The sequence below is a fragment of the Streptomyces sp. NPDC101225 genome (genome assembly GCF_044767585.1).
Classification (GTDB): domain Bacteria; phylum Actinomycetota; class Actinomycetes; order Streptomycetales; family Streptomycetaceae; genus Streptomyces.
Genome location: NZ_JBIWOE010000011.1, coordinates 112,166 through 169,836, shown reverse-complemented (window position 1 = coordinate 169,836; position 57,671 = coordinate 112,166). Strand labels below are relative to the sequence as shown.

General features: G+C 71.7%; 49 protein-coding genes and 1 pseudogene (2 of these 50 running past the window's edge). 27 read left to right on the top strand and 23 right to left on the bottom strand.

Features of this window, described 5'->3' with window-relative positions; genetic code table 11:
- From ACIRPX_RS18500 to ACIRPX_RS18485, 4 genes are all read right to left on the bottom strand, one after another.
- Positions 1 to 62, bottom strand: partial view of a serine/threonine-protein kinase gene (locus ACIRPX_RS18500; RefSeq protein ID WP_404195254.1) — the 5' end (the start) only. Its footprint begins 1,627 nt before the window's first position; 62 of the gene's 1,689 nt are visible here — the first part of the coding sequence; its start codon is at positions 60 to 62; its stop codon lies beyond the left edge, outside the window.
- A gap of 275 nt (positions 63 to 337) precedes the next feature.
- Positions 338 to 2,704, bottom strand: a complete 2,367-nt coding sequence (locus tag ACIRPX_RS18495) for an ABC transporter permease (RefSeq protein WP_404195251.1) — start codon at positions 2,702 to 2,704, stop codon at positions 338 to 340.
- Positions 2,705 to 2,708: 4 nt separating this feature from the next.
- Complete coding sequence (locus ACIRPX_RS18490) at positions 2,709 to 3,452, bottom strand: ABC transporter ATP-binding protein (RefSeq protein ID WP_404195249.1); 744 nt, start codon at positions 3,450 to 3,452, stop codon at positions 2,709 to 2,711.
- Positions 3,449 to 4,210 carry a TetR/AcrR family transcriptional regulator gene (locus tag ACIRPX_RS18485; protein WP_404195246.1) on the bottom strand — a complete coding sequence of 254 codons (762 nt, stop codon included), beginning with the start codon at positions 4,208 to 4,210 and terminating at the stop codon, positions 3,449 to 3,451. Before ACIRPX_RS18485 ends, ACIRPX_RS18490 begins: the two co-directional genes overlap by 4 nt.
- A 403-nt stretch (positions 4,211 to 4,613) precedes the next feature.
- On the opposite strand from ACIRPX_RS18485, the gene ACIRPX_RS18480 reads away from it, so the two are divergent.
- On the top strand, positions 4,614 to 7,178 hold the full coding sequence (locus ACIRPX_RS18480) for a plasma-membrane proton-efflux P-type ATPase (protein ID WP_404195244.1): 2,565 nt from the start codon (positions 4,614 to 4,616) through the stop codon (positions 7,176 to 7,178).
- A gap of 200 nt (positions 7,179 to 7,378) precedes the next feature.
- Here the strand turns inward: ACIRPX_RS18480 and ACIRPX_RS18475 are convergent, their stop codons facing one another.
- From ACIRPX_RS18475 to ACIRPX_RS18465, 3 genes are all read right to left on the bottom strand, one after another.
- Positions 7,379 to 8,464: an ABC transporter substrate-binding protein gene (locus ACIRPX_RS18475; protein ID WP_404195241.1), complete on the bottom strand. Its 1,086-nt coding sequence runs from the start codon at positions 8,462 to 8,464 to the stop codon at positions 7,379 to 7,381.
- A 147-nt stretch (positions 8,465 to 8,611) separates the two neighbouring features.
- Positions 8,612 to 9,490 carry an ABC transporter permease gene (locus ACIRPX_RS18470; protein ID WP_404195239.1) on the bottom strand — a complete coding sequence of 293 codons (879 nt, stop codon included), beginning with the start codon at positions 9,488 to 9,490 and terminating at the stop codon, positions 8,612 to 8,614.
- Positions 9,487 to 10,347, bottom strand: coding sequence for an ABC transporter ATP-binding protein (locus tag ACIRPX_RS18465; RefSeq protein WP_404195236.1), 861 nt, complete (start codon positions 10,345 to 10,347; stop codon positions 9,487 to 9,489). Before ACIRPX_RS18465 ends, ACIRPX_RS18470 begins: the two co-directional genes overlap by 4 nt.
- 247 nt (positions 10,348 to 10,594) lie before the next feature.
- Between ACIRPX_RS18465 and ACIRPX_RS18460 the strand changes: the two genes are divergently transcribed.
- Positions 10,595 to 12,262 (top strand): ATP-binding protein, encoded by a 1,668-nt coding sequence (locus tag ACIRPX_RS18460; protein WP_404195233.1) that lies wholly within the window; start codon positions 10,595 to 10,597, stop codon positions 12,260 to 12,262.
- Complete coding sequence (locus tag ACIRPX_RS18455; protein WP_404195230.1) at positions 12,262 to 12,951, top strand: response regulator; 690 nt, start codon at positions 12,262 to 12,264, stop codon at positions 12,949 to 12,951. The genes ACIRPX_RS18460 and ACIRPX_RS18455 overlap by 1 nt, the downstream gene beginning before the upstream one ends.
- A 69-nt stretch (positions 12,952 to 13,020) precedes the next feature.
- Here ACIRPX_RS18455 and ACIRPX_RS18450 read toward each other — a convergent pair whose 3' ends face one another.
- The 3 genes from ACIRPX_RS18450 to ACIRPX_RS18440 all read right to left on the bottom strand — a co-directional run bounded on the left by ACIRPX_RS18450 (position 13,021) and on the right by ACIRPX_RS18440 (position 18,198).
- Positions 13,021 to 14,256 (bottom strand): SWIM zinc finger family protein, encoded by a 1,236-nt coding sequence (locus ACIRPX_RS18450; RefSeq protein ID WP_404195227.1) that lies wholly within the window; start codon positions 14,254 to 14,256, stop codon positions 13,021 to 13,023.
- Positions 14,253 to 17,054: a DEAD/DEAH box helicase gene (locus ACIRPX_RS18445; RefSeq protein WP_404195412.1), complete on the bottom strand. Its 2,802-nt coding sequence runs from the start codon at positions 17,052 to 17,054 to the stop codon at positions 14,253 to 14,255. The genes ACIRPX_RS18450 and ACIRPX_RS18445 overlap by 4 nt, the downstream gene beginning before the upstream one ends.
- A gap of 472 nt (positions 17,055 to 17,526) precedes the next feature.
- Positions 17,527 to 18,198: a transglycosylase SLT domain-containing protein gene (locus ACIRPX_RS18440; protein WP_404195224.1), complete on the bottom strand. Its 672-nt coding sequence runs from the start codon at positions 18,196 to 18,198 to the stop codon at positions 17,527 to 17,529.
- 681 nt (positions 18,199 to 18,879) lie between these two features.
- Between ACIRPX_RS18440 and ACIRPX_RS18435 the strand changes: the two genes are divergently transcribed.
- On the top strand, positions 18,880 to 20,142 hold the full coding sequence (locus ACIRPX_RS18435) for a hypothetical protein (RefSeq protein ID WP_404195222.1): 1,263 nt from the start codon (positions 18,880 to 18,882) through the stop codon (positions 20,140 to 20,142).
- Positions 20,143 to 21,851: 1,709 nt separating this feature from the next.
- Here the strand turns inward: ACIRPX_RS18435 and ACIRPX_RS18430 are convergent.
- Entirely contained in the window at positions 21,852 to 22,046 is a 195-nt protein-coding gene (locus tag ACIRPX_RS18430; RefSeq protein WP_404195409.1) for an ArsR family transcriptional regulator, read from the bottom strand.
- A 1,369-nt stretch (positions 22,047 to 23,415) separates the two neighbouring features.
- On the opposite strand from ACIRPX_RS18430, the gene ACIRPX_RS18425 reads away from it, so the two are divergent.
- The 17 genes from ACIRPX_RS18425 (at position 23,416) to ACIRPX_RS18345 (ending at position 42,851) form a co-directional block, all read left to right on the top strand.
- A complete protein-coding gene (locus ACIRPX_RS18425; RefSeq protein WP_404195220.1) occupies positions 23,416 to 26,184 on the top strand; it encodes a phosphoenolpyruvate synthase in 2,769 nt (922 codons plus the stop codon).
- Positions 26,181 to 27,833, top strand: a complete 1,653-nt coding sequence (locus tag ACIRPX_RS18420) for a hypothetical protein (protein ID WP_404195217.1) — start codon at positions 26,181 to 26,183, stop codon at positions 27,831 to 27,833. The genes ACIRPX_RS18425 and ACIRPX_RS18420 overlap by 4 nt, the downstream gene beginning before the upstream one ends.
- Positions 27,834 to 27,848: 15 nt before the next feature.
- Entirely contained in the window at positions 27,849 to 28,952 is a 1,104-nt protein-coding gene (locus ACIRPX_RS18415) for an SDR family oxidoreductase (protein WP_404195215.1), read from the top strand.
- Complete coding sequence (locus ACIRPX_RS18410; protein WP_404195212.1) at positions 28,949 to 29,896, top strand: nucleoside-diphosphate kinase; 948 nt, start codon at positions 28,949 to 28,951, stop codon at positions 29,894 to 29,896. The genes ACIRPX_RS18415 and ACIRPX_RS18410 overlap by 4 nt, the downstream gene beginning before the upstream one ends.
- Before the next feature lie 10 nt (positions 29,897 to 29,906).
- Positions 29,907 to 30,887 (top strand): ScbA/BarX family gamma-butyrolactone biosynthesis protein, encoded by a 981-nt coding sequence (locus ACIRPX_RS18405; protein ID WP_404195208.1) that lies wholly within the window; start codon positions 29,907 to 29,909, stop codon positions 30,885 to 30,887.
- 52 nt (positions 30,888 to 30,939) lie between these two features.
- Positions 30,940 to 31,839, top strand: a complete 900-nt coding sequence (locus ACIRPX_RS18400) for a hypothetical protein (protein ID WP_404195205.1) — start codon at positions 30,940 to 30,942, stop codon at positions 31,837 to 31,839.
- Entirely contained in the window at positions 31,836 to 32,489 is a 654-nt protein-coding gene (locus ACIRPX_RS18395; protein WP_404195203.1) for a nitroreductase family protein, read from the top strand. The genes ACIRPX_RS18400 and ACIRPX_RS18395 overlap by 4 nt, the downstream gene beginning before the upstream one ends.
- A 164-nt stretch (positions 32,490 to 32,653) precedes the next feature.
- Positions 32,654 to 33,334 carry a DUF1707 domain-containing protein gene (locus ACIRPX_RS18390; protein WP_404195201.1) on the top strand — a complete coding sequence of 227 codons (681 nt, stop codon included), beginning with the start codon at positions 32,654 to 32,656 and terminating at the stop codon, positions 33,332 to 33,334.
- Positions 33,335 to 33,914: 580 nt separating this feature from the next.
- Positions 33,915 to 34,328, top strand: coding sequence for an ATP-binding protein (locus ACIRPX_RS18385; RefSeq protein WP_404195198.1), 414 nt, complete (start codon positions 33,915 to 33,917; stop codon positions 34,326 to 34,328).
- The gene (locus tag ACIRPX_RS18380) at positions 34,325 to 34,789 is read left to right on the top strand and encodes an anti-sigma factor antagonist (RefSeq protein WP_404195196.1); all 465 of its coding nucleotides are present in this window, start codon (positions 34,325 to 34,327) and stop codon (positions 34,787 to 34,789) included. Before ACIRPX_RS18385 ends, ACIRPX_RS18380 begins: the two co-directional genes overlap by 4 nt.
- Positions 34,790 to 35,083: 294 nt before the next feature.
- Complete coding sequence (locus ACIRPX_RS18375; protein ID WP_404195193.1) at positions 35,084 to 35,434, top strand: ArsR/SmtB family transcription factor; 351 nt, start codon at positions 35,084 to 35,086, stop codon at positions 35,432 to 35,434.
- 194 nt (positions 35,435 to 35,628) lie between these two features.
- On the top strand, positions 35,629 to 36,111 hold the full coding sequence (locus ACIRPX_RS18370; RefSeq protein ID WP_404195190.1) for an NADH-quinone oxidoreductase subunit B family protein: 483 nt from the start codon (positions 35,629 to 35,631) through the stop codon (positions 36,109 to 36,111).
- Entirely contained in the window at positions 36,108 to 38,138 is a 2,031-nt protein-coding gene (locus tag ACIRPX_RS18365) for a proton-conducting transporter membrane subunit (RefSeq protein WP_404195187.1), read from the top strand. Before ACIRPX_RS18370 ends, ACIRPX_RS18365 begins: the two co-directional genes overlap by 4 nt.
- Positions 38,139 to 38,148: 10 nt before the next feature.
- Complete coding sequence (locus ACIRPX_RS18360; protein ID WP_404195185.1) at positions 38,149 to 39,105, top strand: respiratory chain complex I subunit 1 family protein; 957 nt, start codon at positions 38,149 to 38,151, stop codon at positions 39,103 to 39,105.
- A complete protein-coding gene (locus ACIRPX_RS18355) occupies positions 39,102 to 39,785 on the top strand; it encodes a hypothetical protein (RefSeq protein WP_404195182.1) in 684 nt (227 codons plus the stop codon). Before ACIRPX_RS18360 ends, ACIRPX_RS18355 begins: the two co-directional genes overlap by 4 nt.
- Positions 39,782 to 41,368, top strand: a complete 1,587-nt coding sequence (locus ACIRPX_RS18350) for a proton-conducting transporter membrane subunit (protein WP_404195179.1) — start codon at positions 39,782 to 39,784, stop codon at positions 41,366 to 41,368. The genes ACIRPX_RS18355 and ACIRPX_RS18350 overlap by 4 nt, the downstream gene beginning before the upstream one ends.
- A 4-nt stretch (positions 41,369 to 41,372) precedes the next feature.
- On the top strand, positions 41,373 to 42,851 hold the full coding sequence (locus ACIRPX_RS18345) for an NADH-quinone oxidoreductase subunit C (protein ID WP_404195177.1): 1,479 nt from the start codon (positions 41,373 to 41,375) through the stop codon (positions 42,849 to 42,851).
- Positions 42,852 to 43,114: 263 nt separating this feature from the next.
- Here the strand turns inward: ACIRPX_RS18345 and ACIRPX_RS18340 are convergent, their stop codons facing one another.
- The 6 genes from ACIRPX_RS18340 to ACIRPX_RS18315 all read right to left on the bottom strand — a co-directional run bounded on the left by ACIRPX_RS18340 (position 43,115) and on the right by ACIRPX_RS18315 (position 46,988).
- Positions 43,115 to 43,489, bottom strand: a complete 375-nt coding sequence (locus ACIRPX_RS18340; protein ID WP_404195174.1) for a hypothetical protein — start codon at positions 43,487 to 43,489, stop codon at positions 43,115 to 43,117.
- 758 nt (positions 43,490 to 44,247) lie between these two features.
- Positions 44,248 to 44,427: a DUF6126 family protein gene (locus ACIRPX_RS18335; RefSeq protein ID WP_404195171.1), complete on the bottom strand. Its 180-nt coding sequence runs from the start codon at positions 44,425 to 44,427 to the stop codon at positions 44,248 to 44,250.
- On the bottom strand, positions 44,424 to 44,882 hold the full coding sequence (locus ACIRPX_RS18330) for an ATP-binding protein (protein WP_404195168.1): 459 nt from the start codon (positions 44,880 to 44,882) through the stop codon (positions 44,424 to 44,426). Before ACIRPX_RS18330 ends, ACIRPX_RS18335 begins: the two co-directional genes overlap by 4 nt.
- Before the next feature lie 62 nt (positions 44,883 to 44,944).
- Positions 44,945 to 45,283, bottom strand: a complete 339-nt coding sequence (locus ACIRPX_RS18325) for an ArsR/SmtB family transcription factor (RefSeq protein WP_404195165.1) — start codon at positions 45,281 to 45,283, stop codon at positions 44,945 to 44,947.
- 5 nt (positions 45,284 to 45,288) lie between these two features.
- Positions 45,289 to 45,471: a hypothetical protein gene (locus ACIRPX_RS18320; protein ID WP_404195163.1), complete on the bottom strand. Its 183-nt coding sequence runs from the start codon at positions 45,469 to 45,471 to the stop codon at positions 45,289 to 45,291.
- 299 nt (positions 45,472 to 45,770) lie between these two features.
- Entirely contained in the window at positions 45,771 to 46,988 is a 1,218-nt protein-coding gene (locus ACIRPX_RS18315) for an alpha/beta hydrolase (protein WP_404195161.1), read from the bottom strand.
- Between the two features lie 316 nt (positions 46,989 to 47,304).
- On the opposite strand from ACIRPX_RS18315, the gene ACIRPX_RS18310 reads away from it, so the two are divergent.
- Positions 47,305 to 48,552 (top strand): serine hydrolase domain-containing protein, encoded by a 1,248-nt coding sequence (locus ACIRPX_RS18310; protein ID WP_404195159.1) that lies wholly within the window; start codon positions 47,305 to 47,307, stop codon positions 48,550 to 48,552.
- Positions 48,553 to 48,561: 9 nt separating this feature from the next.
- Here the strand turns inward: ACIRPX_RS18310 and ACIRPX_RS18305 are convergent, their stop codons facing one another.
- Positions 48,562 to 49,137 (bottom strand): hypothetical protein, encoded by a 576-nt coding sequence (locus ACIRPX_RS18305; RefSeq protein ID WP_404195156.1) that lies wholly within the window; start codon positions 49,135 to 49,137, stop codon positions 48,562 to 48,564.
- Between the two features lie 89 nt (positions 49,138 to 49,226).
- Positions 49,227 to 49,805 carry a TetR/AcrR family transcriptional regulator gene (locus ACIRPX_RS18300; protein ID WP_404195154.1) on the bottom strand — a complete coding sequence of 193 codons (579 nt, stop codon included), beginning with the start codon at positions 49,803 to 49,805 and terminating at the stop codon, positions 49,227 to 49,229.
- A gap of 91 nt (positions 49,806 to 49,896) precedes the next feature.
- Here ACIRPX_RS18300 and ACIRPX_RS18295 point away from each other — a divergent pair, with 91 nt between their 5' ends.
- A complete protein-coding gene (locus ACIRPX_RS18295; protein ID WP_404195151.1) occupies positions 49,897 to 50,343 on the top strand; it encodes an anthrone oxygenase family protein in 447 nt (148 codons plus the stop codon).
- A 339-nt stretch (positions 50,344 to 50,682) separates the two neighbouring features.
- Here the strand turns inward: ACIRPX_RS18295 and ACIRPX_RS18290 are convergent, their stop codons facing one another.
- Positions 50,683 to 51,135 (bottom strand): MarR family winged helix-turn-helix transcriptional regulator, encoded by a 453-nt coding sequence (locus tag ACIRPX_RS18290; protein WP_404195149.1) that lies wholly within the window; start codon positions 51,133 to 51,135, stop codon positions 50,683 to 50,685.
- A gap of 86 nt (positions 51,136 to 51,221) precedes the next feature.
- On the opposite strand from ACIRPX_RS18290, the gene ACIRPX_RS18285 reads away from it, so the two are divergent.
- Positions 51,222 to 52,148, top strand: coding sequence for a zinc-binding alcohol dehydrogenase family protein (locus ACIRPX_RS18285; RefSeq protein WP_404195146.1), 927 nt, complete (start codon positions 51,222 to 51,224; stop codon positions 52,146 to 52,148).
- A 54-nt stretch (positions 52,149 to 52,202) separates the two neighbouring features.
- Here ACIRPX_RS18285 and ACIRPX_RS18280 read toward each other — a convergent pair whose 3' ends face one another.
- Together ACIRPX_RS18280 and ACIRPX_RS18275 are read right to left on the bottom strand one after the other, a co-directional pair.
- The gene (locus ACIRPX_RS18280) at positions 52,203 to 52,694 is read right to left on the bottom strand and encodes a YfbM family protein (RefSeq protein WP_404195144.1); all 492 of its coding nucleotides are present in this window, start codon (positions 52,692 to 52,694) and stop codon (positions 52,203 to 52,205) included.
- Between the two features lie 89 nt (positions 52,695 to 52,783).
- Positions 52,784 to 53,044, bottom strand: a pseudogene (locus ACIRPX_RS18275) (ATP-binding protein); the annotation flags it as partial.
- Between the two features lie 428 nt (positions 53,045 to 53,472).
- Here ACIRPX_RS18275 and ACIRPX_RS18270 point away from each other — a divergent pair.
- The 3 genes from ACIRPX_RS18270 to ACIRPX_RS18260 all read left to right on the top strand — a co-directional run bounded on the left by ACIRPX_RS18270 (position 53,473) and on the right by ACIRPX_RS18260 (position 57,191).
- Complete coding sequence (locus ACIRPX_RS18270; RefSeq protein ID WP_404195142.1) at positions 53,473 to 53,700, top strand: hypothetical protein; 228 nt, start codon at positions 53,473 to 53,475, stop codon at positions 53,698 to 53,700.
- A gap of 266 nt (positions 53,701 to 53,966) precedes the next feature.
- A complete protein-coding gene (locus ACIRPX_RS18265) occupies positions 53,967 to 56,309 on the top strand; it encodes a helix-turn-helix domain-containing protein (protein WP_404195140.1) in 2,343 nt (780 codons plus the stop codon).
- 471 nt (positions 56,310 to 56,780) lie between these two features.
- Positions 56,781 to 57,191, top strand: a complete 411-nt coding sequence (locus ACIRPX_RS18260) for a DUF3761 domain-containing protein (protein ID WP_404195137.1) — start codon at positions 56,781 to 56,783, stop codon at positions 57,189 to 57,191.
- 201 nt (positions 57,192 to 57,392) lie between these two features.
- Here the strand turns inward: ACIRPX_RS18260 and ACIRPX_RS18255 are convergent, their stop codons facing one another.
- Positions 57,393 to 57,671, bottom strand: partial view of an SDR family NAD(P)-dependent oxidoreductase gene (locus ACIRPX_RS18255; protein WP_404195134.1) — the end only. Its footprint extends 693 nt past the window's final position; 279 of the gene's 972 nt are visible here — the last part of the coding sequence; its start codon lies beyond the right edge, outside the window — the gene reads right to left on this strand; the stop codon is at positions 57,393 to 57,395.

Here is a 57,671-nt window from a genome sequence, read left to right as displayed (position 1 = left end):
TACCGGCCGGCGACCAGCCGTTCACCGCCGGCCTCCGATGAGGCCGCGTCCTGGTTGTGCATGAGGGTCAACTCCCTTACTCCGCCGACTGCCGGTGACAGTATGATGAATACGGCGACGATCACTAAATGTGCAGGGTGAGGGCCGGACAGATGCGTTTCGGACAGCACTGTGACACTCGTGAACCGGCGACGATCGAGCCCCGCTCAGCCGTCCTGTCCCGCACGGGGGGAACCCGCCTGTGGCGCGGACGTGCCGCCGAGGCGAGCACGGTTCCCGGGATACGCCAGGGCGGCGGCGCGCGCCCAGCGCGCGTCGGTCTTCGCGGGGTGCGGCACTACTGGGCGCGTTCGCGTACGACGCGGGCGATGTCCAGGCCGCGGACCACGCGGATCGCCGGAATCTGCGACAGCAGCGACGCCGCGAGCACGGCGACGGCGGCGGACAGCAGCGCCCCCCAGCCCAGGGTGAGTTCCATGCGGAACATGTCGCTGCTGAAGGACCGCAGCGCCGCCCACGCGGCGGCGGCTCCCGCCACCAGCCCCAGAGGTACGGCGACGAGGGTGGCGGTGAGGTTCTCCATGGCGAGCAGGCCGGCGACCCGGCGCAACGGGACGCCCGCGGCGCGCAGCGTCGCCAGCTCGCCGGTGCGTTCGGCGACGTTGACGGTCATCGTCACGTAGATGACGGTGAGGGCGAGAATGGCGCCGAGGACGAGCATGATGCCGACGAAGAGCCAGAACAGCCCCAGGTACTTGTCGAACTGCTGGCGCAGGGCCTTGGCGTCGGTGTAGGCGACCACGCCGTCCAGGTTGCTGATCGTGGCACGGGCGGCGTCCCGGGCGTGTGCGGTCGAGCCCTGGGCGAAGCGCAGCTGGTAGGAGTGGGCGTCGGCACCGGTGAGTGCGCGCGCCGTGCTGTCCGTTGCGTAGACGAACGTGCCGAGCGGTTCGTCGAGCACGCCCGCGAGACGGGCCTGGCGCCCTCCCGCTCCGGGGGAGTCGACGGTGATCATGTCGCCGACCCTGACGTGCAGCCTGCCGGTGATCGCCTTGCCGGCGAGCACACCGCGGGCCGGCAGCCGCAGGGTGGTCCCGTCGGACCCGCGGAAGCCGTGCATGGCCGTGTTCCGCTCGTATCCCATGAGCGAGGTGGCGTAGGAGTGGCCGTGGGCCGAGAGCGTCACCGGTACGGTGGCCACCGCTTCGACGCGCGCGACCCCGGGGACGGCACGCAGGCTGTTCTCCAGGCCGGTGGCGTGGGTGTCGGCCGTCACCGTGGCGTCCTCCTTCTGCACCGTCCCGTACTGCACGTTCATCATCGAACGCATGCTGGTGATCATCCCGACGGAGGCGAGCACCAGGACGAGGGAGAGGACGGTGCCGGTCATGGTGGCCAGGGTGCGGCGCCGGCTGCGGGTCAGTTCGCGCAGCGCCAGCCGGGCGGTGACCGGGATCCAGCGAGCCCGGGCGATGGCACGGCTCCACGGACCCGGTGGCGTCAGGGCGCGGCCGTCTCCGCGCATGGCCTCGGCGGGTGCCTCGCGGGATGCGGCCAGGGCCGGGGCGATGCCGCCGACGAGGCCGACGAGCAGGCCGAAGGCGAGACCGACCGCGGCGACGGGCCAGCGGTGCTCGATGACGGTGTCCGGGACCTTCAGGGCACCGGTGTAGGCGCGGGTGACCGCGTCGGTGGCGAGGGTGCCGAGCACGACCCCGGCGACGGCGCCCGCGGAGCCGGCCAGGGTGCCGTGGCTGAGGTAGTGGCGCACGACGAGCCTGCGCGGGGCGCCCGCGGCGAGGAAGGTGGCGATCACCTTGCGCTCGGAGAGCACCAGGCGGGTGATGAGCACGTACGCGGCGACGGCGGCCGCGGCCAGGAACAGCAGCGGGAACGTCAGGCCGAGCTGCTGGAAGCCGTCCAGGTCCTCCTGCAGGGTCGCCACCGAAGCCTGCTCGGAGCGCGGGACGACGTCGACCGCACCGGCTGCCCGCAGGTCTGCCGTCACGCGCCGCGTCGTGGCGGTATTGCTGGTGTCGCGGGCGTCGTCGGTGAAGCGTACGAGCGTCTGGCTGTCGGCGTACGGCCCGGCCAGCCCGCGGGCGGTGGCCTCAGGAGCGAAGATCACGGCGAAGGAGTGCGGATCGCTCAGGGGTGTCTGGCGGTTGCGGGCGGGCCAGAGGTACTCGGCCGAGTCCACGATCCCGCGGACGGTGAAGGTGCGCCAGGCCGATCCGTCGAAGGCGCGCAGCCGGTCGCCCGGTGACAGCGTGAAGGTCTGGGCCGCGTGCCGCTCGACCAGGACTCCGGTGGGATCGCCGGGAGCGAGATAGCGGCCGGAGGTGACATCGACGCGGTCGACGTCGGGCTGGGCGCCGGCGGGCAGGCCGACAATCCGGCCCAGCAGCTTGTCGCCGCCGACGCGTAGCGGCAGATCGCCCTGCGTGCGGCCGGCCACGGCCGCGACACCGGGGGTACGACGGGCGGCCGCGGCGACCTGCTGGGGGCTGCCGCCGCTCGCGGTCACGTCGGCGAAGCGCAGTCGGGCGTAGGTGCGGTCGTAGGAGGCACTCAGGTTCTGGTAGGCCTCGTAGCTGGAGATGAACAGCACGACGCCGACCAGGACGGTCACCGCGATCGCGGCGAACTGGGGGAGGCGGCGGCGCAGATCCCGGCGGGTCTTGGCGAACAGGATGCGGTTCACGACGTCACCAGCTCACGGCCATCGCGTCGGAGGGTGAGGGGTTGCGCTCCACGGACTGGATGCGGCCGTCCCGCATGGTGATCACGCGGTGTGCCATCGAGGCGATGGACGCGTTGTGGGTGACCATCAGTACGCCACGGCCCTGGCGGTTGGTCTCCTGCAGGACGTTGAGCACGGTCTTGCCGGTGGCCACGTCGAGGGCGCCCGTCGGTTCGTCGGCGAGCAGCAGGTCGGGGTCGGTGGCAAGGGCGCGGGCGATGGAGACGCGCTGCTGCTGGCCGCCGGAGAGCTGGGCGGGGAAGTGGTCCATGCGGTCCGCGAGGCCGACCTGTTCCAGCAGCCGGGGCACGTCGCGGCGTTGCCCGCGGCCGGTCAACTCGACGATCACCTCGACGTTCTCACGCGCCGTCAGGGTCGGTACGAGGTTGAAGAACTGGAAGACGAACCCCACCCGGTCACGGCGGAAGGCGACGAGCTCCTTGGGCGCACGGCCGGTCAACTCCACTCCCGCCACCGTCAGTTCGCCCTCGTCGGCGGACTCGATGCCGCCGATCACATTGAGCAGCGTGGTCTTGCCCGAGCCGCTGGGCCCCAGCACCACCACCAGTTCGCCCGGCGCGATGTCCAGGTCGACGCCGTCGAGCGCGCTGAGCCGCGCCTCACCCGTGCCGTAGGTCTTGACGACGCCCCGCAGGTGTACGCCGCCGCGTGGTACCGGGGCCTTCAGCGCCGCCCTCTCCTCCGTCATCGCACGTCCCTCCCGGTGTCGTCCGCTGTCGCCGTACCGGATCCGGCAGGCGGGAACGCGGCGTTGCTCTCCTGCACGTGGTCGGGCGGGGCGCCTGCGGCGCTCTCCGGCGACCCGTCGCCCTGCCGTGCCCTGGCACGCTCCGGTGCCCCGTCACTCTTCGATGAGCTGTCACTCTCCGATGAGCTGTCACTGAACCCGACCAGACGCAGCAGCGGGCCGGCCACCGGCAGGTCGGCGACGGTGGGGTCGACGATGCAGTACATCACCAGCCCGTCGATCGCGGCTCCGAGGAGGACGGCCGCCGTGTCCGTGTCCCCGTCTGCTCCGTTCCGCCGCAGCCAGTCGCCCGCCGCGGCGCGCCAGGTGCGCATCAGCCGGGACAACCCGACACGCAGCCGCTCGTGCCGTGCCGAGGCGAGCAGCATCTCGGAGTACAGCACGGTCGCCGGATCGCCGGCCGAGTACGTCGCCATCATGGTCAGCATCTGCTCCATCCCCAGAGCCGGGTCGGTCGCGTCCATGAGCGCGGTCATGGCCCCTTCCACCTCGCGGCGGGCGGAGTCCAGCGCGGCGTCGATGAGCAGATCGGTGACGGTGGGGAAGTGGTAGTGCACCAGTCCCTGCCGCACCCCGGCCCGGTCGGCCACCTTCCGGGTGGTCACCGCACCCCACCCGACCTCGACGATCAGCTGCGCCGCTGCCTCCAGCAACCGGGCCCGCGTCTCGTTGCCTCGCTCCACCGATGTCGGAGTCATGGGAATCTCCGGAGTATTGGGCGAGCACCCAGGGCGGTCGCCTTGGGCGTCCGCCCTGATCGTACCGCCGGGCGGGCCCGCTGACACCGGCTGAGGATGTTCGGAAGACGGGCCGCCGTGCTCCCGGTGCACCCGCACGCGCACGGGTCGGCCGTCTGCGCGGTCGCCTTCCTGACCGCCCGCCGCGGACCGCGCGGCAGAACGACCGAGGACACAGCGGGCGGCAGAACGGCCGAACACAGATGTCCGGCCCGGACCGCGATCCGGACGAGAATGGAAGGCGAACCGGTGACGATCGGCGCGCTCGGTGACGCCTGCCGCAGGCGGGGTTCCCCGCCTGCGGGCCGGGGGCCGGGCGCAGCCACGACCGTTCCAGGCACACGCCTGGTGCAGGAGGCCACGCATGGTCGGCGGAGAGGAACGGCACAGCCCGACGGGCCAGGCAGCCCTGGCGGAGGATCCGCTGCCGGCTGTGTTGGCGGCCCTGGACAGCTCCGAGCGGGGGCTGAGCGGAGAGCAGGCGCGCGGGCGGCTGCAGCGGACGGGACCCAACGAGATCGCCGAAGTACGGCGCAGCCCGCTGCTGGAGTTCCTGGGCTATTTCTGGGGGCCGATCGCCTGGATGATCGAGGTCGCGCTGGTGCTGTCTCTGCTGGTGCGGCACTGGACCGACGCGGCGATCATCGGGGTGCTGCTGGCGATGAACGGCGGGGTGGCGTTCGCCGAGGAGCACCAGGCGGCCGGTGCCATCGCCGCGCTCAAGCAGCGTCTGGCGACCACGGCCCGGGTCCTGCGGGACGGCACCTGGCAGACGGTGGCGGTACGGGAGCTGGTGCCCGGGGACGTGATCCGCCTGCGGCTGGGGGACGTGATCCCGGCGGACGCCCGTCTGCTGGACTCGGGTGGGCTGGACGTGGACCAGTCGGCGCTGACGGGCGAGTCGCTGCCGGTCGGCCGCGGGACGGGGGACGTGCTGTATTCGGGGGCGGTGGTGGTGCGCGGTGCGGCCGATGCGCTGGTGTACGCCACCGGGGCGGCCAGCTTCTTCGGCCGTACGACCGCGTTGGTGCAGCAGGCCGGCACGGTCAGCCACTTCCAGCGTGCCGTGGTCAAGATCGGCCAGTACCTGATCGTGGCGGCGATCGCCCTGGTCGCCGTGACGGTGGCGGTGTCGGTGGCGCGCGGCAGCAGGGTGCTGGGAGTGCTGGAGTTCGCCCTGGTGGTGCTGATCGCGTCGGTGCCGGTGGCGCTGCCGGCGGTGCTGTCGGTGACGATGGCGGTCGGCGCCCGCCAGCTCGCCCGGCGCCAGGCGGTGGTCTCGCACCTGCCGGCGGTGGAGGAACTGGGCGGCATCGACGTGCTGTGCTCGGACAAGACCGGCACCCTGACCCAGAACCGGCTCGAGGTGGCCACCCCCTGGGCCGCCCCCGGCATCGAGACGCCCGACCTGCTCGGCGCGGCGGCTCTGGCCTCACGGGCGGAGGACGGCGACCCGATCGACCTGGCCGTCCTCGCCGCGGCGTCCACGGATGCGCCCGTCGACGGGCGGGTGATGGACTTCGTACCGTTCGACCCGGTCGCCAAGCGTGCCGAGGCCACCGTCGCCGTCGCGGACGGCGGGCGGTTCAGGGTGAGCAAGGGCGCTCCGCAGGTGATCGCCGCACTGTGCGCCGGTGATCCGGCCGCGCGGCGGGTCGCGACGGTGGCGGAGGACTTCGCCGCCCGCGGCTACCGCTCCCTGGGCGTGGCCCGCACCACCGGTGACGCGGCCGACGACTGGCGGCTGCTGGGCGTGCTGCCGCTGGCCGACCCGCCCCGCGAGGACTCCGCCGACACCGTCGCCGCGGCCCGGGCGCTGGGTCTGGACGTCAAGATGGTCACCGGCGACCAGGTGGCCATCGGCCGGGAGATCGCCCGTCGGATCGGGCTGGGCGAGCGCATCCTTCCCGCGGACACCCTCACGGCCGCCGAAGAGACGGCCGCCGAAGAGACGGACGGGACGGTCCGGCACGCTGCGGCGGCGGACGGGCGGGAGCAGCAGTCGCCGGTGGCGCGGGTGGAGGCCGCGGACGGCTTCGCCCAGGTGTTCCCCGAGCACAAGTACACGATCGTGAAACTGCTCCAGGACCGCGGCCACATCGTGGGCATGACCGGCGACGGGGTCAACGACGCCCCCGCCCTCAAACAGGCGGATGCCGGCATCGCCGTCTCCGGCGCCACCGACGCCGCCCGTGCCGCGGCCGACGTGGTCCTGCTCGCCCCCGGCCTGTCGGTCATCGTCGACGCCATCCGCCAGGCCCGGGAGATCTTCGCCCGCATGGTCTCGTACGCCACGTACCGCATCGCCGAGACGATCCGCGTCCTGCTGCTGATCACCCTGGCGATCGTCGCGTTCGCCTTCTTTCCCGTCACCCCCGTCATGATCGTGTTTCTGGCGCTGCTCAACGACGGGGCGATCCTGTCCATCGCCTACGACCACGTCCGCGGCGCGGACGAGCCGGCCTCCTGGGACATGCGCACCGTGATGGTCATCGCCGCCGCGATCGGCTTGATGGGCGTGGCCGAGACCTTCCTGCTGTTCGCCCTCGCCGACCAGGTCTTCGGTCTCGACCGGGATCTCGTACGCACCCTGATCTATCTGAAACTGTCCGTCTCCGGGCACCTCACGATCTTCGTCACCCGCACCCGCCATCCGTTCTGGACCCGCCCGGCCCCCGCCCCGATCCTGCTCGGCGCGGTCCTCGGCACCCAGATCATCGCGACCCTCATCGCCGTCTACGGCGCCCTGATGACTCCGCTCGGCTGGGGCTGGGCGGCCGCTGTGTGGGGATACGCGATTGCCTGGTTCCTGGTCGAGGACCGGGTCAAACTCGCCGCCCACCGCTGGCTCGACCACCATCCGCGCACGGGTGCGCGGACCGGCGGGGTGCCCGCGAGCCGGCGCGCCGTACGACCCGCCGACCGGTGACGGTGAGTCAGGCGTCGGACCGGTCGCGGTACCACGCGTGTGCCGCGGGACGGGCACGGTCCGGGCCCGCCGCGCCTCCTGTTCGGCCGGGCGACCGCCGGGCACCGCGTGCGCGTCCGCCCGCGTGGGGCTCACGCGGCCTCGGCGCAAAGGGCCGTCCGGGCGGTGCTCGCCCGGACGGCCCCGTGAGCGGCGCAGGATCAGCCGTCGGCCCCGGCCGGGGTCGTCGTGGTGGTGAAGCCCTCCTTCTTGTTGGCGTTGAGGGCGAACTCGTTGGTGAACGTCTTGCCCAGGTCCACCGACGAGGTCACGTTCCCGACCAGTTGCTCGGTGGCCAGCGAGGTCTTCGGTCCGCCGGCCGGCATGATCCCGTCGGGCAGGAACTGGCCCTTGTCCTCGTTCAGGGCCGTGACGTAGTCGGCCTTGGTGACCAGCTGGTTCTGCACGAACGACGAGGGCAGCTTGTCGGCGATGTCGGCCGCGCTGTGCGAGTTGATCCAGTGCATGGTGGCCACGAGCGCGTCGACGACCTTCTGCACCGTGTCCTTGTGCGCGTTCACCCAGTCGGTGCGGGCGAGGACGCTCGCGCCCGGGAACGCGCCGCCGAGGGCCGCCTTGGCCCCCGTGGTGGTGGCCAGGTCGACCGCGGAGGTGCCGACGCCCTTCTTCTCGATCGCCGTGACGGTCGGCTGTGTCGTCATGACGCAGTCCGCCTTGCCGTTCTGCAGTGCGGCGACGGCGGTGGAGCCCGCGCCGACCGCGAGCCGGTGGAACTGGCCGGTCTTGATGCCCTTCTTGGCCGCCATGAACTGGGTGAGGGTGTCGGTGCCCGAGCCCAGGTCGGTCACACCGAGGGTCTTGCCCTTGAAGTCCGCGGCCGACTTCACGCCGCTCTTCTTGGCGCACATCTCGCGCTCGCCGGGCGCACCGGACAGCTGGACGATGTCCTCGACCGCCTTGCCCTTGGCCTGGAACTCGATCGTGTGGTTGTACCAGGCGCCGGCCATGTCCACCTGGCCCGAGGCCATGGCCTCCTCGGCGCCGACACCGCCGTTCTGCTCGGTGCTCAGCTGGACCTTGACGCCGTACTTCTTGTAGAAGCCGAGGTTCTGGGCGAGCTGGTAGGGCAGGTAGATCTGCTTGTCGATGCCGCCGACCATGAGCTTGACGGTCGGGGTGGAGCCGGAACCGGACGACACGGAGCTGCCGGAGTTGCTGGAACACGCGGTGACGGCGCCGAGGGCGAGGACGGTGATGATCGACGCGGTGAGGGTTCTGTTGAGCATGGCGGGGCTTTCACCTTTCCGGGGTTGCGGGTGCCCTTGCGGGAAATACGGGGACTGCTCTCGGGTGCGGGAGCACGGAGAACCGGGGAGAACGGAAACCGGAGAACGGAAACCGGGGAGCGGGGAGCGGGGAGCGGGGCTCGAGGCTCAGAGGACGTTCGTCTCGGAGGCGGCGGGCGGGCGCCAGGAGAGCAGCCGGTGTTCGAGCTTGCCGATCAGCCACTCCGCGCCGAGCACGATCACCGCGATGACGAGCATCGTGGCGAACACGCCGTTGGGGTCGAAGTTGTTCTGCGCGGTCTTGATGACCAGGCCCAGCCCGCTCTGCGCGCCGAGCACCTCGCCGACGAGCGCGCCGACGATGGCGAAGCCGAAGGCACTGTGCAGGCTGGCGATGATCCAGGTCAGGGCGGAGGGCACGATGACGTGCCGGGTGATCTGCATCCGGGAGGCGCCGAGCACCCGGACGTTGGCGAGGACGTTGCGGTCGACCTCGCGCACGCCCTGGAAGGCGTTGAAGAAGACGATGAAGAAGACCAGCACCGCGGCGAGCAGGATCTTCGGGGTGACGCCGATGCCGAAGGCGACGATGAAGATCGAGCCGAGGACGATGCGCGGGATGGCGTTGACCATCTTGATGTAGGGGCCGAGCACGTCGGAGAGGTAGCGGCTCTGCCCGAGCACGACGCCGAAGACGACGCCGGTGATCGCGCCCACGGCGAAGCCGGCCAGCGCCTCCTGGATGGTGGTCCAGATGTTCGAGTAGAAGGAGCCGAACTGGGTGCCGTGCTCGAAGAGGTCGATCAGCCGCTGCCAGATCCCGGACGGCTGCCCGAAGAAGAACGGGTCGACGATGCCCCAGGTGGTGAACGCCTGCCAGCCGCCGATGACGAAGACGGTCAGGCCGGCCCGGCCCGCCCACACCAGGGCGACCCGGCGCCGGGCGGCCCGCTGCGCGGCGTTCACGCCCGGGTTCTTGCCGCCTTCGGTCACGGAGAGCGTGGAGGCGGTGGACGTCGTACTCATTCCGTGTCTCCTGCTGTGAGTGCGTAGGCGCGCTCCACTTCTTCGCGCAGCGTGTCCCAGATCTGGTGCTGGAGTTCGATGAAGCGGGGCTGGAAGCGGATCTCCTGGACGGAACCGCGCGGGCGGGGCAGGTCGATGTCGAAGACCGCCTTGACCGAGCCGGGGCTGGACGTCATCACGACCACTCGGTCGGCGAGTGCCACCGCCTCGTCCAGGTCGTGGGTGATGAAGACGACGGACGGCCGGATCTGCTCCCACAGGCTCAGCAGCTCGGTCGACATGATCGCCTTGGTCTGCACGTCCAGGGCGCCGAACGGCTCGTCCATGATCAGGATCTTGGGTTCGTTGATCAGGGCAGCGGCCATCGCGACGCGCTTGCGCATGCCGCCGGACAGCTGGTGGGGATAGCGGTCCTCGAAGCCCGCGAGGCCGACCCGGCGCAGCCAGTCGCGCGCCGAGGCCTGCGCCTGCTGCTTGGGCACCCCGCGGAAGACGGGGCCCATCAGCACGTTGCCGAGGACGGTCTTCCAGGGCAGCAGCGCGTCGGTCTGGAACATGAAACTGACGCCGTCGGTGATGCCGTTCACCTCGCGGCCGCCGACCCTCACCGAGCCCTCGCTGGGGCGGTCGAGCCCGGACACCATGCTCAGGGTGGTCGACTTGCCGCAGCCGGTGGGACCCACCACGGCGCAGAACTGGCCCGGCTCCACGGTGAACGAAACGCCTTGAAGCGCCGTGAACACCTCACCGGCAGGGGTCAGGAATCGCTTGGTGAGCCCGGAGATCTCGATGCGCGCGTTCGTCTGGTCCGCCGCATCGGCGCCCGGGCTCGTCGCGACATCGTTGCGCGAAGCCATGATGGGGCCGCTTCCTTCCTTCTTTCGGAGTTCCTCGCAGGCCGAGGAAGGCAGACGCTAGAGGCGGCGGGGTGTTGCGTCGCTGTTTCCGAGCTATCTCGCGATAGTTGCGTAAAGCGGGCTTCTGCTCGTTCTGCTCACGGAACGGGGTATGGGCAGCATCTCGGCCATCGGGCACAATCGCGCCACCCGGGTACGGCGTGTGGGCCGCCCCGCAACACTGCTCGACCAGCATGAAGAGGCACCCGTGACAGCCATCCCCTTTCGCACCGGCCGCGGCGGAAAGCGTCGGCTTTCCACGCGGATCCTCGCCAACCAGCTGGTCATCCTCACCCTCACCGGCCTGATCGGCTTCGTCCTGTTCGCCTTCGCCCAGCGCGCCGAACTCGACCGGTCCTACGAGCAGCGGGCGCTGGCGATCGCGCAGACCGCGGCGGCGGACCCGCAGATCCGGCAGGCCATGGAGCACGGGGGCGGCGACGTGGTGCAGACGGTCGCGGAACGGATCCGCCGGACGTCCGAGGCGTCGTACGTGGTCGTGATCGACCTGCACCGGATACGTCACTCGCACCCCATCCCCGCTCTGATCGGCGAGCCGGTGGCCGAGCCGGTCGTGGTGAGGGACGGCCGGTCGCACGTCGGCATCAACCACGGCGCGACCGGCCGCTCCGCCAACGGCAAGGCCCCCTTGTACGGGCCCTCCGGCGCGCTGGTCGGCGAGGTGTCCGTGGGCATCCCGGAGCACGACGTGCTCGGCGAGCTGTGGCGCGAGCTGCCCACCTTCGGGCTGTACGCCGCCATCGCCACCGCGATCGGCGCGGCGGCGGCCTATTTGCTGGCGCGGCGGTTGAAGCGGACCACCTTCGGTCTGGAACTGGAGGAGATCGCCGGTCTGCTGCAGGACCGGGAGGCGATGCTGCACGGTATCCGGGAGGGAGTGGTCGCCTTCGACCCCGACAGGAGGATCACCGTCGTCAACGACGAGGCCCGGCGGCTGCTCGGCCTCGGGAGCGCGCTCGGCCGGCGGCTGGAGGAGGTGCTGCCCGACGGCAGGCTGCGCCGCGCCCTGGACGGCACCCTGCCCGGCGCCGACGTCAGCGTGCTGACCGACGACCACTGCCTGGTCGTCAACCGCAGGCCGGTCACCCTGCACGGCCGGGAACTGGGCGCCGTCGTCACCGTGCGGGACCGCACCGAACTGATCGGCCTGCTGCGCGAGCTGGACTCCGTACGCGGGCTGACCGACGCCCTGCGGGCCCAGCAGCACGAGTTCACCAACCGGATGCACACCCTGGCCGGACTGCTGGACATCGGCGAGCACGCGTCCGCCTACGAGTACGCCATCGAGACGGCCCGTTCCGGGCAGGCCCTGACCGAGGCCGTGCGCGAGCACATCGGGAACCCGCTGATGGTCGGGCTCGTCGTGGCCAAGACCACCGTCGCCGCGGAGCGCGGGGTACGCATCGAGCTCACCGACGACTCCGCGCTCGGCGACGACCCGCCGCACCTGCGGCGGCTGCTGACCATCGTCGGCAACCTGCTCGACAACGCCATCGACGCGACGGCCGAGGCGCCACCCGCCGACGCCGGGCGGCTGATCCGGTTGACGCTGGTGGAGGGCGACGAGCTCATCCTCGTACGGGTGGCGGACAACGGTCCCGGCATCGCCCCGGGCTCCGCCCAGTCGATCTTCGAGGACGGCTGGTCGTCCCGTCCCGAGCGGGGCACCGCGCGCCGCGGCCTGGGGCTGGCCCTGGTGCACCGGCTGGTGCAGCGCCACGGTGGCACGATCACGGTGGGCGAGGGCCCGGGCGCGGTGTTCACGGTCGTACTGCCGCAGCCGGACGCGACGGCGGCCCCGGCCCCGCGGGACGCCCTGTTCACGACGGCGCTGCCGACGGGAGGCGACCTCTGATGATCCGGACCCTCGTGGTGGACGACGACTTCCGGGTCGGCCAGATCCACGGTGACTACGTGCGCCGGGTCGCGGGTTTCGCAGTGGTCGGCGAGGCGGCGTCCGTGGCCGAGGCCCTGGCCGCGGTCCGCGCCCTGCACCCCGATCTGCTGCTGCTCGACATCTTCCTGCCCGACGGCAGCGGACTCGACGTGCTGCGGCGGCTCAGTCAGGACCAGGGTGCCACCCGCCCCGACGCCCTGATGATCACCGCCGACCACGACATCTCCTCGGTCCGCGCGGCGATGAAACTGGGCGCCATCGGCTACCTGGTGAAGCCCTTCGGTTCCGCCGACCTCGCCGAGCGCCTCAACGCCTACCGCCAGCTCCGCGACCGCGTGGACGCGCTCAGCCGGGCGTCCACGGCCGACCAGGCCGACGTGGACGCCCTGTTCAGCGCCGCCCGCCCGCCCGCCGTCCCCCGGGTACCGGCCAAGGGCCACTCGGCACCCACGCTCACCGCGATCCACCAGGCCCTGCGCGCGGCCCAGCGCGCGCTCTCGGCCGCGGAGGCCGCCGAGGCGACCGGCGTCTCCCGCGCCACGGCCCAGCGGTACCTGTCCTACCTGGCCAAGGAGGGCACGGTCCGCCTGGAGCTCCGCTACGGCACCAACGGCCGCCCGGAACACCGGTACCGCATCGCCCGCTGACCCGAGCACCGGTACCGCGTCACCCACCGATCCGAAGCACGTCCTGTCGCTGTCGCCGTGGGGCGGGCGTCACCTTTCGGCGTGCTGCCAGACGGCGGTGAGCGCCGTGACGGGGTCCGGCTCGCCCGGCGCCGCCGGCCACCATTCACCGTCCTCGTGCTGGAGGTAGGGATACCAGAGCGTGTCGGGTCCCAGCCGCAGCTGGATGCCCTGGCCGCCCAGGGTGAGGCGGTTGCGCCAGACCCTGAGGCCGGCCGTGGTCGTGGTCATCTCGGTGAGGGCCTCGGTGACGGCGGTGCGGGCGGCTGCCATCACCGCCGGGCCGGGGGTGTGGGGCTGTTCGGCGACCGTGAGGCCGGTCGGGCCGCCGTAGCGCCAGGCGCGGGTGAGACGGGCGAACGCGGCCGGCCTGGCACCGGTGTTCTGGATCAGGTGATGGAACAACTCGGGTCCGCAGCCGCTCGCCGCGATCCGTACCGCGTCCTCGTGCTGGCTCAGGTGCAGGCTGGTGGTGTCACCGTTGAGCAGGCGTGCGGCGCGTGCGGCGGTGTCCGCCATGAGTCGTTCGAGGTCCGTCGCGGACGGGCCGGAGGCGGGTGGCGGGATGTCCGGCAGCGCGGAGGCGCGGGGGTCCGGCGCGGGGAGGGCGGGAGGGTGCTGCGCCTGGGCCGCCCAGGCCGCGTAGGCGCCGGCGGCCGGGATCCCGGCGGGGGCCCGCGGGGTGGCGGTCGCATGCACCGTGCTGCGGCGGGCGCGCAGTCGGGAGAGGAGTTCCTCCCGTCCGCGGCCGCGCAGGGCGAACAGCACGAAGGGGTCGGCGTCGATGGTGGCGGCGATGGCGTAGCACAGCGCGGCGGCGTGTTTGCAGGGGTGGCCCCAGTCGGGGCAGGAGCATTCGGGGTCGAGTTCGGCCGGCTGCGGGAGCAGGGGGACGCCGGCGTGGCGGGCGTCGTCGACGAGTTCGGCGGGCATCTCGCCGTCGAGGAGTGCGGCGAGGTGCCCGGCCCGGGCCGCGACGGTGTCCAGGAGGGTGTCCCACTGGGTGTCGGTGAGGACGGGCAGGTGGACGGCGGAGCGGTAGGGGCGGGGCCTGCTGCCCTGGACGGCGGCTCTGACCTGGCCGGGGGCGATCGTGACGGGACCGACCATGTCCTTGCGGGCGTAGGTGCGGCCGCGGGACAGGCGTCCGGAGTCCAGGGTGGAGTCCTCCAGGGCCGTCACCCAGGCCCGGCCCCACCAGGTCGCGGCGAAGGCGCGCCTTCCGCGGCCGGGCGCGCGGCGCGGGCCGGGCTCCGAGGGGCTCATGACTGCCTTCCCAGGGCGACGAGTTCGGCGAGATCGGCGTCGGACAGCTCGGTCAGAGCGGCCTCGCCGGAGCCGACCACGGCGTCGGCGAGCGCGCGCTTGGATTCCAGCAGCCTCGCCACCTTGTCCTCCACCGTGCCCTCGGCGAGGAGTTTGTGGACCTGCACGGGCTTGTCCTGGCCGATGCGGTAGGCGCGGTCGGTGGCCTGGTCCTCGACGGCCGGGTTCCACCAGCGGTCGTAGTGCACGACATGCGTGGCGCGGGTGAGGTTCAGGCCGGTGCCCGCGGCCTTGAGGGAGAGCAGGAACACCGGCACCTCGCCACGCTGGAAGCGGTCGACCATGTCCTCGCGGAGGCCGACGGGCGTGCCCCCGTGCAGGAAGAGGGTGGAGACGCCCCGTTGCGCGAGGTGCTTCTCCAGCAGGGCCGCCATCTGCTTGTACTGGGTGAAGACCAGCACCGATTCGCCTTCGGCGGTGATCGTGTCGAGCAGTTCGTCGAGGAGCGCCAGTTTGCCGGAGCGGCCGTGCAGCGGTGCCGACTGGCGCAGGTACTGCGCGGGGTGGTTGCAGATCTGTTTGAGGGCGGTGAGCAGTTTCAGGACCAGACCACGGCGTGCGATGCCCTCGGCCTCGGCGATCTCCGCCATCGTCTCGCGGACCACCGCCTCGTACAGGCTCGCCTGTTCGGCGGTGAGCGCAACGACGCGGTCGGTCTCGGTCTTGGCGGGCAGTTCGGGGGCGATGCCCGGGTCGGCCTTCCTGCGGCGCAGCAGGAACGGCCGGATGAGACGGGACAGCCGATCGGCGGCCCGCGGGTCCTCGCCCGACTCGATGGCGCGGGCGTGGCGCTCGCGGAAGGCGGCGAGCGGTCCGAGGAGTCCGGGAGTGGTCCAGTCGAGGAGCGCCCACAGCTCGGAGAGATTGTTCTCCACGGGGGTGCCGGTCAAGGCGACGCGGGCGCGGGCGGGCAGGGCGCGCAGCTCGCGGGCGGTGACGGCGTAGGGGTTCTTGACGTGCTGGGCCTCGTCGGCGGCGATCAGCGACCAGTCGTTTTCGGCGAGCATCTCCCGGTCGCGGCGCAGCACTCCGTACGTGACGAGGACGATCTCGTCGTCGCCGAGGTCCTTGAGGTGGCGGTCGCCGCCGTGGTAGCGGCGCACCGGAGTGGCCGGGGCGAACCGGGCCGCCTCGCGCTGCCAGTTGCCGAGCAGCGAGGCGGGGCAGACGACGAGGGTGGGGCCCGCGGTGGCGGGGTCGGTCTGGCGGTGCAGGTGCAGGGCGAGCAGCGTGATGGTCTTGCCCAGGCCCATGTCGTCGGCGAGACACCCGCCGAGCGAGAGTTCGCACATCTGCGCCAGCCAGGCGAGGCCCCGTTTCTGGTAGTCGCGCAGTGTGGCCTTCAGAGCGGCCGGCTGGGCGGCGGGGGCCCGCGACTCAGGGTCGCGGATACGGTCGGCGAGGTCGCCGAGCGCCCCGACCGCCGCGCAGTGCAGAGTCTCCCCGTCCCGCTCCACCTCGCCGGTCAGTGCGGCTCCCAGCGCTTCCATGGGGGTGAGGGGTTCCATACGGCGGCTCCGGGCGCGGGCCACCAGCTTCGGATCGGCGACCACCCACTGGTCGCGCAGCCGGACGAGGGGGCGCCGTGCCTCGGCGAGGGCGTCCATCTCGGCCTCCGTGAGCGGTTCGCCGCCGAGCGAGAGCCGCCAGCGGAACTCGAGGAGGCTGTCGGTGTCGAGGATGCCGCCGGCGCTGGAGCCGGGCGCGGTGCGTTGCCCGATCTCCGCGGTCGCGGTGAGTGCCCTGACCAGCTCGCGCGGCCAGTGCACGGCGACACCGGCCGCGCGCAGCGTGTCGGTGGCGTCGCCCAGCAGGTCGAGCGCCTCGTCGTCGGTCAGCCGCAGCTGGTCCGGAGCGGCGTCCTTGAGCAGCCGGTCGAGCGGGGGCCAGACGCGGGCGCCGCGGCGCAGGGCGAGCAGCGTCTCCGTCTCGGCGCGCGGGCCGAGCAGGCGTTCGGTCTCGGCGGGCTCGCTCCACAGCTGTGCGGCCTCCACGACGAGCGCCGGGTCCGCGGCGGTGTGCACCTGCAGGACGGCCCGGAACTGCCGACGGCGCCCCTCCGGTACATCGACCCGCAGCGAGACGCTGACGTCGGTGGTGAACGCGGCCGCGGTCTCCTCGGCCCACTCGCGCAGGGCGGGTACGGCACGCGCCTCGCGCCAGGCGTACGGCAGGGCTCCCACGGCGAGCGGAGCGGCGGGGGTGCGGACGAGTTCGTCGGCCACCGCGTCGCAGAACTGGCGTACCAGTCCGGCCGGTTCGGCGATCCGCAGCGGGGGCGGGCCCGGCTGGGGAAGACAGTGGGCGTGGGGCGGGCAGGCGGCGGCGAGGGCGTCCAGCGTCTGTCGCTGGTCGGCGGTCAGGGGTCCCGCCTTCCACGTGTCGTAGCCCGCGGGGGAGAGCGCCGGATGAAGACGGCCGTCGGCGAGCAGCCGCAGCGCGAAGCGGGCGGCGGCCTGCCACGCGGTGGCGGAGGGGTGCGTGGGTCGTGCCCCCACCAGGGCGGCGACGGCGACGGCGACGGGCAGCGCGTACCCCTCTGTCCTGCGCCGTCTGACGGAGCGGCCGTGCGGCAGCACGAGCTCGGCCGCCTCGGTGCGAACGCCGGCGGGTACCGTGATGTCGGCAGGTGTCCTGCCGCTGGTGGCAGCCGCCCCGGCGGGTCGCCAGAGCAGCAACCGGCCGAGGCGGGCGGGCTCGCCGGGCAGGAACACCGCCGCCCAGCCGTCGTCGAGCAGTCTCCGGGCCCAGGCGGCCGACTCCGGTGCGGCCAGAGGCGGCACGTGCACGTTCCCCACGGCCGTGCCCGGTTCCCATTCGACGACTCGTGCCACGCTCTTTCATCCCGTCGCTTCGCAGTTGTGCAGCGAGCCGCGCCCCCGGCGCCCCGCGCCCGTCAGTGAGTTCCGGCCCCGCCGTCACCGACGAGAACGCGCTCCGTCCGGCGCGCCGCGTGCGACGACGGCGTTCTCGCATTGTGCGGCACGTTCTGCGGACGGAGCTCGGACGGGGCTGACTTCTGGTCTCGCCACATCTGCTGCTCCCGGTGCCGGACTGCGCGGACGGCTCCATCATGGCGTTGTCCGTGCGCCCGGCTCAAACCGGGTTGTGGCCGTCACCACCGTTCTGGCGCAGCCGAGTTCGATGCCGCCCGCTGTGGTGTCGCGGAGTCGTCGCCGGCGAAGTGGCCGGTCGCCGTGCCAGGAAGGCTCAGTACGCGTGGTGCGTCTGCCAGAAGGCCCACGCCTGACAGGGGCTGCCGTAGCTGCTGTTCATGTAGTTCAGGCCCCACTTGATCTGGGTGGCCGGGTTCGTCTGCCAGTCGGAGCCGGCGGACGAGTACTTGGAGGCGGGCAGCGCCTGCATCAGGCCGTAGGCGCCGGATGAAGCGTTCATCGCGTGCATGTTCCAGCCGGACTCGTGCTCCACGATGTCGCTGAAGCACTGGAACTGGCCGCTGGGCACTATCTGCCGGGCCACAGCCTGGATCTGGGCGGCCGTGTAGGAACTCTGGACCGACGGGACGCCGCTGCCACCGGTGGACTTCTTGGCTTCGGCGCGCTCCTTGGCCTTCTTCTCGGCGGAGGCCTTCTTGGCGATGGCAGTCTCGGCGGCGGCCTTGCGGGCGGCCTCCTCGGCGTCCTTCCTGGCGCTCGCGTCGGCCTGGACGGCCTGGGCGTCGGCCTGCCGCGTCAGGGAAGCTGTCTGCACCTGGGCCTGCTGCCCTGCGGGCAGGTCCGCGAGGAGCGTGACGTCGGCTGCGGTGGGCTCGGCGTCGTTCGTCTGCGCGGTGCTGTGGGAGGCAACGCCGACGACGCTTCCGACAGCGGTGACCGCGGAGGCCGAGACCACCGCGAATCCCCGGACCGACCTCGGGCTCACACGTCTTCCTTCCGCTTCGTCCGTGACGCCATGCCGCGACGCGTGCGGGCAACTCGCGTGCAGGGTGCCGCAGTTCGAACACTTTGCCGCGCTGGGGCGGCCGGCGCAATGGTGAAGAAGGTGTGGATGCTCACATCTGAGGTCATCGGGGATGGGGCGCCGAGGCACCGGATCAGCAGGGCGGGTACGCACGCTGGTTGGGATGCCGGGGTGTCGACTTGGACGTTGCCGATGACGCCGTCCTTCGTGGGGGAAGGCAGCGGGTGAGGCCACGCGTCTTTCGCTCAGTATGCAATGTCTTGCACATGACAATCTCGGGAGCTCATGCTGCGACGGCCCGCGTACGGCCGGCCGGTGCCGGCTCGCGGAACGGGCCGACCGAGGGAGTGGGCGACGATGCACAGACGCGGGCCGGAGCACCGGCCTCCGGCAGACCTGACGGTCGGGGCGCGGGCAGAGCTGACGGTCGGGGCGCGGGCAGAGCTGACGGACGCGGATCCGGTCACCCTTGCGGACGTGGCTGTGGAGAATCTGACGGACGTGGCTCCGACACGGCTGACGGACACGACGGCAGTGCACCCGACGGACGTGAAGGCCGCGACTGTCGCAGCACCTTCCGGGCCGGACATGCCACCTAGAAAGCCCTGCCTGCGAAAGCCCTCCCCTACGCCGGAATCCCGCGTGGCGGCCGGCCGCACGGTCCAGCCGCCCTCAGCGCCCGCCGACCCTCCCCGGCGCAGCGAAGCGCCCGCCCTTGGCCGCCGGCTGACGAGCCTGACCGTGGCCTGCCTGGTGCTCGGCGCACTGGTGGCGACCAGCGCCTCGGCCACTCCCTCCGCGCGGGGTCCGTCCGGGCCGGACGGACCCGCGGGCGTCACCACGGGCATCGCCGTCTTCGACCGGACCACAGGCCGCTACACCGAGCAGCTCAACGCCGAGACGCAGTTCAGGTCCGCGTCCGTCGTCAAACTCCTCCTGGCGCTCGACGTGTTGTGGGACCTCGGCCCGGACCACCAGGTCCCGGCCGCCGACCGGACACGGCTGGAGGCCATGCTGCGCGGCAGCGACGACGGCGTGGCCAGCTACTACTGGACGCAGCGGGGCGGCAGCCGGATCATCGAGCGGACCGCCACGCGGCTCGGCCTGACGGGCACCGCGCCCCCACCCGCGGCATACCCCGGGCACTGGGGGTACACCGCACTCACGGCGTCGGACACCGTACGGATCTACCGCTACCTCCTCGACCAGGCGCCCGCCGCCGTACGCGAGGTCGTCATGGGAAACCTGCGCCGCTCGACCCGCTGCGCCAACGACGGCTACGACCAGCGCTTCGGCATCCCCTCCGCCTCCGTCGGCCCCTGGGCCGTGAAGCAGGGCTGGTCCGGCTTCACCTCCGGCGGCCCTACGGCGGACGCGGGTACACCGGCCGCCACGTCCGCCGCCGCGCCCGCAAGCCGCCGAACCCGCGGCGCCACCGAGGCCGCACCGCCCCGGCACCCGACGACCGCCGCCTCCACCGCCACGGTCGACCTGGCAAGGCCCGCACTGCACTCCACCGGCACGGTCGGCGCCGACGACCGGGCCATCGTGGCCGTGCTGACCCTGCACCCCGTCGGCACGCCCTACGGCAGCGCCTACACGCACCTCACCCACCTCGTCGCCTCCCTCGACGTCCCCGGCGCCCAACGCCCTTCGGGCACCTGGCTCGGCACGCTCGGTTCAGGCGTGCGCGTGCGCGCCGACGCCACGACCGACTCGGCCGTGATCACGACGCTGCCGGCGGGCGTGGAGGTCCTGGTCGACTGCCAGAAGCGCGGGCGGCCGATCTCCGACGGGCCCCGCAGCAGTGACTGGTGGGCCCATCTCCCGCAGTACGGCGGCTACATGACCAACGTCTACGTCGACACGAGCGGTGAGCGGATTCCCGGCGTTCCCGTGTGCTGATCGGATCCGGGCACGCCCGTGTGCCCGCCGGATCCGGCGGACCGTGGGCGGACCGCCGTGGCCCGCGCCGACGGCGGCCCGGCGCCGACCAAGGCCGCGCCTCGCCCCATCGACTGCCGCATCCCGGCACGCGGCATGCCGAAGCGATCGACCGCCGTAGCCCCGCACGCCCCACGCCGGGGAGGCCGGCGATCGCGCCCACCCACCCCGTGGACGGAGCACCCCCACATGAGCCGCGGCCTTCCTCCAGGACCCGCCCGCTCCCCACCTTCCCACCCGACGCCGACACCAGCAGCTCGTCCACGCCGGCGAACCACGTCGCCGGCAACCACCCTCACCGACGCCCACGACACACGTCCTTCAGGAGCCCCCATGCCGACCCCCCACCTCCGAGACCTCCGAGGTTCCGCCACCCGTGGCAGATCCCGCCTCCTGCCCGCGCTGGCCGGCGCCACCTGCCTGCTGGCCCTGGCCGGCACCGCCCTGGGCACGGCCCCGCAGGCCGCCGCCGCCACGCACGCCGACGCGTCCCCGGTGTCCTGGCGCGCGGATCTCTCCGATCTCGCTCCCGGCGACGTCAACGTCCATTACAGCCGGGGCGCGTTGCGCGTGCTTGACGCGTCCCTCAGCCCCGCGTCGCTGGGCCGCGGCCGCGGATACGCCTCGGCCCTCCTTCCCACGCACCACCTCGACCGGACGGTCAACCGGGTCACCGTGGGCCTGGACGCGAAGGTGCCGAGCGGCGCGAGCGTGGCGGTCGACGTCCGCGGCCGGGACGCCGACGGCGCCTGGACCGAATGGCGGCAGACCACCGCGGGCACCCCGGCCCAACTGCCCACGTCCGTCAGCGACGTTCAGGCCCGGGTGACCCTGTGGGGCACCAAGGACGGAGCCACACCCGCCGTCCGTGGCCTCACCCTGACCGCCGTCCTCGCGGCCACGCCGCCCGAGCAGCCCGCACTCGCCGCGGCCTCCGCCTTCTCCGCGCGCGTCTACGCCACCCGTGAGGGCCTGGTCGGCGGCACCACCGCCAACGGACACGTCATCGCCGGCAACGACCACTTCGTCGCCCTGCCCTCGCGGCGCGCCCTGTCGCCCAACGGCAGCGGCCAGTACTCGGTGCAGGTGTGCGGGCCCGCGCGGTGCGAGACGGCACCGGTGTGGGACGTCGGCCCGTGGAACACGCACGACGACTACTGGAACCCCTCCTCCCAGCGCGAGCAGTGGAAGGACCTCGCCCGCGGCCTGCCCGAGGCACAGGCCGCCTACCAGAACGGATACAACGGCGGGCGCGACGAGTTCGGCCGCCAGGTGGCCAACCCGGCCGGAATCGACCTGGCCGACGGTACCTTCTACAACATCGGCCTGAACGACAACGGGTGGGTGACCGTCACCTATCTGTGGACCGACGGCGGCGACACCAAGTCCTTCCCGACCTGGGGTACGGACGTCAGCATCCGGGCTCAGGCGACCACCGACTCCACCCGCGTGGCCAGCCTGCCCGGCCCGACGACGGTCCGTGTGAAGTGCCAGGTGCACGGCCAACTCGTCAACTACGGCGGCTACAGCAACGACGCCTGGTCGTATCTGCCGGACTACGGCGGCTACGTCTCCAACATCTTCATCGACGTCCCCGACGCCTGGCTGCCCGGCGTCCCGAACTGCCGACCCCTCACCGCCCGGCGCGGTGCCGGCGCACCGTGCGGGTCCTACGGTGCGTCCGGTGCCGCAGCGGCGGGGTTCGCTCGGTCGAGCAGGGCCCGCCCCAGGATGGTGCGGTGGTGCAGAACCCTGTTGCCCGCGCGGCGGGTGGCGACCAGTCCCGCCTCGCGCAGGACCGCCGCGTGCCGGCTGGCCGTCGACGGCGCGAGCCGCAGTGCCGCGGCGAGCGCCGTCGTCGTCATCGGCGTGCCCAGCGTCTCCAGCAGCTGGGCACGGGAGGCGCCGATCAGCTGGGCCAGGGACGGTGCGGCCGTTCCGGAGCGCAGCCGTGGCAGCCAGCCCGGCTCGGGGGCGAGGGGGTGCACCAGGACCGGCGGCAGCGCGTCGTCCACCAGCGTCAACGGGGCCCGTACGCAGAAGAAGCCCGGGACCACGGTCAGCGTGCGGCCCCGCAGCCGAAGCAGTCGGGGCTGCGGATAGGGGGCCGCGAGCCGAGTGCCCTGGTGTCGCCAGCCGGGCTGCTCGGCGTAGCTGGCGAGGAGTCCCTCGGCGCCGCCGCTCAGTGCCGCCTCCGCACGCCGGGCACGGTCCTGGGCGACGCGCGCCCGGATCGCGGCCGTGTACGGCTCCACCGCGACGGCGTGGTAGCGCCGCAGGGTCAGGCCGAGCCAGCGCAGTGCCGCGGGGTCGCCGGTGGCCACCCAGCTCACGCTGCGGGGCGCCGGACCGCGCAGATCGGCGGACAGCCGGGTGAGTTCGGCGACGAGCCGGGCCCGGGGCGTGGACAGGACCCGGTCGACGGCCCCCTCCAGATCCGTGTCACCGCTGCAGGGAGTGAGGAAGTCGGGGAAGTACTTGGCCGGCGGGCACAGTGCCATCAACGCCCGTACGTCGGCGGTGAGTCCGGCGCCGTGCAGCGCGGACCTGACCTCCTGCCGCCACGGGTCGTACACCAGTGGTTCCTGCCGGTTCTGCAGCAGGTGGAGGCTCAGCACCGTCTCCCACAGCGGGTCGGGCTCGCGGGCCACCCGTAATCGGCTCAACGCCCCGTCACCGAACTCCACTTGAAGCACCGTGCACGCCCCCCGGACAGGGTGTCGCCGCCATCGCGTGATCGGCAGCTCACTATAGTGGCCCGCCGCACGCCTCCGCGCGTCACCGCGCGCCACCCCTCCCGCGGACGGCGTCGTACCGGGACCCCACGCAGTCTGTGACGAACTCCACGGGATGCAAATTCAATTCTGAAGGAAAATCGCCGGGAAAAACGACCTGGCGGCGTCCGGAAATGAATCCCTCCGGCGTGTTTCTTCGAGCGATCTGCCAGTCATATTCGGTCATGGGAAGTGAAGGCCCCGGCTGCTTCGAGTGGCTGGCCGCCGGCGTTCTCCGCTCCTGGTCGCGTCGCCGGGCGCCCGCTTACGGAACGGACTCGGACCGACGTGACCGGCGCATCCTTCGTGGCCGGGACGTCCTGCTCGTTGTCCGAACCCGGTGATGAACGACCGGCGAAATTCGGTTGAAGCGACTTCCGCGGTCGCGGAAGAGTTTTCTTGGATAGTGTCGTGAAACCTCTTGGTGAGGTCGAGCCGGAGTCCTTCGAAAGGAAACTAGTTGTCGCTCACCACGTCCGATCCCCGGTTCCTTCACGTCCTCACTCCGTCCAGTGAGCGTTCGCAGATCGCCGAATGGGCCGGCGGAAAAGGGAGAAACCTCCACACGCTGAGCGCGTCCGGATTTCAAGTACCGGAGTGGTCCGTGCTCGGCCTCGACGTCTTCGCGGAATTCTGCCGCGGCGGCGGACTGGACGAACGCCTGGTGGACCTGCTCGACGAGGGCTGGGACACACGGCCCGGGCAGATCGCAGCAGAGATCGCTCGTCTGGTCGAGGCCGCGCCTCTCGGCGAGCGCGTGGCCGCGGCCATCGCACGGGCCTACCGGCACGTCGGCGGCGGCCTGGTGGCCGTGCGCTCCTCCGGAGCGGAGGAGGACGGTTCGCACCACTCGTTCGCCGGCCAGTTCGACAGCTTCCTCAACGTCTCGGGCCTCGACGAGGTCACCGCCCATGTCCGCCGCTGCTGGGCCTCCGGGTTCTCGGAGCGCTCCCTGCGCTACCGGGCCCAGTGCGGACTGCCGCCCGGCGCCGGGGGCGTCGCCGTCATCGTCCAGCGCATGGTGGCCGCCGAGCGCAGCGGCGTCCTGTTCACCGCCGACCCGGCGACCGGCCGCACGGACCGCCATGTGGTCAGTGCCGTCCACGGGCTGGGGGAGGGGCTGGTCAGCGGCGCCGTCGATGCCGACACCGTCGTGCTCGACGCGGGCACCGGTGACGTGCTCAGCGCCGCGATCGGCGACAAACGGGAACGCTACGTCGCCGCTGCCGGTCCCGGCTGCGCCGTGTCACCGGTGGCGGACGAGGACCGCGCCACGGCGGCCCTGACCGCCGCGGACCTCACCCGGCTGCACGGTCTCGGCGTCCGCGCCACCGCACTCCACGGTGCTGCTCAGGACATCGAGTGGGCCATGGCCGACGGGACCTTGTGGGTCGTGCAGTGCCGCCCCGTCACCACCCCGGCTCCGGCGGTCGACGCCGCGAGGGCGCCGGAGGGTGAGCTGCGGATCTGGGACAACTCCAACATCATCGAGAGCTTCAGCGGTGTCGTCTCCCCCCTCACCTACAGCTTCGCCGCCGACACCTACGCCAAGGTGTACGACGGCTACGCCCGCGCGCTCGGCGTCCGGGGCCGGCGACTGCGCGAGGTACAGGAATGGACCCCGCACCTGCTCGGGTACGTCCACGGCCGGGTCTACTACAACCTCCACCACTGGTACCGCATGGTGCGCCTGGCGCCCCTGTACCCGCTCAACCGGCGCGTTCTCGAGAAGTCCCTGGGCGTCGCCGAAAGCCTCTCCGACGAGGCGGCCGACACCCTCCATCCCTTCACGCCCCGGGCCGGGCTGCGCGGCACGATGTCCCGGCTGGCCCGCACGGTGATCTTCACCGGACGGTTCCTGGCCGTCCGGAGGTCCGTGGAGACCTTCCACCGCGACTTCTCCCGCGCGTACGCCATCTTCGACAAGGTCGACTACGACGACCTGCCCGGTGACGAGACCTACCGCCGTTTCCGCGGGCTGCAGAGGCAACTCGTCGAGCGCTGGGGACCGATGCAGGTCCTGGATGCCTCGATCCTGCTCTCCGTCGGCCTGCTGGCGCTGCTCACCCGCAGATGGCTGCCGCACGCGCCGGAATGGTTCGTCTGGGCGGCGGCAGCCCCTGGCGGCGGCATCGAGTCCGCCGAACCGGCCCGGAAACTCACCGAGTTGGCCGCACTGGCGCGCGCCGACGCCGAGGTGCGCGACCTGCTGGAGCACACCCCCGACACCGGCGCCTACCGGGCGCTGCACGCGGCGGGCCACGCCGAGTTCCTCGCCGCCGTCGACACGTACATCGCCGACTACGGCTACCGCAGCCCCGACGAACTCAAGCTGGAGAGCCCCGACCTGCACGAGAATCCGGCCGCGCTGTTCACGCTGCTGCGTGACGTACCGGCGGACACCGGCGCGAGCGGCACGGGTGCTGGCGACCGCGGTGGCGAGGCCGACGCCTACCTCGACGCGCACCTGGGCGGTCCCCGCCGCCTGCTGTACGAAAGGGTGCGGGCCAAGGCCCGGACCGTGCTCGCCGACCGGGAACGGCTGAGGTTCTGCCGCACCCGCGCCTTCGGCGTGGCCAAGCGCATGCTGCGCGCCCTGGGCCGCGATCTGGCGCGCATGGGAGCCATCGACGCCTGGGACGACGTGTACATGCTGCGCCTGGAAGAGGTCCGGGGCGCCTACGAGGGCACGATCGCGCACACCGAGCTGAAGGAACTGGCCGCACTGCGCCGCGGGCGACTGGCCGCCGACGCCGCACTGTGCCCCCCGTCCCGCTTCGTCACCCGCGGCGCCCCGTACTGGTCGGGCAACCTGGAGCGGGCCGGCTGGAGCAGCGCTCCCGGCGCCCGCAGCGGTACCCGGGAACTGCGCGGCACCCCCTGCGGCCCCGGCGTCGCCGAAGGACCGGCCGTCGTCACCGACACCCCCCGCGACATCGGCGGCGGCATCCTGCTCACCTACCGCACCGACCCCGGCTGGGTGGCCGCGCTGCCCTCGGCCGCGGCTCTGGTCGTCGAGCGCGGCAGCCCGCTGACCCATGTCGCCGTCGTGGCACGGGAACTGGGCATTCCGACGGTGGTCCAGGTCAAGGACGCCACGACCGAGATCCGCACCGGCACCCTGCTGCGCGTCGACGGCGCCGCCGGAACGGTCACCGTCCTCGCCGACCCGCCCGACACCGGTACCACCGAGAGCCCGGACACTCCCAGGACGGAGATCCACCTGTGATCCTCACCGAGGACCAGTTGCAGGACCTGCTCGACAAGTCTCTCACCGAACTGCCCTGCGACGCCGCGTGGTCCGTGGCGCTGGAGGGCTCCGTCGCGGAGGGGTTCGGCAACGCCTCCTCCGACGTCGACTTCCTGCTCGTCGGGCGCTGCGAGGGCGACCTGCCGACCATGCCGTCGCTGCTCTTCGTCGACGGCCGCCGGGTGGAGATCCGCACCCGGTCGGTGCGTCAGTTGGCCGATCAGTTCCGCACGTTGGAGAAGGCGGCCCGGCGGCCCGACCGGCTCTCCGAGGACTTGCTCAACCGCTGTCAGCGGCTGCTGCACAGTCACCCCCTGCGCGGGCACGTCCTCATCGACGAGGTCAAGGCGATGCTTCCCGTCGAGCGGCTGCGTCGTATAGCCGGCGACTGGTGGGCATACCGGGCCCGCCAGTCCCTGCGCCACGCGATGGCGCTGCACTGCCTCGGCGAGGTGGACGAGGCGGTCGACTGGACCCGCGCCGGACTCGTCCAGGCGGTCAAGTCATGGGCGGCCGGCCTGGGCGAGACCTACCTCGAACCCAAATGGCTGTCCCTGCAACTGGACCGGGCGGACCGGCCCGACGTACGCGAGCGGTACTGGCAACTGGACGCCGCCGCCCCCGCCCCCGGTGTCGCCGACGCGGCCGGCGGCTACCTGACCGCGTGCCTCGCCTTCGCCGAGGACCTCGGTCTCACCGGCATCCGCCGGCGTCCGGAACGGCTCACCGTCGAACGTGCCCCCGGGGTGACCACCTGGCAGACCGGCGAGCGGGTCCACGTCGTCCGCGGACGGCGCGAGGTGTTCGCCCTGGGCGAGGACACCGGGGCCGTCTGGCGCCGTGTCGTTCCGGGCCGTCCGCTGCCCCAGGTGCTGGCGGCGGCCGCGGCCACCGGCGTCACCGACCCCGGCGCGCGGCTGGCCGCGTTCCTGCGTCTCGGTCTGATCCGGCTGGCGTGGAAGGGCGGCGGTCCCGTCGTCCCCGCGCTGCCGCTCGCCGCGCCGCCCGGCCCCCTCACCCCGCCGGCCTCCACCGTGCGCCCGCCGCTGTCGGTGCGCGGCGCCGCCGTCAGCGGTCCCGACGCCATCGAACTGGTGCCGCTGCCCGCCGCCCGGTTCGCCGCCGCCGCCATGGCCCTGGTGTGGTCCAACGTGGTCGTCGAGAACGCCCTGGAGGACCTGACCGGCGCACTGCGGTGCGGTCAGTGGCGGGTCGCCGAACTCACCGCCCGCCGCGCCGTGCACGCCGCGCTGCGCGGACTGTTCAGCGCCTACGGGGTGAGCCCGCTGCCCGCCGACTGCGACCTCGTACGCCGTATCGACCTGCTGCCTCCGACCGTCCGCCCCGTCCAGGCGCGCGCCGAGGAACTGCTGCGGCGCGGAGCCGACCCGGCGGAGCACGGCGGCGACCTCCTCACGGACGTCCGCTCCTGTGTCGCCCTGGCGCGGGTCGCCGCCGGCGCAGCCGCCTTCCCCGCCTCCTTCGACTCCGGTGACGCCTGGCGGGCGACCCTGCAACTCGGCTACGACTGGCTGCGCCTCGGCGCCCACCTCGACGCGCAACTGCCCCTCGAGGAGGCCCGAGACCTGCTCGCCGGCCACGGCGCCGCATCGCACCGGGCCGCGTGAGAGGAGCACCGACCGATGACCGACACGTTGACCGACACGATGACCGTACTGGTGACCGGTGCCAGCGGGCTGGTGGGCGCGGAGGTGACCGCCCGCCTCACCGCCGGGGGCCACACCGTGGTGGCCCTGGTGCACCGCAACGGTGACCTCGTCCGCAACAGTGGCGGGAGACTCACCCCCGGACCGGGCGTCCTCACACCCATCACCGGCGACATCACCCGCCCCGGCCTCGGGCTGACCGACGGCGACCAGCGCCTCGTCGCCACCGCCGACCGGATCGTGCACTGCGCCGCCGTGACCCACTTCGGACTGCCCGCGGAGCGGTACGAGACCGTCAACGCCGCCGGCACCCGGCACGTCCTGGACCTCGCCGTCACCCACCGAACCCCGCTGGTCCACGTCAGCACCGCCTACGTGTGCGGGGAACGCGACGGCACCGTCCGCGAGGACGAACTCGACGTCGGGCAGCGCCCGGGCAACGACTACGAGAGGAGCAAACTGGCCGCGGAGACCATGGTCCACCAGGCCGCCGTGGCGGGCCTGCCGGTGACCGTGGTGCGTCCGAGCATCGTCACCGGCGCCGCCCGCACGGGCCGCGTCCGCGACTTCATGACCATCTACCCCGTGCTCAGGGTCCTCACCAGGGGCCTGGTGGGCACCGTACCCGCCCACTACGACGCCGCCCTCGACCTGGTCCCCGTCGACCGCGTCGCCGACCTGGTGGCCGGGGCCGCCACCCGCTTCGACGCCGTCGCGGGCCGCACCCTGCACGCGGTGGGCCAGGAGCTGACTCTGCGCGACTTCTCGGACGTCCTCGCCGAGTACCCGTGTTTCCAGGTGCCGAGGTTCCTCCCGCCGTCCGCGTTCTCCGCGTCAGCCCTGTCCGACCGCGAACGCCCCTACTACGACCGCGTCATCGCCCTCTACGACACCTACTTCCGGCGGCGCGTCCGCTTCGACGACACGCAGGCGGCCGCGGCGTTCGGCGGCCGTCCGGCGCCCGCGGGCGCCCGGCCCTATCTGCGCCGCCTCCTCGACCACTGCCTCAGGACCGGCTACCTCGGCGCGCCCCCGCGCCGGGAGCCGGCCGGTGCCCGAACCGACGGGAGCACCCCGTGACGACCCATCCCGCCCCCGACGAGACCACGCACGGCATCCCCGTCCCGCCGCTGCTCACCTGCCGCCCGGACAAACAGCGCTGGTACGGCGCGGACACCTACTACCAGGAGAGCTACGGACAACTGGCCGCGCTCACCGACGACGTCATCGGCTTCGCCCACCGCCATGCCGCTGTCCTGCTCAAGCCGGACGCGGTGGTGGCCCGCAGGCTGGAGGCCGCGGTCCAGTGGCTGACCGAGCAGGGCTTCCGGATCGTCGGCGCCGCGGTCACCCGGCTGACCCGCACCATGATCCGCTCCCTGTGGTACTTCCAGTGGAACCTGGCCACCCCCTACCGCAGGCGGCTCGCCGCGCTGTTCCTGCAGGATGCCGACGCCCTCGTGCTGCTGGTGCGGCCCACCCATGCGCCGGCCGTCCCCGCCTCGGTCGATCTGACCCGGCTCAAGGGGCCGACCGACCCCGACGCCCGCCGGCCCGGCCAGCTCCGTCACCTCCTCGGCCGCTACAGCTACCTGCTGAACCTGGTGCACACCCCCGACGAACCCGCCGACGTCCTGCGCGAACTGGCCGTCCATTTCGACGACGCCGCGCGTGAACGCCTCTTCCGCTCCGCGCTGGCCGACCACGACCGCACGGCGGACGCCCTTCGACTGGCCCACGAGCTCTACACGGCCACCGAGCCGCGGGACCTGGACTTCGCCCCCGCCGCCGAACGGATACGCGACGCCGTCTCCCGCCACCCCGGCATCGACCCGGACGCCGGTCCCCGGTTCCTTCTGGAAAGAGCCTGGGAACTCGGGATCGTCCTCGACCCGTGGGACACCGTCATCGTCGGATCCACGGTGCTCCCGATGCGGCAGCCCGGCCGCACCCCCGTGCTCGACGGCGCAGACGTCGACGCATGGCGGCTCCACCTGGACGCCCTCCGCGTCGCGTCGGCGTAAGGAGCGGTTCATGCAGTTCACCCGGACACTCCCGAGGGAGCTGGTGCACCGCGCCGCGATCGCGGAGGTCTTCCTGACCGACGTGCAGCGGCACAGTGCGGACGAGGTGCTGCTCGCCGCGCAGCTTCCCCGCCTCCACGCCTTCTACGACGACACCCTCGGCCCCCGCACCCACCACGACCCCCTGTTGCTGCTGGAGGCGTGCCGGCAGAGCATCTTCGTGGTGGCCCACCACTACTTCGATGTCCCCCTGGGCCACAAGTTCCTGCTGCGGTCCCTCGCGTTCGAGGTACCGGACCCGTCCGCCCTGGCCCGCGACGATCACCCGACCGAGACCGTCATCGGCGCCCGCGTCGAGCACCGCTTCCACGGCCGGACCGGCGTGACGGGACTGCGGCTGGGCTTCACGGCGACCACCGGGGCACGCGAGGCCCTGCTGGCCCGCGTCGACTACCGCTGGATGCCGCCGGGGGACTGGACACGTCTGCGGGAGGGGCAACGCGCAGAACTCGGCCTGCCCCACACCCCCGTCGCGCTGCCCGGACCGCGCGTCGACCCCGGCCTCGTCGGCCGGCGCGACCCGGCCAACACCGTCATCTCCCCGCCGCACACCTCGCGCGACGGCGCGCGCACGGCACGCCTGGTCGCCCGGACCGGCCACCCTGTCCTGTACGACCACTGGGTCGACCACGTGCCCGCGATGCTGGAGCTCGAGGCCTTCCGCCAACTGGCACTGAACGCCGCCCTCGCCACCGGGGCGGTGACGCCCGCCGCCATGCCGATCGGCCTGGCCGCGCGGTTCCGCCGCTTCGCCGAGATGGACCTGCCCCTGGAGTGCCGGACGGCTCCGGCGCCGCCGGGCGGCGACGCCGCGTGCACACTGCACCAGCTCGGAACCCTGGTCACCGACGCCCGGATCCGACTCGCCGACCGGCCCCCGGCTCGCCTGTCCGGCGCCTCCGCGCCCCGGGGAGCCCACCGACCGGCCTGAGCCCGACCCGACCGGCACACCAGCAGCACACCCGAACAGGGGGATCTCCTTCGTGACCACCGCCGTCGTACCCCACGTGCCCGCCCGGCTGGGCCGCTTCGTGCTGCGCATGTTCCGGCCCCACATCTACGTCACCTACGCACTGCTGTGGGTCCTGGCCCTGGAGAGCTCGGCGGTGGCACTGACCGGCACCGCCTGGCGGCCGACCGGCGCCACCTGGGTGCGGGTCGTCACCGTCGTACTGGCCCTGCTGTTCCTGCGGATGCTGGACGAGCAGAAGGACCTCGCCTACGACCGCGTGCACCACCCGGACCGGCCGCTCGTCACCGGTGCGATCACCGTGACCGAACTCCGCGGTGCGATGGCCGCGCTCACCGCGGTGGTCGCGGGCCTGAACGCACTCCAGTCGGCGACGGCCCTCCTGCTGATCCTCACCTCCCTCGGCTACGCGCTGTTCCTCGCCGTCCTGGAAGGGGCGTCGCGGGCGGTGCGCGACCGGCAGCTGCTCAACCTCGCGGTCACCTGTCCGGTGCAGGTGCTGCTCGGCGCCTACGTGTACGGCGCGCTGGCCGCCGCCGGGACCGTTACCGCCGACTGGCACGGCGTGGTCCTGCTCGCCCTGTGCGCCTGCGTCTTCCTGCACTTCGAGTTCGCCCGCAAGACCGCCTGGACGGCCGAGCCGACCGCCCGCCTGTACTCCGCCGGCCTCGGCCCCCGGCGCAGCGCGGCCGTCACCGCGGGCTTCGCGGCCGGTGCGATCGGCTGCCAGGTCGCGCTGTTCGCGCCCGACGGCCCGCTCGGACTGCTGCCCTGCCTGGCGGCGGTCCTCCCCGCCTGGGGCACCCGGCGGTTCCTGGCCGCGCGCCGTGGCGGCTGGCCGTTGCCGGCCGCGATGGGCTTCGTGGTGAGCACCTACCTGGCCCTGGTCGTTCGGGCGGTGCTGCTGCCGTGACCGCCCGACCTCCCGCGTCCATCGACGAGTTGCTGACCACCACGCGTTGTGTCCGGCGCGGCCTCGACCTGGAACGGGCGGTGGACCCGGAGCTGGTCAAGGACTGCCTGCGCATCGCCCTGCAGGCACCCAACGGCAACAACCGGCAGAACTGGCGGTGGATCCTGCTCACCGCCCCGCGGGTGCGCAGGCAGGTCGCCGAGGTGTACCGGGCGGCGTTCTACGACCGCAACACCGCCGCCCTCCGGCGGATGGACGAACTGCCCCCGCAGCGCCGGTCCGTGCTCACCGGCGCCCGCGCGCTGGCCGACCGGCTGCACCGGGTGCCCGTCCTGGTCGTCCCCTGCCTCGAACTGGCCGATGCGGGACTGCCGGAGGGCAACCAGGCAGGTCTGTGGGCATCGCTGCTGCCCGCGGCCTGGAGCTATGCGCTGGCCGCCCGCAGCCGTGGCCTGGCCACCGCCTGGACGGCGGTCCACCTGGACCGCGAGCAGGAGGTCGCCGACATACTGGGCCTGCCGCCCACCGTGCGCCAGGGCGCCCTGCTGGCGACGATGTACCCGCTGCGCACCACCTTCCGGCCGGGGCCGCGCCGGCCCCTGGAGGAGGTCCTGCACCACGACGGCTGGCAGGGCGGCAACGTACCCTGAGCCAGCGAGCGTTGTGCGGGCCAAGGATGGCGCCGTCGCGCCGTCCGGGCGGGCACGGCAGGCGCCACCCGAGGGGGTGATCCGTATCGCGATATGGCGTTAGTCTTCCACGGGCGCCGCTGCCCGCGTCGCGCGAAGGCGTTCGACTGGAACAGGACGAAAGCATGTCAGGAGAGATCCCGCCCATCGGCGAGCGTTCCGGCCCCGGCTCGCCGCCCGAGCTGCGCGCGTCGCACGCCGACCGGGACCGGGTGGTGGATGTGCTGCGTATCGCGGCGGGGGACGGGATGCTGACCGCGGACGAGCTGGACGAGCGGCTGGAATCCGCCCTGTCGGCCCGGACTCTGAGCGAACTGGCCCACCTCACCGCCGACCTGCCGTCGGCGTCGACCGCCGCGGACGGTGCCGCGGCAGAGGCGGCGCAGGTCAAGGACGTCATCCGGATCGAGCAGGTGTTCAGCGGCGCGATCGAGCGGACCGGCCGCTGGGTACTGCCGCGGCGGCTGGAGCTCGCGGTGACCTGGTGCGACGTGACGCTCGACCTCACCGAGGCCGTGATCACGCAGGACACTCTGCGGATCGACGTGGCCATGGCGGGCAAGAGCCTGACGCTGGTCACGAGGCCCGGCATCGAGATCGACGTCGACGGCCTGACCCTGATTCACTGCAAGCTCGCACACCGCCGCATGCGGACGCCCCCGGGCACACCGACCACGCTGCGCGTCGAACTGGTCGGCCAGAAGGTCCACGGCAAGGTGGTGGTACGGCCCCCACGCCGAACCTTCATGCAGTGGCTGCTGCGCAGGCCCGCGTCCGCCTCCGCGAAAACACTCGACCATCGCTGAACGGCTCCGGGCCGGCGGTTGCCGGCCTTGCTTCCTTGAGCCCATCCGCGCCTGCCCCTGGAGAGCCTGGCCACCGTGACCGGTCCATCGGCACCGGCCGGGGCTTAGGAGAGTGCGGAGACCTCCGGAGGAAAGCCATGCGCTGACGCTGCCCGCGCAGCGCGCCGGCTGACGCGCGCGGCGCGTCGCCCGCGAGCACTTGCGGCCTGCGGCACGGGGCGCCGCCAGGTACGGCCAGGATCCCCGGTCGTCGACAGGATCCGGCACCGGTGGCTGTGCGGTGAGGGGCCCCGGCTGCTGTCGCAGCGGTGCCGTCTGTGCGTGGCGCGACCCCCGCCGTAGGTTGGGGTGCAGAATTGCGAAAATTCGCAATTGGTTAGATGCTTCATTGTCCGTGTTCGCAAGTGGCCGCGGGCACAGCTTTGCGTGCTCGCCCCGTGATGGGGCCTTGTCAGGGAGACCGAGGGGTCGTGTCCGTTCCGCTGTACCAGGCCAAGGCCGAGCTCTTCCGGCGCGACGCCCCGCCGCGCCTGCGCCCCAAGACGGTGGCCGGCTTCCGCCTCGCCCGCGTGGAGATCCGATGACGCCCGCCCTCGGTGCCCTCCACAACCGGCACGTCCTCACCCTGCCCAACGAACCCTCTGCCGTCCGCCTCTCCCGCGAGACGGCCGAACAGGCGCTGGCCGAGTGGGGGATAGGCCTGCGTCAGCATGCCGTGGACGTGGCGCTGCTGATCCTCGGTGAACTGGTGACCAACTGCGTTCGGCACGCCGCCGAGCTGTCCCCCCAGATCATGGTGATGTACGCGGCGAGCGGACAGCACCTGTCCTTCGCCGTCCACGACCGCGACCCCCACCAGCCGTCGCTGCACCGAACCGGCGGCACCGGTGGAGGTCTCGGCATGGTCGCGGAGCTCACCCGGCAGCTCGGCGGGACCGCGGTCGTGCACGGCGACGCCGAGGGCAAGAGCATCGCGATCACCCTTCCTCTGTGACCGGACAGCAGGCCCGGCCGGCCGCCTGCGCAAGGGAGCTGACCTGCATGACCATCGACTGGCACTACAGGGCTGACGACGATCTCGGCATCCTGTCCGTCGCCGGATACCTCGGCCCCGAGGCCGTCCGCCGGTTCGCCGGTGCCATCGGCTGGGTCGTGGCCCGGGGCGCCGGGCCGGTCATCGTCGACCTCGGCGAACTGCGCGGTTGGTCCCCCGAAGGGCGGCTGGCCGTCATCGAAGCCGCACGTCGTCTCGCCGAGGCGGGCCGCGGCCTTGAGCTGGCGGCGATCCCAGCGGGCGAGCCCCTCGTTCCGGCCGGCGGCTGTCCGGCCATCCCGGTGCACGCCGACCTGGCCGCCGCGTGCGCCGCGCACCGCTCGGAACGGGCGAGCCCGGGGCCGGGGCGTCTCGGGCGGCGTACGACGGGATGGCCGGGCGGAGAGCGGCTCGGCGCGTAGCCCGTGGCCGGGCCCTGTGGCCCCTGCCTTCCGTGCGGCCGGAGAGCTTGAGGCGGCGCTGCGGCGTGCAGGGGATGACCCGCGTTGCCCAGCTGGCCATCTCAGCAATTGCTAATATTGGCAATTGCTGAGATTGTTAGCGCTGGGTCCGACGGTTCGGTTCTCGTCCGCGGGTTCGGCGTAGCGGTCGCCGCAGGCGAGGATGGTCCGCATGTTCTTGACGAGTGGGTGGATGAGATGGGCCGAGATCCGGCCGGTGGGGCCGTGCTCTTGTGTCGGGGAGGGGACGGCACGATGAGCACGCCGCTGTACCAACTGAAGGCCGAGTTCTTCAAGACCCTCGGCCATCCGGCCCGTATCCGGGTCCTGGAGCTGCTGAGCGAGCGTGAGCACGCGGTCGCGGAGATGCTGCCCGAGGTGGGTATCGAGCCCGCGCACCTGTCCCAGCAGCTGGCCGTGCTGCGGCGGGCGAACCTGGTCAAGACCCGCAAGGAGGGCTCGACCGTGTACTACTCGCTGATCAGCCCCCAGGTGGCGGAGCTGCTGCGGGTCGCGCGGACGATCCTCACCGGCGTGCTGTCCGGTCAGGCCGAGCTCCTGGCCGACCTGCAGGCCGTGCAGGGCGAGTCGAAGCCGCCGTCGTAGCCGGGACCCCGTGACCGGCGGTCGTCTCCCTGGGGCTGGACAGCGCTCTGTGGCACCGGGAGACGGCCGCCTCGACCCCTTCCTCGGCACGCCCACCATGTGGCGAAGCGGTAGGAAATTGTCGTAACTCCGGCTGTGTGGCGCTCGGTTGGTCAGCCACCGGCCCATCCGCACCGTTTCTCCGGGAGGAGTCCATGGGCCTGCTGCGCAAGATCCGCGACGTCGGCCGGGTCGCCGAGCCCGCGGCGCCGCGCCCGGACGGCGAAGTGCTGCCGCGGGCGCGGGAGCTGGGCGGCTCGGTGCAGGTGCGGTGCATCGACGCCGGTTCCTGCAACGGCTGCGAGGTCGAGATCGCCGCGGCCTTCAACCCGGTGTACGACGCCGAGCGGTACGGAGCCCGGCTGGTGGCCTCGCCCCGGCACGCGGACGTGGCCCTGGTGACCGGGCCCGTGACACGCAACATGGCCGAGCCGCTGCGGCGCACGGTGGCCGCGATGGGCGAACCGCGGCTGGTGGTGGCGGTGGGGGACTGCGCGATCAACTGCGGTGAGTTCGCGGGCGGATACGGCGTCGAGGGCGCCGTGGCCGACGTCGTGCCGGTGGATCTGGCGGTGCCCGGGTGCCCGCCCGAGCCGGCGGAGATCGTAGCGGCGCTGCGGAGAGTGACCGGACGGTGAGCCTGATCCCGGCTGCCCTCGCGACGGCCACCGCACTGGGCGGCGCGGGCGCGCTGGCCGGCCTCGTACTGCCGTACCGGCTGCGCGTGCCGGCCGTAGGAGTGCTGACGGCGGGCGTCGGCGCCGGCGGCGCCACGGCGGGCGCGGCCGCACTGGGCGGAAGCCACTGGGCCGCCGCCCTCCCCGGACTGCTGCCACTGGCCGGGGCACACCTGGCGATGGACGGCCTTGCGGGCCTGTTCACGGCGGTGGCCGGAGCCGTCGTCGTCGCGGTCGCCGTGTACGGCATCGGCTACGCGGCAGGCCACGGCGAGCACGGCCTCGGCTCACGGACCGCGCAGACGGTGCTGCCACTGTTCGCGCTCACCCTGGTGCTGGTACCGGTGGCCGCGTCGGTCTCCACGTTCCTGATGCTGTGGGAGCTGATGGCACTCGCCTCGCTGCTGCTGGTCCTCACCGAGCACCGTGAACGCGCCCGGGTGCGGCAGGCGGGCGTCTGGTACGCGGTGATGACGCACCTCGGCCTGGTGCTGCTGCTCGCCGCCCTCGCACTGTTCGCCGCCCAGGCGGGCGGGGAGAGTTTCGCCGCACTGCGCGCGGGCGCGCACGGCATCTCCCCGGCCGTGCGGGGGCTGGTGTTCGTGCTGGCCGGGCTGGCCTTCACGTCGAAGGCGGGCGCACTGCCCCTGCATGCCTGGCTGCCACGGGCGCACCCCGAAGCCCCCAGCCCGGTCTCGGCGTTGATGAGCGCCGCCATGGTCAACCTCGGCGTCTACGGCCTGATCCGCACCGGCCTCGACCTGCTCGGCGGCGGACCTGCCTGGTGGTGGCTGGCCCTCTTGGCGGTCGGCGGGATCAGCGCGGTCTACGGGATCCTGCAGGCCGCGATGGCCTCCGACCTGAAGCGGCTGCTGGCGTACTCGACCAGCGAGAACATGGGCCTGGCCCTCATCGGCGTCGGCGCCTGCGGACTCTTCTCCGCCTACGGCGAGCGGCCGCTCGCCGCGCTGGCGCTGGCCGCCGCGCTGCTGCATGTGGTCAACCACGCGGCGTTCAAGGCCCTGTTGTTCTGCGCGGCCGGATCGGTCTGGCGGGCCACCGGCCTGCGCGACCTGGACCGGCTCGGCGGGCTGCGCGCCCGCATGCCGTACACGGCCGGGCTGTTCGCGCTGGCCGCGCTCGGCGCGGTGGCGCTGCCGCCCGGTAACGGGTTCGTCAGCGAGTGGCTGCTGCTGCAGTCCCTGATCCACGGCCTTCAGGTGCCGGGCGTCGCGGTGGCGATCGCACTGCCGCTGTCGGTGGCACTGATCGCCCTGTCGGCGGGCATCGCCGCGGCGGCGTTCGTCAAGGCGCTCGGTGTGGGCTTCTTCGCCCGCCCCCGCAGCGAACCCGCCGCCACGGCCGAGGAAGCACCCGCCCTCATGCTTGCCGGGATGGGCCTGCTCGCCGCCGCGTGCGTGGCCCTGGCCCTGGTGCCCGGCCTGCTGGGCGAGGGCCTGGACCGGGCCGTGGCCGCCGCCGGGCTGCCGGGCGGCGCCCTGCCCGGACGCGGACTCGGAGTGCGGCTCGCGGACATCTCCGCGTCGCTGTCGCCGCTGTGGGTGGTCGCCGCCCTGACCGGTGCCCTGCTCCTCGCCACCGTCCTGCCCCGCCTGTACGGACGCCGGCGGCGCCGTGAGAACGCCCGGCTGTGGGACTGCGGCGGCGGGGCACCGACGCCGCGCATGGCCTACACCGCCACCTCGTTCGCCGAGCCGCTGCAGCGCGTCTTCGACGACGTCCTCGCCCCCGAGCAGGACGTGGACGTCACCCCGGTGCGCGAGTCGGCATATCTGGTGGAGCGCGTGCGCTTCGAGCGGCGGGTACCCGACCGGGTCGAACACCGCCTGTACCAGCCGGTGTTGCGGGCTCTGGCCGGGACGGGGCAGGCGGCCCGGCGGCTGGCGGGCGGCAGTGTGCACCTGTATCTCGGCTACGGCTTCGCGGGCCTGGTCGTGCTGCTGTTGGCGTTGGCGGTGGGCTGGTGAGAGCGAAGAAATGACTGCTGTCGGATATGTGGCCGTGGCCGGCCAGATCGTGGTGGTCGGCGCCGGGGCGCCGCTGCTGACCGGGTGGATGCGGCAGGTGCGGGCCCGCCTGGAGGGCCGGGCCGGAGCCGGCGTGTTCCAGCCCTGGCGGGACGCCCGCAAACTGCTGCGCAAGGAACCGATCAGCCCCGTGGGGACCGGGCCCGCCTTCCGCACCGCGCCGGCGCTGCTGGTCGCCACCACGGTGGTCGCGGCCGGCCTGGTCCCGCTGCTGTCGACGCACACCCCGGTGAGCGGTCACGGGGACCTCATCGTCGTCGTGGCGCTGATCGCGCTGGGCACCCTGGCGCTCGCCCTGGCCGGCCTGGACACCGGCACCGCGTTCGGCGGCATGGGCGCCTCGCGGGAGATGACGGTGGCCGCCCTGGTCGAACCGACCATCCTGCTGTCGGTGTTCGCCCTGTCGATACCGGCCGGCACGACCAACATCCCCGCCATCGTCGCCGGCGCGGTCGAGGAGCCGGCCCGGCTCACCTCACCGGCCGGCCTGCTGGCCACGGCCGCCCTCGCCGTCGCGGTGCTCGCGGAGACCGGGCGGATGCCGGTGGACAACCCCTCCACCCACCTCGAACTCACGATGATCCACGAGGCGATGGTGCTCGAATACGCCGGCCCCGACCTGGCCCTGGTCGAACTCGGTGCCCAGATGCGGCTCACCCTGCTGCTGGGGCTGTTGTCCTCCCTGTTCCTGCCGTGGGGCATCGCCACCGGGTCCTCGTGGACGGCCCTCGTGGTGGCCCTCGTGCTCTTCACGGCGAAGGTCACCCTGCTGGGCGCGGTGCTCGCGGCGGCCGAGGTGTTCTGGGCCAAGGTGCGGCTGTTCCGGGTGCCCGAACTGCTCGCCGGATCCTTCCTGCTGGCGCTGCTCGCGGTGGTCGCCTCGTACTTCCTCAGCGGGGCGTCGTGAACGGCGGCCTCTACACCCAGCTCCTCGACCTGGCCTGCGGGGCCTTCCTGCTCGCCGCGGTGCTCGTGCTGTGGCGGCGCGAACTGGCCGTCATCGTCCGCGTCTTCGCCCTGCAGGGCGTCGCCCTCGCCGCCCTCGCCGTGCTCCTGGGCGCGCACGAACAGCGGTGGGACCTCATCGGCGTCGGCATCGGCGTCGGCGTGCTGCGGGCGGGCCTCGTGCCGCATCTGATGCGCCGCGCCCTGACCGTGCTCAGTGCCGACCCTGCGCACCGGGAGGAGGTGCGCGAGACCCAGCCGCTGGTGAACGTGGCCGCCTCGCTGCTGACCGCGGCCCTGCTGACGCTGCTGGCCTACGCGGTGGCCCGCCCGCTGACCGCGCTGAACCCGACACCGGCCACCCGCGCCCTGCCGGTCGGCCTCGCCGTCGTCCTGATCGGCTTCTTCGTCCTGGTCACCCGCAGGAGGGCGCTGGCCCAGGTGGTCGGCTTCCTGCTGCTGGACAACGGCATCACCGCCACCGCCCTGCTGGCCACCTCCGGAGTGCCACTGATCGTCGAACTCGGCGTCTCCTTCGACGTGCTGCTGGCGGTCCTGGTGCTGCAGATCCTCACCACCCGCATGCGGGAGGCGTTCGGCACCACCGACCTCGACGACCTGCGGGAGCTGCACGACCAGTGAACCCGACCGCCTCCGCCCTGCTCCTGACCGCGCCCGCCGCCGTACCGCTGGCCGTGGCCGGCGTCCACGCGCTCGCCGGGCGGCACCCCCACACACCCGCCGCCATCGCCCCCGCGCCCGCCCAGGCCCGGCGGGCATCCACAGAAGGCACCGTCCTGGTCGTGGAGGCGCCCCGACCCGAACCGACACCGACGACGCGGCGGCGGGACTGGGCCGGGCTCGTCTCCCCCTGCGTGATCCTCACCTGCGGGAGCCTGCTCGCGGCCGGGATCGTCGATGACGGCCCGCGCAGCGCGTACTCCGGCCTGCTACGCGCCGACGCCCTGACCGCCTGGATGCTGCTGGTGGTCGGCACCGTCGCCTTGATCGCCTGCGGCACGGCACCCGCGTATCTGCGCGGGGAGCGGGCGAGCGGCCGCGCCACGGAGCGGACCGTGTGGCGCTACCACGTCCTGGTCCAGGCGTTCCTGGCCGCGATGTGCCTGGCCGTCCTCACCGCGAATCTCGGCGTGCTGTGGGTCGCGGTCGAAGCCACCACCATCGTCACCGCCTTCCTCGTCGGCCACCGCCGCACCCGCACCTCGGTGGAGGCCGCCTGGAAGTACGTCGTGATCTGCTCGGCCGGGATCGCGCTCGCCTTCCTCGGCACCGTGCTGATCTACTACGCCGCCCGGCAGGCCGGCATCGCCGAGGCCTGGGCGCTGGACTGGCCCACCCTCGTCGCCCGCGCCAACGACCTCGACCCCGCGGTCACCCGGCTCGGCATCGGCCTCGTGATCCTGGGCTTCGGCGCCAAGGCCGGCCTCATCCCGCTGCACGCCTGGCTGCCCGACGCCCACAGCCAGGCCCCCGCGCCGGTGTCCGCACTGATGTCCGGGGTGCTGCTGTCGGTCGCCTTCGCCGCCGTCCTGCGTTACCGGGTCATCGCCGACGCCGCCCTGGGCCCCGGCTTCACCCGCGTCCTGCTGGCCGCCGTCGCCCTGCTCACCCTGGCTCTCGCGGCCGGGCTGCTGCTCTCCCAGCGCGACTACAAACGCATGCTGGCCTACTCCTCCATGGAACACATGAGCCTGATCGCCCTGGCCGCGGCGATCGGCAGCCCGCTCGCCCTGTCCGCCGCGCTGCTGCACATCGCCGGGCACGGTCTGGCCAAGGCGGTCGCCTTCTGCGCCTCCGGACACATCCTGCAGCTCACCGGCACGGCACGGATCGGACGGGTCCGGGGGCTGCTGGCCAAGGCGCCCGCGACAGCCGGGCTGTTCGGGCTGGCGGTGGCGGCGCTGATGGCGTTCCCGCCGTTCAGCCTCTTCGCCTCCGAACTGGGCATCGCCCGGGCCGGCTTCGCGGCCGACGCCGGCCTCTCCTGGGCCACGGCGGCCGCCCTGCTGCTCGTCCTGGTGGCTTTCGCCGCACTCGCCGCCCGCACGGCCCGGATGCTGCTCGGAGCGGGATCACCGGGCGAGGAGAGCCGCTCGGCCCTCTGGCCCCTGATGCTCGGCCTGTTCGCCTGCGCCGCCCTGGGCACCGCCCTCGGCCCGCTCACCGACCTGCTGCACGCCGCCACCCAGGCGATCGGAGGCTGACGTGATGCGCAAGTCCTACCAGAGCAGCGCCGTGACCCTGCCCCAGCACGCCGAGAACCTGCTCGCCCAGGGACATCGGCTCGCTCTGGTCGCCGCGCACCTCGACGAGGCCGGACCCCGCGTGGTGTACCTGTTCACCTCCGGCCCGCCCGACACCCGGGTGGAACTGACCATCCGTCTCGATGCCGACCGGCCGGAAGTGCCGACGCTGGCCCATCTCTCCTTCGCGGCGGGCCGGTTCGAGCGGGAGATGCGTGACCTGTTCGGCATCGTTCCCCTCGGCCACCCCCTCCCGCGCCGTCTGGTGCGCCACTTCCACTGGCCGCGCGGCTGGTATCCGATGCACCCCGACGCCGGCCCTCCGCCCGCCTTCGGCGAGCAGGAAGGCCCCTACCCCTTCCTGGAGGTCGAGGGCGACGGCGTCTACGAAATCCCGGTCGGCCCGGTCCACGCCGGCCTGATCGAACCCGGTCACTTCCGCTTCTCCGTGGTCGGCGAGACCATCCTCAAGCTCAAGGCCCGCCTGTGGTTCGTACACAAGGGCATCGAGAAGCTCTTCCAGGGTCGCACCCTCGCCGCGGGCCTGCCGCTGGCCGAGCGCATCAGCGGCGACACCGCCGTCGGCCACGCCCTCGCCTACTGCCTCGCCGTCGAGGAGGCCACCGGCACCGACGTCCCGCCCGAGGCGCAGCGCGCCCGCGCGATGCTCCTGGAACTGGAACGCATCCACAACCACATCGCCGACCTCGGCATGCTGTGCAACGACGTCGGCCACTCCATTCTCCACGCCCAGCGGGTCCGCGAACAACTCCTGCGCCTCAACAAGGAGATCACCGGTCACCGGCTGCTGCGCGGCGGTGTCGTCCCCGGCGGCGTCGCCCTGCACGCCCTGCCCGACCCCGCCCGCCTGAAGGAGATCGGCGCGGACATCCGGGAGATCACCGAACTGGCCCTGGGCCACTCCACCGTCCACGACCGCCTCACCGGCACCGCGATCCTGCCCACCGCCGCGGCCCGGGAGATCGGCTGCCTCGGCTATGTCGCCCGCGCCAGCGGCATCGCCGACGACGCCCGGATCGCCCACCCCTTCACGCCGTACGACGACGGAGGGTTCACCGCGCCCGTCCACGACAGTGGCGACGTCCTGGCCCGCTTCCTGGTGCGTACCGAGGAGATCGACGTCTCCCTGGCTCTGATCCGGCACTTCGCCCAGGGGCTGTCAGCCCCCGTGGCGGTGCTGGCGCCCCCGCCGGCGCCCGGTACGGGCCCCCGCACCGGCGTGGGCCTCGTGGAAGGCTGGCGCGGCACCATCGCCACCCGCGTCGAACTCGCCCCCGACGACACGCTCGCCCGGGTCAAGCCGGTCGATCCGTCCTTCTTCAACTGGCCCGCTCTGCCGGTGGCGTTGGCGGACACGATCGTCCCGGACTTCCCCCTGACCAACAAGAGCTTCAACCTCTCCTACGCGGGCAACGACCTGTGAAGGCTCCGCCGCCTGACGCCGTCGACACCATCCGGATTCCCACCCCTCCGGACCAGCATCACGTGTGCTGATGCCTGCCGGTACGGATGGAGTGAGGGTGCCGGGATGCGGCGGCGCCTTACGACCCCGCCGCATCCCGGCCCCGCGTAACTCACCCTCGTCACCCGGTCCGTGCGCAGTCATGAATTGAGATCATGCTGATGTAGTGACTTGAAGAAGTCTTCACATTGTGGGCGCACGGAGACCCGGGCTCTGGACCGTCGCTAGATCTCGAGCTGTTCTTCGACCCGCTTGAGCTGATGACGGGCCATGGCGAGGTTCGAGTGCTCCTTGTCGAGAACCAGGTAGAGGAACAGGCCGTTCCCGCTGCGTGCGCGGATCAGGCGGATGAGGTGGTACTGCTTCTCGAGCGTGATGAGGATGTCCTCGATGCTGCTCTTGACACGCACCTGTTCCATCGTGCGGGCCATGGCCCGCACGACGTCCGTGTTCCCTGCCGCGGCGATGGTGAGATTGAGGTCCTTGCCCCCGCCCAGGGTCCCCAGGGCCATGCCACTCGTGTAGTCGACGACTGCGGCTCCCAGTGACCCCTCCACGGCGGTCAGCATTTCCTTCAGTGACACTTCCACGCCGGCCATGGCGATGCCTCCCCTTCGGTTGTCGGCTGCGACGGATCGGCGGTTGCCTCCCGTCCGATGCACGGACCGTAGGCCCGGGGGAGTGGCGCCGGGACGACGTCTCCAGGTCTGACGCATGATGCCCGAAGAGGGACGCCCCGGGTCCGTTTGAGCGACGGGAACTGGTCTGGGGCTGGGCGAAGTTGGCACTCCATCTGCGCCGCACACGCAGGCTGTATCCGGGGGCATGCAGGGGTCGACTGGCCGAGGCCGGGCATGTGTCTCCGCAACTCAACCTGGACCAGACGGAGTTGGGGCTGCGTCGGTCCAGTCCCTTGCAGGGAACGGTCCGGGCACAGCAGGGCTGGCAGCGAGGGCGAACGGGTGTTCCCAGGCTTTCTGGCTGCCGGGAGGCACCGCCACCTGCGCGCAGCACGGGAGCCCCGGGCCGGTGCCGACTCCCGCCCGGGGGAGGACGGCGCGGATCGACGGCAGCGCCTCATCGGCAAGGACACACGCCCCGACTGCACCCTGCCCAGCAGCGCCAGAGCCAGCCCCGCGGCGCGTGCGGCCCTGCCGAAGGCGACCGGCAGGCCCCGTCCGGCACGTACCATCGCTGCCTTGCCCGCCTGTGCGAACTCGGCCCGCCACCAGTACGGTTACGCTTCCAGCGTCGCAAGAGCGGGTGCCGGGAGGTCGGGATGTCCCACAACGGCGATCACCTCAGGCACGTGCGTACGCCGTGCCGCACCGCGCTCGCCATGGCGCGCTCTCGGTGGTCACTTGTGCGCGTGTTCCCCCAGGTAGAACAGCAGCCACACGAATCCGGCGAACAGGTGCGTGCCGAAGATGTAGAACCCTGCCCGGATGGCGACGCCGCGCTCGATCCACCCCTCCCTGTCCTTGGTCTTCGGGTTCTGCTCTCTGCTCGCGGACGGGTCGGATGCCTGGTCGGTCACCGCACGGTCTCCCTGCCTTGCTCTTTGCTCCACTGATGTACGCCTCCTGGCGACGGCAAGCCGAATCGCACCAGGACGACCTTGCCGTCGTGATCGACGGCGGGCTCCGCGTTGAGGTCACCGTCGTACGCGGCGGCCAGCTCGGCCACCATCCGCAGGCCCGCACCCATGCCCGCGCCGCTGAGATCCGGCAGCGTGGGCTCGGTGTCCGCAACGCCGACGACCAGCTGCCCGGCGGCGACCGTGATCTCCACCTGCAGTACCGGCGTCCGCGAGGCATGCCGCAGCACGTTCACGACCAGTTCGCTGGTCGCAAGCACCACCGCGTCTGCCAACGCCGAGCCGGGCGGGACATCGGCTGCCGGAAGACACTCGGTCACCGCCTCCCGGGCTCGCCGTACCGCCTCGGGCCCCAGCGCGAACGAGGCGACGTACCGTTGCGCCGGCGTTGGCACGTGTTCGACGGTCGCGGCCGGTCTGCCGTGCTGCCGCGGCAGGTGGAAATGCCTCCGGCGGCTCAACGCGCCGCTCCTGTGGCGCGCAGCTCGTCGAGGAGGTCCTGGCGTCCGGTCAGCAGTGTGGACAGGATCCGCCGTGCGGCGGCGAGCAGCTCGGCCACGTCGCCTCCGGCCAGTTCGTACGTGACCGTCGTACCGGTGCGCGTCGCGGTCACGATGCCCGAGCGACGCAGCACGGCGAGCTGCTGAGACAGGTTCGACGGCTCGACCTCGATCTCGGCCAGCAGGTCGCGCACCGGCTTCGGCCCGTCCTGCAACAGCTCCAGCACCCGGATACGCACCGGGTGTCCCAGCATTCGGAAGAACTCGGCCTTCGCCTCGTACAGCGGAACAGGCATCCTCATCACCTCTCGTCCGTCCCCATCACCTGGACGTTCAGCCCGTGCCGCCGCGCCATCCGCACCGCGTCGTCCAGCTCGTCCTCGGCCACCGCGACCGCGTACGGATCCGCGGCGCCCACGGCCGCCACCAAAGCTGCCCGTGCCGCGTGGACCCGTGCCAGCAGCGCCTCGGTGACTTCGTTCACGGAGACCTCCGGCAGATCATGTAAGGACTATGGCAACTTACCAATTGAAAAACTCTTCAATTATAGGGGCAGGGTGTGACCACCGGAGAAGACCGCGGTCCGCATGACGCCCTCGAGGCTCACGGCCTTGGGGGTTCGGTCGACGCGGAGGCCGTGACGACGGACAGGGCAGGGCAGGGCAGGGAAGGGATAGGGCCCAGTGCGGCAGGCGGACGGCGGGGCCTCGGCAGGCTCGCACCCGCCGGTCCGCGGTGGCGACCGGCTCGCCGGCGGGAGCTGGTCCAGGCCGAGTATGGCGGTCAGGGTGCGTGAGGGTGGGCGAGCACCTCGTCGAGCCAGTCGAAGACGCGCTGGTTGAACCGTGAGCGGTTCCAGCTCTCGCAGTGGCCGCCCGTTCCCTCGGCGGCGGAGAAACGCATCAGCGTCTTGGGGCAGCGCAGCGCTTCGTACAGCTGTTCCGCCTGGTCGGCGAGTTGATCACCCTCGGCCAGGGCCACCAGCGTGGGGCAGGCGATACGGTCGACGACGTCGGAGAGCCGGTAGCGGTCGGACTCGACCACATACTCGCCCAGGCTTCCCAGGCCGTGCACCCACAGGGCACGCTGCACCAGCTTCCAGCGCATGACCGGATGCTCGACCACGGGCGCGAGGTGAACGTCCAGCTCGGCGGGGTCCACGTCCGGGAGTCTGTCCAGCAGATCCGGGGGGAGCGGCAGTACGTTCCTCATCCCGTCCAGCACGTCCCACTGCCCGGGGTCCGCCACCAGTGCGGCCACCCGCGGTTCGCCGCTGACACCGCGCGGAGCGAGATACCCGCCGAAGCTCCACCCGGTCACCGCCAGCCGGGTGCCGTCCACGCCCGGAAGCGTCAGAGCGTGGTCGACGACGGCCCGGAGCACCGTCTCCCAGTCCGGACGCATGGGCAGACCCTGGTGGACCAGGGCCAGGCCCTGCCCCGGCCCGTCGACCAGCAGGCAGTGGTAGCCGCGGCGGACGGCGGGCTGGGCGTGGGCCCAGTACATCTCGTGCACATCGGAGTCGTAGCCGTTGACCGCGATGACGGTGGGCCGGGGATCACGTCCCGGTGCGGACTCCGGCGCCGGACAGAAGTAGCCGTCGAGGAAGCCTCCCTCGAACGGCACCCGGACCGGTCGCAACGGTGGATCGCACAGCTCGGCGAAGCGGGCGAAGCAGTCCCGCTCGCTCCGTGCCGCCTCGATGAGGCGGGGGTCCACCGGCAAGCCGAACAGGGGGTAGTACGAGATGCGCAGATAGGTGGCGGCGCGCAGATACGCCTCCCGGGCGCTCACCCGGTGACCCGTGTGATCACTCTCCTCCGCCCACCCCCGAACCATGGCCGCGGTGGCGGTCCACTCCCGGTACCAGCTGTCCTTGTCGCCGTCGGCGATCCGCGCGGCGGTCGCCGCGCACTCGCCGTACTCCGCGCCACCGCCGGTCATGGTCGTCAGGGCGCGCTCGAGGAACATCTGGAACAGGGCGTCGTCGAAGAGCTTCACCGTAAGAATCCCCGCGCTCGTGCCGTTGTGCCTGGTCGGCCGCCTCCCACCTGACAGGCCGACGACGCCTGTCTGTCTAGCATCGGCGCCCCGCGGCCGCGCCAGCTTGCACCGGGAGTGGGCGTGGCGTCCGACGCTGCCCGAGAGCGTGCCGGCGCCGTCACGCGTGCGCCGTGTGGCGGACCTTCGTGGCCTGATGTGGTGGCGTCCGGCGCAGGTCGGCATGCGGTGCGCCCTCCGTCGGGGAGGCAACCGGCAAGGCGGGGCCGGCGGGCCGCGGTCTGCCATCGTCCGTCCCCTGAGTCTGGAGCCCCGTATGCCGATCCCCACCTCACGCCGCACCGGCACCCTGCGCCTACGGCGCAACGTCGTCGCCTCACTGGCGGCCGCGGTCGCACTGCTCACGGTGACGTCCTGCTCGGGCGGCAGGGTGACCGAGAGTGCGGGAACGCGTCTGCCCACCCGGCAAGCCACGTCGTCCCCGACCGAGGCGGCCACGGCCGCACGGCTCGACGCCGCGGTGCGGCAGGTGATGCGCACCACCGGTGTGCCCGGTGCGATCGTGGGGTTGTGGATGCCGGGACAGCCCGACTATGCCCGCGCGTTCGGCGTCGCCGACAAACAGACCCGCGCTCCCATGACGACAAACATGAACATGCGCATCGGCAGCGAGACCAAGACCTTCACCGTCACCGGCATCCTCCAACTCGTCGACCAGGGAAAGCTCGGCCTCGACGACCCCGTCTCCCGCTATGTGCCGGGCGTACCGGAGGGCGACAAGATCACGCTGCGCGACCTGGCCCGTATGCAGAGCGGGCTCTTCGACTACACCAAGGACCCGGACTTCGACGCGGCCGTGCAGGAGAATCCCGAGCGGGTCTTCACCGCGCAGGAACTCCTCGACTACTCCTTCAAGCACCCGTTGGACTTCGCTCCCGGAACACAGCTGGTGTACTGCGACACCAACACGGTGCTGCTGGGACAAGTGCTGGAGAAGGTCAGCGGCCAGAGCATCGCCGACTATCTCCGCGACCATGTGCTCGATCCCCTCGACATGGGCCGGACCCTGTATCCGGACGACGCGCAGATCCCGGCGCCGTACGCGCATGGCTACACCACGCAGACCGCGGACGGGACCGAGGCGGACGCCACGCACTGGAGTCCGTCCGACGCGAACGCCGCCGGCGCGATGATCTCCACGCTGGCAGATCTGCACACCTGGGCACCCGTCGTGGCCACCGGCACGCCTCTGATCAAGCCCTCGACCCAGAAACAGCGCCTGCAGACGGCCACGAGTCCGGACTTCCCCGGGGCGGCCTATGGGCTCGGCCTGTTCACCGCCGAGGGATGGGTGGGCCACAACGGTTCGATCCCTGGCTATCAGAGTCTGACGCTGTACCTGCCCTCGAAGAAGGCCACCATGGTCGTGCTGCTCAACAGCGACAAGCCGTACAAGGGGACTGACCCCAGCACCCTGTTCGGCACGGCGATCACCACGGTTGCCACCCCCGGCCACGTGTTCCGCCTGGGTCCCGGGACCTCGTCCACGCCCTCGGCCGGGTAGCGTACGGCATCATCCTCCTCGGCGGCCGTGCGGCCCGCAGGGCCCGGGCGGTCGCCGGGTATCCGGTCGGCCGCGGTGGAACTCTCCTGCCGCAGCGACGAAGACACGCGGGTGAAATAGCGGGTGATACAGCTGCTGTGAGAAGACCACGGCATCTGCGTGCTTCAGGCGACGTTGCCGCAGTGCTCGGATGGGACATGCCCATAGCCAGACGGCGCTGGCCAGCCCAGCAGCGATCACCCCGATGAGGTCGTGCCACCAGGCATCGCCCCCACCTGGCGGGTACACCTCGTCACCACCCGTGTCGACGGCAGGAATGGCTTGACCGATCGCGAGGTCCGGGCTCCCGAACATGCTGATCCGCGTACGCCTGTCAGCGCCGTCCGTGGACAGGAAGGTGCCGACTTCGTTGCATCGGTTGTGGCTGCAGAGGACGTTCGTCGCTGTCCAGCGACCATGTTCCCCGTGACCGTCGTGCGCGGAGAGGGCCGGGATCATCAAGGCAATCAGGGCCACGAAGACCACCACTGCGGCTGGGCCGGCGATGTAGCGCCACCAGAAGCTCCGCCAGCCCGGAAAGTACACGCCGCGCACTTTACGCGAGGTCCCCGGCGACGTGCGGCTGCGCTGTGTGGGCCCGAGCGGCCCGGGCGCGTGCCCTCCGGGCGGATGTGTCAGAGGATGGCGAGCCGGTCCACCAGCAGTTCCACCCTGGTCTCGGTGTCCGTCGGCGGCAGCCGCCCCGCCCGGGTCAGGGTCGCCACTCCGTGCAAGGACGCCCAGAACACCTCGGTGAACAGCCCCGGGGCGACTCCGTCTCCGGCGACCTCGCCGAGGCACTCCAGCAGTGCGGCGAAGGCGTCCTTCAGAGGCTCCGGGGTGTCCTCCTGCGCGTACGGCAGTCCGCCGTCGAGCTGGAAAATGGCGTCGTAGACCGCCGGGTTGCGTGCGGCGAAGTCGAGGTAGGCGCGCGCGAGGGCGGCGACCCGCGCGCGCGGACCGTCCACGGCGGAGGTCGCGGCCCGCACCGCCGCGGCCATCTCGGAGGCGCCCTGGAGGGCTACGGCACCGATGATTTCGCGCTTGCCGCGGAAATGGCTGTAGAGGACGGGCTGGCTGTACTCGATGCGCTCGGCGAGCCGGCGGGTGGTGACCGCGTCCCAGCCCTGCTGCTCGGCGAGTTCACGGGCCGTCGCCACAATGAGGCGCTCGCGCTCCGCCCGTTCGCGTTCCTTGCGTTCCTGTACCGACATGAAGCGATCCTAGCACTGCTAGACAATCGAGCGGCAGCAGTACTAGCGTTGCCTCATTGGCTAGCGGCGCTAGATCTCAGGAGGGATCTTCATGCTCAACGCACTCGAGGTCGTCACCACCGTGATCGTCGGCGTGATGGTGGGGGTGGAGTTCTCCGTCCTCTTCGTCGTCAACCCCATCCTCAACGCCCTCCCGGAGGACAGCGGCCAACTCGGGCACGCCCACGGGGGCCGGATGCTCGGTGCCGTGATGCCGGTCTGGTACATCGGCTCGCTCGTCCTCGTGGCGCTCTGGGCCGTCGCCGGACGCCACCACGCCGGCGTCGGCCTCGTCGTCACCGCCGGCGCGCTGCTCGTTCTCAGCGTGGTCATGTCGCTCCTGCTGCTCGTCCCGATCAACAACCGGAACAAGACGTGGACCCCCCAGAACCGGCCGGAGGACTGGAAGCAGCAGCTGGACCGCTGGGTGCGCTGGCACTATGTCCGCGTCGCCGTCATCATCGCCGCCTTCGCCGTGCTGGTCACCGCCCTCACCTGAGTCCATGGGCCCGCCCGCCGGATCGTCAGCCGCAACCGCTCGGCCACGCGCCCGAAGCGCGGTGCCGCCATCCACATCCAGGACCCGGGCACCAACACCGTCGAACTCCGCCGGCATCCGCAGGGCGTGGGCAGGCACGAAACCGGCCGAGCGCGAAACGCCTCCCAAGGGCGCGGTCGGGAGGGTGTTCAGGTCGTTCGTCACGCAACGATCTTGGACACCCTTGTTCACGTCACCACGGGTGCCCCCTGGAACGGATCGTCCTGGAGTGGGCAGTCGGTTCGCCCGGTCGCGGGCGGCGACGGCCGTCGATCCGGGCGCGAGGGCAGTGGCGTCGGGTCAGCGGTGGGCGAGGACGACGGTCGAGGCGAGTTCGGTCAGTCGTTCGCGCTCGGATGCGGTGAGCCCGTCAGTGAGTGCCGCGATACGCCTGCCGACCTCGGCGGTACCCCAGTCGGCGAGGTCCTTGCCTTCGTCGGTCAGGGAGGCCAGTACCGCGCGGCCATCGTGCGGAGACGGTGAGCGCTTCACCAGGCCGCGTTTTTCGGCGCGCGTGACCAAGCCTGTCATCGAGGATTTGTCGAGGCCCAGAACGGCGGCCAGTTCGAGCATCCCGGCCGTGCGCCCCCGGAGCACGCCCAGTAGCCGGACCTGGATGACCGACAGCTCCTTCTCGGCACCCACCTCGGCCAGAACCCGGTGCACCAGGAAGGACAGCTGCACGAGGGCGTCCACCGTGTTGAGCGGGACATCGTCGGCGGCCGCAGTGACTGACAGGTGATCGGGAGTCATGTGTGCAACCTAGCTTGCGGTAGTACGTGGCACAAAGTAGATTGACGATAGTACGTGACACAAACTAAATCGGATGGAGCTCCTCCATGCATGCCGCAGTGGTTCACTCCTTTGGTGTCCCGCCACGCTACGAGCAGTTCTCCGACCCTGTGGCGCACGGCAAGGGCGAGGTGGTCGTCGACGTCATTGCCGCCGGCCTCCACCCCCGGGTGCGCTCCCAGGCGGACGGCTCCCACTACACCAGCACCGGTGAACTCCCACTGATCCCGGGGATGGACGCTGTCGTCCAGGCGCCCGACGGCCGCCTTCACTACACGATCCTCGATGACACGTCCTCGGGGACCCTCGCAGAGCGCACGGTCATGGATGCTGGGCGCAGCATCGTGCTGCCCACATACGCCGACCCGGTCCTCGTCGCCGCGGCCATGAATCCCGCCATGGCCTCCTGGGTCGCGTTGCGCCGACGTATCGACTTCAAGCGGGGCCAGAGCGTGCTCGTCCTGGGTGCCACCGGCAACGCGGGTCGTATGACCGTCCAGGTGGCCAAGCGGCTCGGCGCCGGCCACGTCATCGGCGCCGGCCGCGACGCCGCCGCTCTGGAGGCACTCGGTCCGCTCGGTGCGGACGAGGTGCTCCTGCTCGATCAGCTCGCCGAGGCCGCGAACGTGGACGTGGTCATCGACTACCTGTGGGGCGAGCCGGCCGCCGCCGGCGTTGTCGACATGATCAGTGCCCGCGAGGGGCGAAGCGAGCCGATCGCCTGGATCCAGATCGGGTCCGTGGCCGGGCCCACCTCCCCGATCCCCTCGGCCGCACTGCGCGCGGCACGATTGCAGATCGTCGGGAGCGGAATCGGCTCGGTCCCCGGCCGGGATTGGCTGAAGGAGCTGCCCAGGCTGGTCGAGCACGTCATCCAGGGGGAGTTCGATGTCCGCGCCAGGGCCGTGCCCCTCAAGGACGTCGAGCAGGTCTGGCGCACCAGCACCGACGACCGGATCGTTCTCATTCCCTGACGATTGGCGTTAACGGCGCGAACTGGAATCCGCCCGGCCCGAGCTGGCCCCGGCCTACTGATCGACGGTGAAGATGGCGGCGCGGCCGTTCTGCGCCGCAGTGCGGTAGAAGTTCTTCAGCCCTGGCAGGAAGGCCTGGGTGTAGGCGACGTCCTCGGCGTCGCCGGTGCCCTGGTGGGCGTCGAGCGTCAGCGTGGCGAAGCGGTTGCTCAGCCACTGGTTGTCGAGGGGTTCAAGGGCTGCCGCGACCTCGCGGACCTGGTCCGGGGCGACGTAGCAGACGATGTAGTCGTCGCCCTCGTGCAGGGGCACCCCTCCGAGGATGACGTGGGACAAGGGGTACTCGCCGTTCTCGAAGGCGAGGTCGCCGTCGGTGAAGCAGCGGTGCAGGGCGTCCCAGGACTTGTCGAGTTCGAAGAGGTGGTCCATGTCCCAACGGTCCTCGACCTCTTCGACCAGTGCGATGACGTCGTCATCGCCCGGGCAGGCCAGGATGCGTTCGGCGTCTTGGGCGTCCAGGGCGAAAAGCACCGCGCGAGCCGCCATCGTGTCCTCCCCGCTGCGACGATTTCGTTGGGCGTGATCCAACCCCACGGCGGCCCGGCGGGCGTGTGCGCGTTCTGCTGCCGGCCGGCCTGCCGCTTGGCCTTGGTCTGGGCGAGTCGGTTGGACTCGGTGCCGGTCTCGATGATGGTGCCGTTGACGGTGAGGCGGTCGACGATGGCCGCGCAGAGGCGGGGGTCGGTGACCGTCTTGGTCCAGCCTCCGAACGATTCGTTCGAGGCGATGGCCACACTGTTCCTCTTCTCCCTCTCGGTCAAAACCTGGAACGGCATCTCGGCTCCGCGGCGGTCGAGTTCGAGGTAGCCAGGCTCATCGATGCACAGCAGGGTGACGTGAGGGAGGGGGACCACCCCGCGCCAACGGGGCGGTCCGTGGCTGCTGTCCGGGCTCGTAGGGCGGACGCTGCCAAGGGCGGTTGTTCGAACTTTCGCCTCGCTCTCATGATGCGGGCAGTGCGCGTTGTTTTCCCGGCCTGCTGCGGTGCGCTGGACGCGATTGAACCCCAAAGCCTGCCACCTGCGGCTTCAGCCGTTGTAGGGGTGTTGTGCGGCGGTTGTTCTGAGTCCGCGGTGAGGCTCGGCAATGTTCGGCGAAATGACGAAACGGGCATAGGGGGCAAGTCAGCGTGAGGGGGATGCCTCCTGAAAAGGCCCAAGAGCGGGCATTCTTGACGTGGTGTCACCCATCGATCGAGGCAGCGCCAACTGCCGGTGGGGGACGCAGCACCTGTCCGGGCTCGTTCACATGGAAGGTCTCTGCCATGACCGTCATCGTCCCACCCCGCCCCGGCGACACCAGTGCCCTTGAGGCACCAGCACGCATCGTCGTGTTGATCGTGATTCTCCTGACCGTGTTCCTGTTCGCTGGTGACGGGCAGGATCCGCAGGTTGCCGTCGGCACGGCTGTCGTAGTCGCCGGTGCCAGTGCGGAGATTGCCGACCGGCTCCTCGGCATTCCCCGCCGGCCCGCACAGAGCAGGATCCGGTAATGCCTCGCGGGGAGGCTTCACTTCCTCAAGACGGCATCCCCGCACTCGTCGACCTCGCACGGGCACTTCGGTCCGTGCGAGGTACGGCGGGTCTGACCTATCGCAGTCTCGCTCTTGCAGCCGCCTTCAGCCCCAGCGTCCTTTCGACCGCAGCGGCCGGCCGTGAACTGCCGTCCTGGCCGGTGACCTGGGCCTACGCCAGTGCATGCGACCCACATGCGGACCAGTCCGCGTGGCTGGAGCGATGGAAACGCGCCGAACGAGCCGTGGGGCGCACCAAGAACGCCCGTGGTTCAGATGCCGGGCCAGGCGACAGTCACGTCCTCAGGCCGCATCACCTGGTCACCGAGTTCGGCCACCTTCTCGACGGCACGGTGAAGACCAGCGGAAAGAGTCTGCGCCAGCTCTCACGGAGCGCTGGATACGCCGCAGGCACGCTCTCCAAAGACATCCGGGGCAACGCGTTACCACCCTGGGAACGCGTGCGAGACGTCTTGCAGGCCATCGGTGTTCCGGACAGCGAGATCGAACAGGCATGGAATCCGCGGTGGAAACGTGCGGATCAGGCCAACCGGCGTGCCAATGCAACTGCTGAGACCGTGGCTGTCCCTCATTGGTACGTCGCTGTCCGGGCCGTGGCACGCCGCCGCCTGGCACCACATGACCCGATGCACGAAGGTGCAACCAGCGCTCCCTGGGTGGATGTCCACTGGAGTGCCGCCTCGGCTCATCTCCACGACGACTGGGAGGCCGCTGGTGGGGACCCCAGTGTCCGGATGCCCCAGTTGGCCGGCCGCGGCGCCGACATCACCGATGTCTACCGCACCATTCCCTCCGGGCGACTCGTCGTGCTCGGATCGGCTGGCGCCGGCGCCAGTAATCTGGTACGACGACTGGGCATGGGCCTCATCGAAGGCGCCGAACACGCCCTCGCCCCCATCCCACTGCTGCTCCCCCTGATGACATGGACCAGCGGAACCCTTGAGGAATGGATCAACCACCAAGCCACTCGCGCTTTCGGCCGTGAGGCAGTGCAGCACCTCACCGAGCGCCGTCTGCTCCTCCCGCTCCTGGACGGCCTGCACCACCTCACACCCGAAGCCCGCGTGGCAGTCCTCGAGGCGGCCAACGCCTTCGCCCCGAGCCAGAAGATCGTCCTCACCAGCCGCCTGAGCGCGTACACCGAACTAGTCGAACGCACCAGCACGGTGCTCAACGGCTCTGCCGCCATCCACCTGCAACCGCTGGGCCCTGCCGAACTCGCGGAGTTCCTCCCCGCAGGTGCCTCCCACCAAGGCCGTTCCTGGCGGAACCTCATCGAGGCACTGCACCGAGGCGACCCCCGGACCGTACCCCTGCAGGAAGTCTGCGCGACGCCTTTCATGGCAGCCACGGCACGTCGCCGCTACCTCCACGCCCACGCTTCCCCCGACGTACTTCTTGACGCCGATCAATTCCCCGACGCCACCGCCCTGCGCACTCATCTGGCGGAGTATCACCTCGCCGTTTGCTACGGCGTGCAGCAGAGCATGGGCGGTTCCGCACCGATCAGCCTGATCTGCCTGCGCTCGGTACTCAGGAGGGCGTCCCGCCGCGCCGGTGACCCCACTCTTGTGGCACCCTCCACTCTCGCTCCGCCGTCACGATGGTTGGCAGCGATGACGGCCCTGGGCTTTTTCGTCTTCATGCTGCCCCTGAGCCTCGCCGCTGCCTCCATTCTCCTGTGCATGAGCCTCGCACTGTTCCTGTGCCCGCCTCGGCTGAGGGCACCGAGAACGGCCCGCCGCCGGCCCGCCCATGCTCAACGAAACGCAGCGTGCCCGTCCGATCCTCCGGCGAGGCCGACCATCTCCCCGGAACCGCAGTACCGGTCGGTACTGGTGCGAGCGATGACGCTCACGGTGATCCTCAGCTGGTTCACCGTGGCGGTGGCACCGCGTTCTTCCGAAATCCTCGGTGGGGCGACGGGCCTGATCGTGGTCGTGATCAACTTCCTGATGTGCTCGCTCTTCCTGATCGTCCAGTACGCCACGACGCGCCCGGTCGACGACATCCACTGCGACTCCGCTGCCACGATGTTCGCCGACGACGCGCGCTGGACATGGCGACTTGTCCTGCCCTGTTCCGGTGTAGCGGCGATCCTCGGTGGGGCCTTGACGTTGTCGCCTGCGCTCGGCATGGTCACCTTCATCGAAGGCGTGCTACTCGGCTTCGCACCCAGCGTCGGAATCCGGCACTACCTCCACCGCCCTGATCCCATCTCACCGCTGGCCTGGATGACGCAGAAGGAAGTGTACGAGCAGGAGATCACCGCGACCTGGGACCACGTGCACCGGGAAGATCAGGCAATCCGCGACCACTTCCAGGATCCCCTGGCAGGAGATCCGCGCGTACTGATAGGTCGGGCTGTGGATTACAGCCACCGCGGCGACCTGCAGGTCCTCATCGCTGCCGTATGCATCGGGATCCTTGTGCCCGTCGGCGGCGCTTTCCGCGTCAGCCATCCCGCCCTCGCTCATGCGCTGCCTATCGGAACGGGCATCTCCCAGACACCGGCACGTCGCCTGCTCGCACGCTGGCTCCTCCCTGCGCCGAAAGCAGCCGTCTGACCGCTACTTGCGTCGGCAGGTCGAGGAGACCGCCGAAGCGCTCGTGTGTGGCATCGGCCGGTTTGCGGATGGCCGGGACATGGACGGGATCAGCGGAGCGACTCACCGGATCACCATCACCTGAGCGCAGGTGTCTTGATGTCGGCTGTCGTCCTGCTGCTCGCGTGGTGGTGCGGTTCACGTAGTGGTTTCGCAGGTGGTGGTCGGTCGCCATCGGGGCGGCCGGGCCGGGGAGTTCGGTCGGTTGGTGCCGTGTTCCGCAGTGTGTGGCGTGGAGGGGTGTGGTGGCCGCCGGGTGCGGCGTGCGGGATGTCACGAATGGGTGACTGCTACACGTAAACGACACACTTTCTTCACGTGTGGCGCTACGGTCGTCGCTTCAACGACCTTGGGGGACCTATGAGCAACCCGTACACCATGCCGCCGCAGCCGCCTGTCAGAACGGCCCCGCGTTGGGCGCGGAAGCGGTACGTGGTGCCCGCGATCGGACTCGCCTTCTTCCTCGGTATCGGCGCGGGCGCCGGCGACCAAGGCAGCGGCAGCGATGCGAAGGCGGCGGCCGCCAAGGCGCAGCCGACCACCACGGTCACCGCGACGGCCACGGCCACGAAGACCGCCACGCCTGCGCCCGCACCGACGGTGACGGCGACGAAGACGGTCAAGGTCAAGGTGACCGTCACCGCGACCGCGGCCGGCGGGGGGTCGGGTGGCAGCGGAGGTTCCTCCGGCGGGTCGTCCGGGAGCGGGAGTTCAAGTTCCTCGGGTGGTTCCGGCGCCGCAAGCGGTGCCACCGCGCAGTGCAACGATGGCACCTACTCGTACGCCGCCCATCATCAGGGCGCGTGCTCGCACCACGGCGGTGTAGCCGTCTTCTACCGGTAGGCCGGCTTCTTGGGCCCCGCCCGGAGCGCCCGGCCGACCTCGTCCTCACTGCGCCGGGCGCCTCCGGGGCCTGGTGGGCGCGCACACCACCGAGGTGGGCTCGGGCGCGTGGGGGAGGAGGCGCGGGCCGACGGCGCCTCAGAAAGCGCTCCGTCTCACGTGCGTGGGTGCCCGGGTGTGGCGCGCAGTCGTGCCGAGAGGTCAGACGCGGAGCAGGTCGGCCGAGACGTTCCAGAGGCGCTTGGCAGTGGCGGGGTCGAGCGCCCATTCCTTGACGCCGTGCGGGTGCCGGGCGAGGTCGGCGTCGTTCGGCACGGTGTAGGCCTCTTGCGCATCGTCGAGATAGTGGCCTCCGGAATGAGCGAACTCGGGGGCGACGGCCGCGACGATGCTGGTGGCGGCCCCCTGTTCGACCGTCTTGTACGTGAAGACTCCGGCCGCCTCGGCCGCGTCGAGTGACGCCTTCTGTTCCGGTGTGAA

Excerpts from the sequence above, each read along its gene's own strand:
- ACIRPX_RS18360 (WP_404195185.1), top strand. The coding sequence starts at position 38,149 with ATGACTGCTGTCGGATATGTGGCCGTGGCCGGCCAGATCGTGGTGGTC.
- ACIRPX_RS18370 (WP_404195190.1), top strand. The coding sequence starts at position 35,629 with ATGGGCCTGCTGCGCAAGATCCGCGACGTCGGCCGGGTCGCCGAGCCC.
- ACIRPX_RS18295 (WP_404195151.1), top strand. The coding sequence starts at position 49,897 with ATGCTCAACGCACTCGAGGTCGTCACCACCGTGATCGTCGGCGTGATG.
- ACIRPX_RS18465 (WP_404195236.1), bottom strand. The coding sequence starts at position 10,347 with ATGGCTTCGCGCAACGATGTCGCGACGAGCCCGGGCGCCGATGCGGCG.
- ACIRPX_RS18390 (WP_404195201.1), top strand. The coding sequence starts at position 32,654 with ATGTCAGGAGAGATCCCGCCCATCGGCGAGCGTTCCGGCCCCGGCTCG.
- ACIRPX_RS18485 (WP_404195246.1), bottom strand. The coding sequence starts at position 4,210 with ATGACTCCGACATCGGTGGAGCGAGGCAACGAGACGCGGGCCCGGTTG.
- ACIRPX_RS18300 (WP_404195154.1), bottom strand. The coding sequence starts at position 49,805 with ATGTCGGTACAGGAACGCAAGGAACGCGAACGGGCGGAGCGCGAGCGC.
- ACIRPX_RS18280 (WP_404195144.1), bottom strand. The coding sequence starts at position 52,694 with ATGGCGGCTCGCGCGGTGCTTTTCGCCCTGGACGCCCAAGACGCCGAA.
- ACIRPX_RS18480 (WP_404195244.1), top strand. The coding sequence starts at position 4,614 with ATGGTCGGCGGAGAGGAACGGCACAGCCCGACGGGCCAGGCAGCCCTG.
- ACIRPX_RS18285 (WP_404195146.1), top strand. The coding sequence starts at position 51,222 with ATGCATGCCGCAGTGGTTCACTCCTTTGGTGTCCCGCCACGCTACGAG.
- ACIRPX_RS18455 (WP_404195230.1), top strand. The coding sequence starts at position 12,262 with ATGATCCGGACCCTCGTGGTGGACGACGACTTCCGGGTCGGCCAGATC.
- ACIRPX_RS18405 (WP_404195208.1), top strand. The coding sequence starts at position 29,907 with ATGCAGTTCACCCGGACACTCCCGAGGGAGCTGGTGCACCGCGCCGCG.
- ACIRPX_RS18270 (WP_404195142.1), top strand. The coding sequence starts at position 53,473 with ATGACCGTCATCGTCCCACCCCGCCCCGGCGACACCAGTGCCCTTGAG.
- ACIRPX_RS18340 (WP_404195174.1), bottom strand. The coding sequence starts at position 43,489 with ATGGCCGGCGTGGAAGTGTCACTGAAGGAAATGCTGACCGCCGTGGAG.
- ACIRPX_RS18490 (WP_404195249.1), bottom strand. The coding sequence starts at position 3,452 with ATGACGGAGGAGAGGGCGGCGCTGAAGGCCCCGGTACCACGCGGCGGC.
- ACIRPX_RS18385 (WP_404195198.1), top strand. The coding sequence starts at position 33,915 with ATGACGCCCGCCCTCGGTGCCCTCCACAACCGGCACGTCCTCACCCTG.
- ACIRPX_RS18375 (WP_404195193.1), top strand. The coding sequence starts at position 35,084 with ATGAGCACGCCGCTGTACCAACTGAAGGCCGAGTTCTTCAAGACCCTC.
- ACIRPX_RS18310 (WP_404195159.1), top strand. The coding sequence starts at position 47,305 with ATGCCGATCCCCACCTCACGCCGCACCGGCACCCTGCGCCTACGGCGC.
- ACIRPX_RS18430 (WP_404195409.1), bottom strand. The coding sequence starts at position 22,046 with ATGACGACGACGGCGCTCGCCGCGGCACTGCGGCTCGCGCCGTCGACG.
- ACIRPX_RS18415 (WP_404195215.1), top strand. The coding sequence starts at position 27,849 with ATGACCGACACGTTGACCGACACGATGACCGTACTGGTGACCGGTGCC.
- ACIRPX_RS18325 (WP_404195165.1), bottom strand. The coding sequence starts at position 45,283 with ATGCCTGTTCCGCTGTACGAGGCGAAGGCCGAGTTCTTCCGAATGCTG.
- ACIRPX_RS18290 (WP_404195149.1), bottom strand. The coding sequence starts at position 51,135 with ATGACTCCCGATCACCTGTCAGTCACTGCGGCCGCCGACGATGTCCCG.
- ACIRPX_RS18345 (WP_404195177.1), top strand. The coding sequence starts at position 41,373 with ATGCGCAAGTCCTACCAGAGCAGCGCCGTGACCCTGCCCCAGCACGCC.
- ACIRPX_RS18475 (WP_404195241.1), bottom strand. The coding sequence starts at position 8,464 with ATGCTCAACAGAACCCTCACCGCGTCGATCATCACCGTCCTCGCCCTC.
- ACIRPX_RS18470 (WP_404195239.1), bottom strand. The coding sequence starts at position 9,490 with ATGAGTACGACGTCCACCGCCTCCACGCTCTCCGTGACCGAAGGCGGC.
- ACIRPX_RS18450 (WP_404195227.1), bottom strand. The coding sequence starts at position 14,256 with ATGAGCCCCTCGGAGCCCGGCCCGCGCCGCGCGCCCGGCCGCGGAAGG.